Consider the following 56,216-nt stretch of genomic DNA (forward strand, 5'->3'; position numbering starts at 1 on the left):
CCGGAGAGGACGAAGTGCTCGACGCCGAGCGCGTGGTACTCCTCGATGCGGTCGGCGACCTCCGCGTGGCTGCCCACGAGCGCGGTGCCCGCACCGCCGCGCACCAGACCGACACCGGCCCACAGGTTGGGCGAGACCACCAGGTCGTCGCGGGAGCCCCCGTGCAGCGCGAGCATCCGCTGCTGGCCCACGGACTCGCTGCGGCCGAGGGCCTCCTGGGCGGCGGCGACGGTGTCCGCGTCGAGGTCCGCTAGGAGGCGGTGCGCGGTGGCCCACGCCTCCTTGGACGAGTCCCGGGAGACGGTGTGCAGGCGGATGCCGAAGCGGACCGTGCGCCCCTCCGCCTCCGCCAGGCCACGGATCCAGTCGATCTTCTTCTTCACCTGCTCGGGCGGCTCGCCCCAGGTCAGATAGACATCGGTGTGACGCGCCGCGACCGGGCCCGCCGCGGCCGACGAGCCGCCGAAGAAGATCTCCGGCAGCGGGTCCGGCGGCAGCGCGGTGAGCCCGCCCTCGACCTGGTAGTGCGTACCGTCGAAGTCGTACGGCTTGCCGCTCCACACCCCGCGCACCACCGAGAGGAACTCGTCGGTGCGGGCGTAGCGGCGGTCGTGGTCCAGGTGGTCGCCGAAGCGCCGCTGTTCGGTCGAGTCGCCGCCGGTCACCACGTTCAGGAGCAGCCGCCCGCGCGTGATGCGCTGGTACGTCGCCGCCATCTGCGCGGCGAGCACGGGGGAGAGGACCCCCGGCCGGAAGGCCACCAGGAACTTCAGGCGCTCGGTGTGCTGGGCGAGCGCGACCGTGGTCAGCCAGGCGTCCTCGCACCAGGTGCCGGTCGGCGTGAGCACGGCCTCGAAGCCGAGTTGCTCGGCGGCCTTGGCGATCTGGGCCAGATACGCGATGTCGGGGGCCCGCACGCCGCTCACCGGGGTGACGCGGGAGCGGGTGATGCCGCCGTCGGTGTAGGCGTGCCGGTCGACGAGGGTGCGGCCGTCGCCGCCGGTCGGCAGGAACCAGTGGAGGTGGACGGTCATGGTCAGGACTCCTTGTACGTGCGGGGCTCGGTGGTCGAGGGCGGCAGCGAGCCGTTGAACCGGGTGTCGGTGAAGTCGCGGAAGTCGACGCGGCGGGGGATGAGCTTCAGCTCGGCGAAGGTGTCGGCGATGGCCTGCTCGGACGCGACGACGTTGCGGTCGACGGCGACCGGGACACGCGTGCCCTGCGAGCGCTTGACCGAGTCCAGGGCGACCTCGTAGGGCAGGCCGGTGTCCTTCGCCCAGACCTTCGCCCACGCCTCGGGGTGGGCGAACACCCAGTCCTGCGCCTTGCGCAGCCGCTTGAGGTAGTCGGCGACGGCGGCGGCCTTCTTCTTGTCCTTCAGCGCGCCGGGCGCGGCCACCTGGAAGCTGAGGCCGTTGACCAGCCCGTCGCCGTCGGTGAGGATCCGCCCCTTGCCGCCGCGCAGGACCTGTGAGGTGTAGGGGTCCCACACCGCCCAGGCGTCCACCTTGCCGCCGGTGAAGGCGGCCAGCGCGTCGGCGGGCTGGAGGTAGGTGACCCGGACGTCCTTCAGGGAGAGCCCGGCCTTCTTCAGGGAGGCGATCAGCTGGTAGTGCGCGGACGACCCCTGGGCCACCGCCACGGACCTGCCCTTCAGATCGGCCGTGCGCTTCAGGCCGGAGTCCTTCGGCACGACGATGGCCTCGCCGTGCGCCGTGCCGTGGCTCGCGGCCACCACGGTGATCTTCGAGCCCGCGCCCGCCGCGAACACCGGCGGTGTGTTGCCGACCGCGCCGAGGTCCACGGCCTTGGCATTCACGGCTTCGAGGAGCGGTGGCCCCGAGGTGAACGTCGACCATTTGATCTTGTACGTGAGGTCGTCGAGCTCTCCGGCGGCGCGCAGGACGGCTTCCGAACCGCCTCTCTGGTCCCCGACGTTGAGGGTCAGCGACCCCTTGCCGTCGGTGTTGCTCCCGCCGAGGCCACCGGTCGACGAGCTGGCGGAGGACGACCCGGAGCAGGCGGCGAGGGCCAGCGCCAGGGGCAGGAGCAGGACGGGGGCGAGGCGTCGGCGTCGCATGGGCGGGGGTCCGTTCTACGAGTACGTCGTGGGGGTGCGCCGGGGCGGCGCGGGGGAGAGGACGGGGTGAGGGGCGGTCAGGTGGCGGCCGTGGCTGGGGACTCGACGCCGAGGCGCTCCAGGAGACAGGCGCGCAGCGCGGCGAAGCGGGGGGCGGCGATGTCGCGCGGCCGGTCGAGGTCGATGGGCTGCTCGTGCGCGATGACGCCCTCGTCCATGACGAGGACCCGGTCGGCGAGCAGCACCGCCTCCTCCACGTCGTGGGTGACGAGCAGCACGGCACAGCCCCGGCGCTGCCACAGCTCGCCGACCAGACGCTGGGCCGTGACCCGGGTCAGGGCGTCCAGGGCGCCGAACGGCTCGTCGAGGAGGAGCAGGTCGGGTTCGCGCACCAGCGCGCGGGCCAGCGAGGCGCGCTGGGCCTCGCCGCCGGAGAGCGTCTTGGGCCAGGCGTGCGCGCGGTGGCCGAGCCCGACCTCGGCCAGGGCGCGCTCGGCGACGTTCCGGTCGGGCCTGCCGGGCAGGCCGAGCAGCACGTTGCGCCACACCCGCTTCCAGGGCATGAGGCGCGGCGCCTGGAACGCCACGGCCTTGCGGCGCGGCACGAGGACGGTGCCCTCGATGTCCCGGTCGAGTCCGGCGAGGACGCGCAGGAGCGTGGACTTGCCGCAGCCGCTGCGGCCGAGCAGCGCCACGAACTCGCCGGGCCGCACGTCCAGGCGCAGTCCGTCGATGACGGGGCGGCCGTCGAAGGAGCGGGTGAGGCCCTCGACGCGTACGGCCGAGGGCGCGGGGCCGGGGGTCACCGGCCGGTGAACGTCGGTCGCCATTGCAGCAGCAGCCTTTCGAGTGTGCGGACCACGAAGTCGGCGAGGAGGCCGAGGAAGGCGTAGACGATCAGGCAGACGACGATCACGTCGGTCCGCAGGAAGTCCCGGGCCTGGACCATGAGGAAGCCGATGCCCGCGTCGGCGTTGATCTGCTCGGCGAAGACCAGCGCGAGCCAGGCGATGCCGAGGGAGTAGCGCAGGCCGGTCATGGCGCCGGGCAGCGCGCCCGGCAGGATCACGTGCCGCACGAGCCCCCACCGGGACAGCCCCAAAGACTCACCGGCCTCGATGAGCTGGGAGTCGACACCTCGGATGCCCGCGTACACGTTCAGGTAGAGCGGGAAGGACACCCCGAGCGTGATGAGGGCGACCTTCGGGGTCTCGCCGATGCCGAACCAGATGATGAACAGCGGGATCAGGCCGACGAACGGCACGGTGCGCAGCATCTGCACGCTCGCGTCCACGAGGTCCTCGCCGATCCGGAAGAGCCCGGAGAGCAGCGCGAGCCCGGTCCCGACCACCGTGCCGAGCAGCAGCCCGATCGCGACGCGCTGGAGGGAGACGCCCATGGCCGAGGGCAGCGACCCGTCCTCGACGAGGTCGCCCGCGACCCGGGCGATGGTGCCCGGCGGGGCAAGGGTGTCGGGGCTCAACGTGCCTGTCGTGCTGAGCAGTTGCCACAGGGCGAGCAGTAGGACGGGGCCGGTGGTGCGGCGCAGCCAGCGGGGGACGCGGGTGCGGCGGGCGGAGGCCGGAACGAGGGCGACGAGGTCGGGCGCGACCCCGGATTCCGCAGCGCTGGCCTCGTGGGGAGACGTTCCGGATATGTCAGGTGGCGGAGGCGGCGGGGCGTGACTGATGCTCATGGCGCTCCAGGGCGGGGGAGAGGCGGGGCGCGGTGACGCGGCGCGCCTCGGCCACGTGGTGCGGGGCGGCGGGAGCGAGGGCGGGGCGCGTCAGGGCACGGCGGGGACGCGACGCGCGGTCACACGGTCGGGGGAACCCGGCGACGGCGGACGGAGCGTGCGCGGAGAAGCGAAGTGAGAAGGCGTCAGCAGCCGCGGCGACACGCGGAGGAGGCCACCCGCAGCAGGTCGATGTGACCGCGCGAAGTGAGCAGAGCTGAACGGACCATGCGGCCGAACGTAGCGATCTCGGCCGGTCACGGTCAATGGCGTCTCGCGGACCGGACGTGCCGTATCGCCTGGCGAAAGGCCCGGGGGGTGTCCAGCCTGGCCGGGGCCGGGAGCTGGTGCAGGATGGGAGGCATGTCCGACGCCTTCACCACCCGCATCCTGCACGTCGCGACCGGCTCGGACGAGACGGTCGTCGACCTCACCCACGAGTGCGCGGGCTTCCTGCGCGAGGCGGCCCGCGGTCGCGACGGCCTCCTGAATGTCTTCGTCCCGCACGCGACAGCTGGCATCGCCGTGCTGGAGACCGGCGCGGGCAGCGACAGGGACTTGCTTGCCGCGCTGCACACCCTGCTGCCCGCCGACGACCGCTGGCAGCACCGGCACGGCAGCCCCGGCCACGGCCGCGACCACGTGCTGCCCGCCCTGGTGGCCCCGCACGCCACGCTCCCGGTGATCGGCGGCAGCCTGGAGCTCGGCACCTGGCAGTCCGTGTGTCTGGTCGACACGAACAAGGACAACCCCGACCGCCAGGTGCGGCTGAGCTTCCTGGGGTAAAGGGAGGGGCCCGTCCGGTCAGCGGCCCGGCGCCCCCGCGCGCAGGCCGTCCATGACGATGTCGAGGAGCTGGTCCACGCGCGCCTGCCAGTCGCTGTCCGGGTCGATGTGCCACAGCCCCGCGATGGCGAGCAGGAAGTCGTCGGGGGTCAGGCCCGGGCGGATGGTGCCCGCCGCGTCGTTGGCGTCGAGGAGCAGGGCGATGGCGGAGGTCAGCGGTCCGTGGCCGAGCGCGGCGAAGCTGCCGTGCGCGGTGGCCTTGCCTATCGCCTGGGCCAGGCCCGCCTTGGTCATGGAGAACCGGGCGAGGCGGGTCATCCACTCCCACAGGGCCTGGTCGGGGGGCCGGGTCTGAAGCAACTGGGCGGCGGTGTCGGCGACTTGCTCGACCTCGTAGCGGTACACCTCAAGGACGAGCGCCTCGCGGCTCGGGAAGTTGCGGTAGAAGGTGCCCTGGCCGACGCCCGCCTTCTTCGCGATGGCGCTGAGCGGGGTGTCCGCCGCCCGCGTCAGCTCCGTGAGCGCCACCTCCAGGATGCGTGCGCGATTGCGCTGCGCGTCCGAGCGCAGTGGCGCGTTCTTCCTCTCGTGCACCCCTCGTCCTTCCGGGATCGCGGCCGTCCGGCCGTGTCGAGCCGACAGCCCTTGATAAGCGGACAGCTGTCCGTTAGGTTCGAAGGCAACGGACAGTTGTCCGCTTGTGCTCACGATAGCGGCAGAGTGGCTGAATGTGTGCCCTCCTGTCGTCCGCTGCCCGTGTCCGCCCTCCCGCTCGACGTGTCCGCCCTCCCGCTCGACCGGGCCGAGGACCGGCCCGGCGCCCCCGCACCACCTTTCCCGCAGGCCCCACCAGTTCAAGCACGTCCCGCCGGTCCGGGCACGTCCCGGCCGCGAGCGCGCGCTGTCACCGCGTCCGCGAAAGAAGGCTTGACCATGGCTCCACCCCCCTCGGAACCCGCCGCGACGGGCAGCGTCATCACGCTCACCGTCAACGGCGAGAAGCACACCCTGCCCGTCGACCACCGCGCGACGCTGCTCGACGTGCTGCGCGAACGCCTGGATCTGACCGGCACCAAGAAGGGCTGCGACCAGGGCCAGTGCGGCGCCTGCACCGTGCTGGTCGAGGGCCGCCGCGCCGTCTCCTGTCTACAGCTCGCGGTGGCCGCTGAAGGGCGCGAGATCACCACCATCGAAGGCGTGGCCCAAGGCGGCCAACTGCACCCGGTGCAGCAGGCGTTCCTCGACCTCGACGGCTTCCAGTGCGGGTACTGCACGCCGGGGCAGATCTGTTCGGCCCTCGCCGTGCTCGACGAGCACGCGGCGGGCTGGCCGAGCGCCGCGACCGCCGACGTACGGCCCGACGCGGGCGTGCCGCCGCTGACCGCCGAGGAGATCCGGGAGCGGATGAGCGGCAACCTGTGCCGGTGCGGCGCCTATGTGTCCATCGTGCGGGCCGTCGAGCGCGCCGCCGAGGCCACGGCCGCCCCCGCCGGAACGACAGCGGCGGGCAAGGAGGCCGTGGCATGAGGGAGTTCGGCTATCTGCGCGCCCCGGACGTCCCCGGAGCCGTCGCCCTGCACGGTGCCGACGGCGGTACGCGCTTCCTCGCGGGCGGCACCAACCTCGTCGACCTCATGAAGGCGGGCGTGGAGCGCCCCGAGCGCCTCGTGGACGTCACCGGGCTGCCCCTGGGCGGGATCGAGCCGACTGCCGACGGCGGCCTGCGGATCGGCGCCACGGTCAGCAACAGCGACCTCGCCGCCCACCCCCAAGTGCGCCTCCAATACCCGGCGTTGAGCCAGGCCGTCCTCGCCGGAGCGTCCGGCCAGCTGCGGAACATGGCCACGGTCGGCGGCAACCTCCTGCAGCGCACCCGCTGCGCCTACTTCACCGACCTGGCGCAGCCGTGCAACAAGCGGACGCCCCGCAGCGGCTGCTCCGCCATCGCGGGCGAGCACCGCAACCACGCCATCCTCGGCGCCACCGAGCACTGCGTCGCGGTGCACCCCTCCGACATGGGCGTCGCGCTCGCCGCCTTCGACGCCGTCGTCTCGTACGAAACCCTGGACGGGCCCGGTGAGATGCCGCTCGCGGACTTCTACCTGCCGGTGGCCGACACTCCGCACCGGGAGACCGCCCTGCCGCCCGGCGCCCTGATCACGGGCGTCACCCTGCCATCCGCCCCGGTGGCCGCGCGCTCCCGCTACCGCAAGGTGCGCGAACGCGCCTCGTACGCCTTCGCGATCGGCTCGCTCGCCGCCGCCCTCGACGTGCGGGACGGCCTGGTCCACGACGTGCGCCTCGCCTTCGGCGCGGTCGCGTCGCGGCCCTGGCGGGCGCACGCCGCCGAGCGGGCGCTGACCGGCGGCCCGGCGAGCGCCGAGGCCTTCGCCGCCGCCGCGGACGCCGAGCTCGCGGCCGCCGCGCCCCTGCCCCACAACGGATACAAGGTGACCTTGATGCGCAACCTCGTCGTCGCCGTCCTGACCGAACTGGCCGAGGGGGCGGGCCGATGACCACCGCCACCCGCACGACGGCCGAGGCGGGCGCCGTCGGCACCGGGCACACCCGGATCGAGGGCCGCGACAAGGTCACCGGAGCCGCCCGCTACGCCGGTGAGCTGCCCTTCGACGAACTCGCCCACGGCTGGCTCGTCCTGTCCACCGTCGCCAAGGGACGCGTCCTCGGCGTGGACGCCGAACCGGTCCTCGGGCTGCCCGGCGTGCTCGCGGTGCTGCACCACGGCAACGCCCCGCGCGTCGACGCCGGGTACATGGGCACCATCGGGCCGCCCGACCCGGTCGTCGGGCTCTTCCAGCACGACCGCGTGCCGTACGCGGGCTGGCCGGTCGCCCTCGTCGTCGCCGAGACCTCCGAGCAGGCGCGCGAGGCCGCCCAGACGCTCCGGGTGCGCTACGCCGAGGAGCCGCACGACGTCGGCTTCCACGCGGGCCACGCGGACGCCTACACGCCGCAGAGCGTGCTCGGCGCGCCCAACGAGGCCACCAAGGGCGACATCGAGGCCGAACTCGCCGCGTCCGCCGTGGTGGTGGACGAGCGGTACACCACCCCCGAAGAGCACCACAACCCGATGGAGCCGCACGCGGCGGCCGCCCGCTGGGAGGGCGGCAGGCTCGAAGTCGTCGACTCCAACCAGGGCAGCCACTGGATCGCCGACGAGCTGGCCCGGCTGTTCTCGCTCGACCCGGACTCCGTGCGGGTCCGCTCCGAGCACGTCGGCGGCGCCTTCGGCTGCAAGGGCCTGCGGCCGCACCAGGTGGCCGCCGCGATGGCGGCGACGGTCCTGGACCGGCCCGTGCGCGTCGTCCTGACCCGGCGGCAGATGTTCTCGGTGGTCGGCTACCGCAGCGCGACGACCCAGCACGTGCGGCTCGGCGCCGACCCCGACGGGCGGCTGCGGGCGCTCGGGCACGTGGCGCACAGCGCGACGTCGACGCTCTTCGAGTTCGTCGAGCCCAGCGCCTCGTTCGGGCGCAACCTGTACGCGGCCGACGCCCACCACTCCGTCAACCGCATGGTGCCCCTGGACGTGCCCACGCCGACGTTCATGCGCGCGCCCGGTGAGGCGCCCGGCTCGTTCGCCCTGGAGAGCGCCCTGGACGAGCTGGCCGAGAAGTGCGGCGTCGACCCGATCGCGCTGCGCGCGCGCAACGAACCGGTCGTCGGGCCCGTGTCGGGCCTGCCCTTCGGCAGCCGCAACCTCGTCGCCTGCTTCCGCGAGGGGGCCCGGCGCTTCGGCTGGGCGGAGCGCGACCCGCGTCCGGGCACGCGCCGCGACGGGCGCTGGCTGATCGGCACCGGCACGGCCGCGGCCACGTTCTTCGTCGGAGCGTCCCCGTCCACGGCGGCCGTGACGGCGGAGCCCGACGGCACCTTCACGGTGCGGATCACCGCGTCCGACGTGGGCACCGGCGCCCGCACCGCGTTGACCCAGATCGCCGCGGACGCCCTGGAAGTGGAGCTGGACCAGGTGCGGGTGCGCATCGCGGACAGCGAGTTCGGCCTGGCGTGGCTCGCGGGCGGCTCCATGGGCACGCGCTCCTGGGGCTGGGCCGTGTCCCTGGCCGCGCGCGAGCTACGGGAGCGCCTGGCCCTGGGCGGCGCCGTACCACCGGAGGGCATCACGGCCCGGTCCGACACCAGCGACGTGCTCGCGGCCCTCGCCAAGAAGGAACGCCACTCCTACGGCGCGCAGTTCGCCGAGGTCGCCGTGGACGTCACCACCGGTGAGGTACGGGTCCGCAGGATGCTCGGCATGTTCGCCGCGGGCCGGATCGTCAACCCGCTGACCGCGCGCAGCCAGTTGGTCGGCGGGATGACGTGGGGCCTGTCGATGGCGCTGCACGAGGAGGCGGCCAGGGACGCGGCGTCCGGCACCCACGTGGGCGCCGACCTCGCGGGCTACCACTATGCCGCGCACGCCGACGTCCCCGCCATCGAGGCCGACTGGGTCGAGGACGTGGACGAGGACGACCCCGTCGGCATCAAGGGCATCGGCGAGATCGGAGTCGTGGGTGTGGCGGCGGCCGTCGCCAACGCCGTGTGGCACGCGACCGGGGTACGCCACCGGGACCTGCCGATCCGGCCGGACCGGGTGCTCCTTGCGGGCACCGGAGCCACGGCGGCACCCGGCACCCCGGCGCCCGCCGCGGACGGGGCCGGTGCCGGGGACGGTCATGCTTGACATCGCCGACGAGCTGCGGCGCCTGACCGACGCGGGCCGCGCCTTCGCCGTCGCCACCGTGGTGGCCGTCGGCGGCAGCGCCCCGCGCGGCCCCGGCGCCGCGCTCGCCGTGGACAGCGAGGGCACGGCCGTCGGTTCGGTCTCCGGCGGCTGCGTCGAGGGCGCGGTGTACGACCTGTGCCTGCGCGCGCTCCAGGAGGGCACGGCGGTGGTGGAGGAGTTCGGCTACAGCGACGAGGACGCCTTCGCCGTCGGCCTCACCTGCGGCGGCACCCTCCGGATCCTGGTCACGCCCTACGGCGCGGACTCCCCGGACCGCGCGGTGGTGGGGCAGGCGCTCGCCCGGGTCGGTGCCGGCGAGCCGACGGCCCTGGTCCGGGTGGCCCGGGGCCCGGCGGACCTGCTCGGCCGCGCCCTGCTCGTCCACGCCGACGGCACGTCCGCGGGCGGCTTCGGCGGCGCCGAAGCCCTGGACCGCACGGCCGCGGCGGAGGCCCGCGCCCTGCTCGACGCCGGGCGCACCGGCACCGTGGAGGTGTCCGAGGACGGCTCGCGCTGCCCGGGCGGCGTGACGCTGCTCGTCGAGGTGAGCGTGCCGCCGCCGCGCATGATCGTGTTCGGGGCGGTGGACTTCGCCGCGGCCCTCGTGCGCACCGGCAAACTGCTCGGCTACCACGTGACCGTGTGCGACGCCCGGCCCGTCTTCGCCACCCCGGCGCGCTTCCCCGAGGCCGACGAGGTGGTCGTGGACTGGCCGCACCGCTATCTGCGGAGCACCGGCACGGACGCCCGCACGGTGGTGTGCGTGCTCACGCACGAGGCCAAGTTCGACGTGCCCGTCCTGGAGGTGGCGCTGCGCCTGCCGGTCGCGTTCGTCGGCGCGATGGGCTCGCGCCGCACCCACGACGACCGCATGCGCCGCCTGCGCGCGGCGGGCCTCACGGAGGGCGAACTGGCGCTGCTCCACTCGCCGATCGGCCTCGACCTCGGCGCGCGCACCCCCGAGGAGACGGCGCTGTCCATCGCCGCCGAGATCGTGGCGACCCGGCGCGGCGGCACGGGCGCGTCGCTCACCGGCACGCGGGTGCCGATCCACCGGGACGGACGGGAGCGCCGGGTACCGGCGGGAGCTTGACCACGGCCGGGAGCCTGACCACGGCACGGGGCCCGGGCGGCGCGTACCGCTTCCGGGCCCCGGCACGTCAGGGCCGGACGCCCACGTCCTCGCGGGTCGACGCCTCCTTCGGCGCGGCCGACCGCCGCTCCCCGCCGCCCGGGACGCGCTCCGCCAGGAGCAGCGCGAGCGCGGCCAGCGTCATCAGGCCACCGACGAGGAACGTGCCCCGGACGCCGACGAGGGGCAGCAGCAGGCCGCCCGCGAGGGCGCCCGCGGCCACCCCGGCGTTGAACGCGGCGCTGTTCGCCGCGATGGCCGTCTCGGTGCGGCCCGGGGCGACGTCCATGACCCGGTTCTGCGTGGCCATGAAGATCGGGCCGAGCGACGCGCCGAGGAACACCATCGCCGCGGTGGCGACCACCCGCGAGCCGCCCGCCATGTACAGGCCGAGCAGCGCCACCGCCTGAGTGGCCACCGGCACCGCGAGCGTCGCGCGCGGGAACCGGTCGAGGAGCCGCCCGTACACCGCGACGCCGACGATGCCGGTGACGCCGAGGACGAGCAGCAGCGTGCTGACGGCGGACTCCGAGAACCCGCTCTCGTCGACGAGGAACTCGGAGATGTACGTGTACCCGGCGAACACCCCGGTGACCGTGAGGGCCGTGACGCCCAGGACGACCGCGAAGCGCCGCTTGTCGGGCCGCACCCCGCGGGCGGCGTGGCTCTCCTCCGGGGGCGAGGCGGGCAGGGCGGCGGCGATGACGACGAACGAGGGGACCGCGAGCGCGCCCACCACCAGGAACGGCACCTGCCAACCGGCGTGCTGCCCCAGCCAGGTGCCGCCGGGCACGCCCAGGACCAGCGCGGCCGAACCGCCCACCGAGAGCGCCCCGATGACACGCCCCCGCACGTGCGGCGGGAAGAGGCCCACCGCGACCGGCCCCATCACCGCCCAGAACAGCGCCTGGGCCACCGCCGTCACCAGTCGGCTGGCCAGCAGGACCCCGTACGAGGGGAGCAGCGCGGCCACGACGCTCGCCAGGAGCAGCGCGGCGAGCAGGGCGCACAGGACCAGACGGCGCGGCACGGACCGGGTCGCCCGGGCGATCGGCACCGAGACGAGGGCCACGGTCAGGCCGTACCCGGACACCAGGAGTCCGACGGCGGACAGCGACCGGTCCAGGTCGTCCGCCATCAGCTTGAGGATGCCGATCGGTAGGTTCTCGGTGGTGTTGAAGGCGAAGGCGCCCAGCATCAGGGCGGCGACGACGGCCACGCCGCGCCGGTTCGTCGCCTTGTCCGTCGTGTCCGTCGCCATGCGTCCTCCATGTCACGGGCGTCACATTTGCGGGTGTACACGACGGTGGGGCCGCGCCGGGGATTTCTCAAGGGCGCAGGGCGACCGTGAGGCTGCGGCCGTACGCGTGGCGCGTGGTGACGTCGATCCTGGTGCCGCCGGGGACGGCCCGTACGCGCACCCCGTCGTCGGCGTCGACGACGCGCAGCGGACGGCCGCGCAGCAGGAGCCCGACGGCGTCCCTGCCCATGGTCGGGTCGGACACGGCGACCTCGACGGATGGGGTGCCGGGCCCGCGCCGCACGAGGACCGACGCGGGCCCGTCCACCCACAGGCGCCCCGCGTCGTGGCGGCCGTCCGTGAAGGAGTTGAGGGCCGTCAGACCGAGGCCGGTGTGCGTGACCGCCTGGAGGCGCGGCGAGTTGGCGAGCACCTCGACCTCCGCGTACGACCGCAGCCGCGCCTCGCTCGCGTGCGGCAGCAGCGCGTAGGCCAGCCGCGCGGGGGCGGCTCCGGCCTCCTGCTCGACCCGCACGGCGAACACCCCGCGGGTCACGGGGGTGTCCGGGTTCGCCGTCCTGACGACGCGGAGGCTGCGCGTCACGTCGTCCAGGGCGACGCGCACCGGGGGCGTGTCCAGGAAGGCGTAGCCGACCGCGCCGCCCCGCGCGGCGTCGGCCCACCGCAGCCAGGCGAGGCGGCCGACGCCGGTGCCGCTCCAGGGCCGCCCGTCGCGCAGCGCCCCGGTGAGGGCCACACGGGCGCCCGGCGCGGAGATCCGGGTGTCGAGGGTCGTGGTCACCGCGCGCCCGGCGGTGTCCGCGACGCCTGCCGCGAGCACGACGACCTCCTCGTCGAACAGGAACCACGACTTGGTGGCACAGGCGTTGCGGTAGGTCACGAAGTCGTCCGGCAGCAGGGCGCGGTCGCGGTCGGCGACATCGCTCGACTGCACCATTCCGGCGGCGCCGTACGCACCGAGGACGGCACCGCCCGAGAACCGGTGGGTGCCGCGCGGGAAGTAGACGTACGTGTTCTGCGACTCGGAGGACGACGTGAAGCGCAGCGGGTGGGAGGGGTTGTCGTAGTAGGGCTTGCCGTAGAGCTCGGGCACGGAGCGGCGCGTCTCCACCGGGGCCGTGACCCCGGCGAGCGCGTAGGGCGAAACGGCGGTGAAGTAGTGGACCCCGAACGCGTCCGTCTGGTCCTGCCCCGACAGATACAGATAGTGGGTCCCTTCTCCTTGGAACCAGGGCAGGAGGTTCTCCCCGTTCATGTACTCGTACTTGCTGATCCGGTCCGAGCTGCGGGCGAGCGCGAACGCGTAGCCGGGTCTGCGGTGCACGGTCTTGGCCATGGCGTTGAACGCGACGCAGCGCGCGGCGGGGTTGAGGTCGGCGGCCGGGACCGACGCGTCGCCGAGGATGTCGGCGTACCGCACGATGCTGACGGGGGAGACGAACCGGCCCGGGTCGGGGGCGACGTGGGACGTCTGCCGCACGTGCTTCACATAGCTCCGCAGGGCGCGCGCGTCGTCGCCGCGCGCGAGCGACGCCAGGTCGACGACGGCCTCGACGACCACGCCCACGTCGGCGTATCCGCTGTCGGTGCGGGACACCGCCCGGCCCTTGACGATCTCCATCATCCAGCCCTCGAAGATCACCGGGGCGAACCCGTCCCGCACCCACCGCAGCACGACCGGCACCAGCTCCTCGCCGTGCGCGAACCCCGTCCCGTCGAGGAACTTCAGGGTCTGCGTCACCCGGGTGAGGAGCCCCTTGCCGTATGAGCCCGTGTAGGCGACGGAGGAGTGCTGGAGGAACGATCCGTCGGCGTAGTAGCCGTCCGTCACGCCGTGCTTGAGGTCGTAGGGGTCGATGGTGGCGAACACCGTGAGCTGGTCGGTGAGCGCCTTGCGCACCCGCGCGTCGTCGGCGAGCAGCACGCCCTGGAGGACGCGGTTGGTGGTGATGTCCGCGAGGTTGGCCCCGGTGTGGAACCGGGAGTCGAGGTTCACGTCCCCGCCGACGCCGTTGCGCAGATACGCGTCCATGGAGGCGACGTACGTGCGGATCAGCTCGGGACGGTACGCGCGGACCGCGTCGGCGAGGAGCACCAGCGTCTTGCTGATGTGCTGGGAGATGCCAATCTCCCAGTGGAACCAGTTGCCGTAGTAGCCCTTGGCCTGGTCGCCGTAGTAGCGCTCGTGCAGCCATCCGAGGCCGTCGACGACGCGGCGCTGCACGGCGGTGTCGCCGTACAGGTCGGGGGCGGGGAGCCCGGGCGTGCGGGTGGCGAGCGCGATCTCGTACAGCTTGCGGAAGGCGGTGTTGAGGTTGGCCTCGTCGCTGCCGAGCACGAGGCCGTCGAACAGCTCGTCCGGTCCCGCCTCGTCGAGCGCCTTCAGGTTCGCCCGCGCGGTGCGCTCGACGGCGGCGAGCTTGGCGCGGGTCTCGGGCCTGGCGTTGGACTCCGGAGTCCCGGCGAACACGGCCACCACGTTGGCGACGAGGCGGTCCCGGTCGGCCGCGCTCGCCTGCCGCCGGGGGACGACGCTCAGCAGCCCGGCGGCGGCGAGCGCGGAGAGCAGACGTCTGCGGGTGAGGTCCATGGGGTCCTCCGCGAGTGGGGGTGGCCTGTCGGCGGCGGAGTCAAGCAGAGGGGAGGGGGCCGGGCAAGGGGACGGGCCGACGCGGAGCGATCCGGCGCGTCCCGGCACGACGACGTCCCCCGCCCGGCGGTGGTGGCCGCCGGGCGGGGGACGTCGGTAGAGGGCCGTCCGAGGCCGTGGCTCAACGCCCCTGGAGGCGCTTGACGTTGTCGCCGAACGTCCAGTTCCGCGAGCCGTCCCAGTTGATCGACCAGGTCATCAGGCCCTTGAGGGCGCCGTTGTAGTTGTTCCAGGCCTGTGCGACCAGGCTCGGCGACATGTGGCCGCCGCCCGCGCCGGGCTGCGCGGGAAGGCCCGGCACCTGCTTGTCGTAGGGGACCTTGATGGTGGTGCCCTGGATGTTCAGGCCCTTGTTGAGGCAGTCGGTCTGGGCGACGAAGCCCTGGACGGTGCCCGCGGAGTAGGAGTCACCGGCGCAGCCGTACATGCTGCCGTTGTAGTACTGCATGTTCAGCCACCATAGGCGGCCGTTGTCCGCGTACTTCTTCACGATCGGCAGGTACGCGCCCCAGATCGAGCCGTACACCACGCTGCCGCCGGTGACGTACGCCGTCTCCGGGGCCATCGTCAGGCCGAAGTTGGGCGGCATCTGGGCGAGCACGCCGTCGATGATGCGGATGAGGTTGGACTGGGACGGCGAGAGCTGGTTGATGTTGCCGCCGCCGACGAGGCCGGTCTCGATGTCGATGTCGATCCCGTCGAAGTTGTACTTCTTGAGGATCGGCACGATCGTCTGGACGAAGCGGTCGGCCACCGCGCTCGAACTCAGGTCGATGCCGGCCGCCGCGCCGCCGATCGACATGAGGATCGTGGCGCCGTTCGCTTTGGCCTGGCACATCTCCGACGGCGTCGCCACCTTCACGGTGGCGTCCATGCCGTCCTCCCACAGGACCGTGCCGTCGGAGCGGATCACGGGGAAGGCGGCGTTGATCACGTTGTAGCCGTGGGCGCCGATGCGGGAGTCGGTGATGGGGGTCCAGCCGAACGGCGGGTGGACCCCGTTCGACGCGCCGTCCCAGTTCTCCCAGTAGCCCTGGAGGACCTTGCCCGCGGGTTTGGACTTGACCGGGCAGGTCTCGTCCCGCGCTGCCGTCGGCGCGTCCGGCGCCGCCGCGGCGGGCAACTGTGCCGCGAAGGCCAGCGCCAGGGCCGCTCCCAACAGACGTACCGTCCGACCGATCATGGCGTGCTCCCTCGGGGAGGCCTTGCTGCGGATGGGATGTGATGCGGCCGACGGTAAGTAGGTATAGACCTGTCGTCAATAGGTCTGGTCCAATCTGAAACTGTCGGCGCGTCAGGCGCCGAGCCGCCAGCCCTCGCCCTCCGGTACGACGCGGCCCCCCGTCGGCGGGGCGAAGTGGGTGCCGAGCAGGAGCGCGCCGGTGTCCGCGGCCGTGCCGAGCAGGGCGCGGCGGGTCCTGCGGGCCAGGCCGGGGTCGATGTCCACGCAGCTGTTGATCTCCGGGTGCGCCAGCTGGACGGGGTGGTGGACGGCGTCCCCGGTGATCAGTGCGGTGGCGTCGCCGTCGCCCAGCTCCACGGCGACTTGGCCGGGGGTGTGGCCGGGGGCCGGGAGGAGGCGCAGGCCCGGCGCGAGCGCGACGGGGCCCTCCGTGATGTCCGCGAAGTCGAGCAGGCCCGCCTCGTGGACCGGGTGCACGGAGTCCCGGAACATCTGGCGCCGGGACTCCTCCAGCTCCGCCGTCGCCCAGTGGTCCCACTCCGTGCGGGTGGTGAGGTAGCGGGCGTTGGGGAAGGTCGGCACCCAACTCCCGCCGTCCAGGCGGGTGTTCCAGCCGACGTGGTCGGCGTGCAGATGGGTGAGGATCACCAGGTCCACGGACTCGGGCGGGAAGCCCGCGGCGGTGAGCCGGTCGAGGTAGTCGGTGTCCAGGTCGTTCCAGGCGGGCAGCGCGCGCTGCTTGCCGTTGCCGATGCCCGTGTCGACGAGGATCCGCCGCCCGTCGACGGTGAACGCGAAGCTGTGGCTGGACGCGCGCAGCACGCCGTCGGCGTCGGCGAAGTCCGGGGCGAGCCACGGCGTTCCGGTGACGGTGTCCGCGGTGGCGTCGGGCAGCAGCCAGGCGCCCGTCTCGGGAGGGAAGTCGATCTCGTCGACGCGGTGCACGGCGACGCTCCCGACGGTCCAGGTGGGGGCGGGGTGGTGGGTCATGGGTGCTCCGTGTCTCGAAGGGGTGCCGGAGGGGTGCCGGACGGGATGGATGCGTGGCCCCCGGCGGCTAAAAGCAATGCCTTTGCGTTAGTGGAGGCTAGCCCCTAGGGTGACCTAAAGCAAACACTTAGCTTTTGCTGTTCCGTCTGATGGCGCCTGATTCCGCCCGGTCCCCTCTGGAAGGACACACCCCCATGCCCCCTGCCGACCTCGACCGCCACGACGCGGCCCGCTGGGCCCGCCGCGCGGGGCTTCCGTTGGCCGATGAACGCCTCGACGCCGTGGCCGCCACCGCCGCGCACATCCACGCCGTCGTCGCGACCCTGCGCGAGCTCGACCTCACCGGCGTGGCGCCCGCGCCCGCCGGGGCGGAGGTGCGCGATGCGGCCGTATGAGCTGACCCTCGCCGCCGCGGCCGCCGCGATCGCCGCGCGCGAGCTGTCCCCGGTCGAACTCACCGCGTCGGTCCTGGAGCGCGTCGCGGAGGTGGAGCCGCGCCTCAACGCCTATGTGGAGGTGCGGGCCGAAGCCGCCCGCCGCGCCGCCGAGCAGGCGCAGCGCGACCTCGCCGCCGGGCGTGCGCGCGGCCCCCTGCACGGCGTCCCGTTCGCCCTGAAGGACCTCATCGACGTCAAGGGGCAGCCCACCAGCGCCAGTTCCCGTGTCCGTGACGGCCATGTGGCGGACGCCGACAGCGCGGTGGCCGCCCGGCTCGCGGCGGCGGGCGCCGTCCTGCTAGGCAAGGCCCACACGCACGAGTTCGCGTACGGCCTGACGACGCCGCAGACCCGCAACGCCTGGGCCGCCGACCGGGTCGCGGGCGGGTCGAGCGGCGGCTCGGCCGTCGCCGTGGCGGCCGGAGCCGCGCTCTTCTCGATCGGCACCGACACCGGCGGCTCCATCCGGGTCCCCGCCGCGCTCAACGGCGTCGTCGGCCTGAAGCCCACCTACGGCCTGGTGCCCACGCGCGGAGTGACCTCCCTGTCCTGGTCCCTCGACCACGTCGGCCCCCTCGCGCGCACGGTCCAGGACGCCGCACTCGTGCTGCCCGCCCTCACCGGAGACACCCATCTCCCCTATGAGGAAGGGGACCTGACGGGCCTTCGGGTCGGCGTCCCCGCCAACTACTACTTCGACCGCGTCACGCCCGACGTCGAAGCCGCCGTACGGGCCGCCGTCGAGCGCCTGCGCGAGCTCGGTGCCGACCTCGTGGACGTGACGATCCCAATGACCCGCTACGTCCAGGCGATCCAGTGGGGCCTGATGGTCCCCGAAGCCAGCGCGAACCACGAGCGGACGCTGCGCACGACGCCCGAGCTGTACGGGGACGACGTCCGCGTCCTCCTTGAGGCGGGCGAGCTGTTCCACGCGGGCGACTACCTGCGGGCCCAGCGCGCCCGCACCCTGATGCGGCAGGAGTGGGCGCGGCTCCTGGAGGAGGTCGACGTCGTCGCCGCGCCCGCCGTGCCGCTCACCGCGGCCCACGCCGGGCAGCAGACCGTGCAGTGGCCCGACGGCACGGCCGAGAGCGTGCCGGACGCCTACGTACGCCTGTCCGCGCCCGCCAACATCACCGGACTGCCCGCCCTGACCGTGCCCGTCGGCCGCGACGGCGCGGGCCTTCCCCTGGGCATGCAGCTCATCGGGCGCCCGCGCGGGGAGCGGACGCTGCTGCGCGCCGGGCAGGCGTACGAACGGACGCGGCCGGACCCGGGGGCACTCGCTCCGACGCCGGTCACCGCGCCCGACCCGGTCGCCGCGGCGGCCTGAGCGCCCCGCAGGGGCCGGGCTCCCCGCCCGTAGAAGCTAGGAATGCGCGTTAAGGTGAACGGCATGAGTCCCAGGCCCATGGCCCGACCCGGCGGGCGCAGCGCCCGGGTGCAGGCGTCCGTGCACGCCGCCGTGCGCGAGCTGGAGGCGGAGCAGGGCCGCGCGGCCCTGACCGTCCCGCTGGTCGCGGCGCGGGCCGGGGTCACGCCGTCCACGGTCTACCGCCGCTGGGGCGACCTCCAGGAACTCCTGTCGGACGTCGCGGTCGAGCGGCTGCGGCCCGAGGCGGACCCCGCGGACCACGGCGGCTTCCGCGCCGACCTGACGGCGTGGGCCGAGCACTTCCTGGAGGAGATGTCGTCGGCGCCGGGCCGCGCCTATCTGCGCGACGCGCTCCTCGGCGACCCCGAGAGCGGCAACGCGAGCCGCTGCTCGGACTACTCCGCCGAGCACATCGACCTGCTCCTGGCCCGCGCCGCCGAGCGGGGCGAGCGGGGGCTGCCGGAGCGCGAGGCCGTCATGGACCACGTGGTCGCGCCGCTGCTGTTCCGGATCCTGTTCCGGCCGGACGGCCTGGCACCGGAGTTCGCGCGCGACCTCGTGGACGCGGTCCTCACCTCGAACGCCCGCTGAGCACCGCCCGGGGGCCGGGGCGCCCCGGCCCCCGGGCGGCGCGCGTCAGGACTCCCGCGCCGTCAGCTCCGCCCGGACCTGCCGCGCGGCGGCGACCAGGTTCTCCAGGGACGCCCGGGTCTCCGGCCAGCCGCGCGTCTTCAGGCCGCAGTCCGGGTTGACCCACAGCCGCCCGGCCGGGATGGCCTCAAGTCCCTTGCGCAGCAGGGCGGCCGCCTCGTCGGAGCCCGGCACCCGCGGCGAGTGGATGTCGTACACGCCGGGCCCCACCTCGCGCGGATAGCCCGCGGCGGCCAGCTCGTCCGCGACCCGCATGTGCGAGCGGGCCGCCTCCAGGCTGATGACGTCCGCGTCGAGGTCGTCGATGGCCTGGAGGACGTCGCCGAACTCCGCGTAGCACATGTGGGTGTGGATCTGCGTCTCGGGCCGCACGCCGCTCGTGGTGAGCCGGAAGGACTCCGTCGCCCACCGCAGGTACGCGGCCCGGTCCGCGGCGCGCAGGGGCAGCGTCTCGCGCAGCGCGGGCTCGTCGACCTGGATCACCGACGTGCCCGCCGCCTCCAGGTCGTTCACCTCGTCGCGCAGGGCGAGCGCCACCTGGCGCGCGGTGTCGCCGAGCGGCTGGTCGTCGCGGACGAACGACCACGCGAGCATGGTCACCGGCCCGGTCAGCATGCCCTTGACCGGCCGGTCGGTGAGCGCGTTCGCGTACGAGGTCCAGCGCACCGTCATCGGCTGCGGGCGCGAGATGTCACCGGCGAGCACCGGCGGCCGCACATAGCGCGTGCCGTACGACTGGACCCAGCCGTGCCGGGTCGCCAGATAGCCGGTGAGCTGCTCGGCGAAGTACTGGACCATGTCGTTGCGCTCGGGCTCGCCGTGCACCAGGACGTCGATGCCCGCCTTCTCCTGGAAGGCGAGCACCGCCTGGATCTCGGACTCGATGCGCTCCTCGTACTGGGCCGCGTCGATCCGGCCCGCGCGCAGGTCGGCGCGGGCCGTTCGCAACTCGGTGGTCTGCGGGAACGAGCCGATGGTGGTCGTCGGGAGCAGCGGCAGGCCCAGGCTCGCGCGCTGCGCGGCGGCCCGCTCCGGATAGGGCTGCGCGCGCCGGGCGTCGGCGGGGGTCGCGGCGGCGGCGCGCTCGCGCACCGCCGGGTCGTGGGTGAGCGCGGAGCCCGCCCGCGACGCCAGGTCGGCGCGGTTCGCGGCGAGTTCGGCGGCGATGGTGTCCGGGCCCTGGGACAGCCCGCGGGCCAGGGTGACCAGCTCGGTCGTCTTCTGCCGGGCGAAGGCGAGCCAGCGGGCGACCTGCGGGTCGATGTCGCGCTCGACGGCGGCGTCCAGCGGCACGTGCAGCAGGGAGCAGGAGGCGGCGACGTCCACGCGGTCGGCGAGCCCGAGCAGGGTGCCGAGGGTGCTGAGGGACTTCTCCAGGTTGTTGATCCAGATGTTGCGCCCGTCGACGACCCCCGCGACCAGGCGCTTGCCGGGCAGGCCGCCCGCCCGCGCGAGGTCGTCGAGGTTGGCGGCGGCGGGCCCCGTGAAGTCGACGGCCAGTCCGTCGACGGGCGCCTTGGCGAGCACCGGGAGCGCCTCGCCGAGCCGGTCGAAGTAGGAGGCGACGAGCAGCTTCGGGCGGTCGTCGAGCGCGCCCAGGTCGCGGTAGGCGCGGGCCGCCGCGTTCAGGTCGGCGGGCGTGCGGTCCTGGACGAGCGCGGGCTCGTCCAGCTGCACCCAGGCGGCGCCCGCCGCCCGCAGGTCGGCGAGGACCTCCGCGTACACGGGAAGCAGCCGGTCCAGGAGGGTCAGCGGCTCGAAGCCCGGGTCGACGTCCGGCGCGGGCTTGGCGAGCAGCAGATAGGTGACCGGGCCGACGAGCACGGGGCGCGCGGCGAGGCCGAGCGCGAGCGCCTCCTTCACCTCGGCGACCTGCTTCGTCGCGTCCGCCGCGAAGACCGTGTCCGGGCCCAGCTCCGGCACCAGGTAGTGGTAGTTGGTGTCGAACCACTTGGTCATTTCGAGGGGCGCCACCTCCGCGGTGCCCCGGGCCATCGCGAAGTAGCCGTCCAGCGGGTCCGCCGCGACGGCGGCGCGGTGCCGGGCGGGGATCGCGCCGACCATCACGCTGGTGTCCAGGACGTGGTCGTAGTACGAGAAGTCGCCGGTCGGGACCTCGTGGACACCGGCGTCCGCGAGCTGCTCCCAGTTCGTGCGGCGCAGCAGGGCCGCCGTCTCCCGCAGGCCCTCGGCGCTCACGCGGCCCTTCCAGTAGCCCTCGACGGCCTTCTTCAACTCCCGGTCTGCGCCCTGACGGGGGTAGCCGTACACGGTGGCCCGTGCCGCCGCGGCTGCGGACTTGTCTGTCACAGAACTCTCCTTCGCGAGCAATGTCGTATGGGTCCCGGGACGATCGGGAGCGCGAAGGAGGAACAGACCGGCCGACCGGCCGCGGCCGTCGATGGCCGCGCGCCTGTGCCCGATGTGTACGCCGACCCGCCCACGAGGTCACCGGTGAGCCGCGCACGCCGGGGCGCGCACGGGCAACGGGCAGGTCTTCGGACTCGCGGGCGAGACCTCCGAGGAGGTCACCTACTGGCCGTCGCTTCCCGGGTCCGTGCCGGACCCAGTGCGTATGACGGCGGTCGTTCCCACTCACCGCTGCGGGGCAGTCCCGGATTCCCACCGGGTTCCCTCTTACGACGCCACTGCCTGGCGGGCAGGACGAACCAGTCGCGCCGCAAGCGTAGGTGATGAACCCCTGTCCAGGGGAGGGGGGAGAGGGCGGGCGCGGCTTATTGCACAGTGTTTGCAATTACTATGGCTGCGCAGTAGCTGGATCGGTCGGCACGCGGAAGAAGCGGGAGTACACGCATGGCACCCCCTCGGATCGTTCTGGGGATCGAGTCTTCGTGCGACGAGACCGGGGCGGGTCTCGTGCGCGGCGGGCGGCTGCTCGGGCACGCCGTCGCGTCCAGCATGGACGAGCACGCCCGCTTCGGCGGCGTCGTCCCCGAGATCGCCGCCCGCGCCCACGTGCACGCGCTGAACCCGGTGGTCCGCCGCGCCCTCGACCGGGCGGGGCTGCGGCTCGGCGACATCGGCGCCGTGGCCGTGACGACCGGTCCCGGGCTCTCCGGCGCCCTCCAGGTCGGCCTCGCCGGGGCGAAGGGCCTCGCGTACGCGCTCGACGTACCGCTGTACGGCGTGCACCACCTGGCCGGGCACGTCGCCGCCGACACCCTGGAGCACGGGCCGCTGCCCGACCCGTGCGTGGTCCTCATCGTCTCCGGCGGCCACACCTCGCTGCTGCTCGTGCGCGACCTCGCCCGGGACCCCCTCACGCACCTGGGCGACACCATGGACGACGCGGCGGGGGAGTGCTTCGACAAGGTGGCCCGCGTCTTCGGCCTGCCCTACCCGGGCGGCCCCGCCGTCGACCGCGCGGCCCGCGCGGGCTCGCCGGACGCGGTGGCCTTCCCGCGCCCGCTGACCGGGCCGCGCGACGATCCGTACGCCTTCTCGTTCTCCGGCCTGAAGACCGCCGCGGCCCGCTGGGCCGAGCGCCACCGGGGCGGCGAACTGCCGGTCGCCGACGGGGCCGCCGCGCTCCAGGAGGCCGTGGCCGACGTCCTGACCCGCAAGGCGGTCGCGGCCTGCACCGCGCACGGCGTGGGCACCCTCGTGGTCGTCGGCGGCGTCGCCGCCAACTCCCGGGTGCGGGCCCTCGCCGAGGAGCGCTGCCGGGCCGCGGGGATCACCCTGCGCGTCCCGCCCCTTGGCCTGTGCACCGACAACGGCGCGATGATCGCCGCCGTGGGCGACCTCCTGGTGCGCGCGGGCGCCGAGCCCGCGCCCCTCGACGTGTCCATCGACCCCTCGGCGCCGCTGGAGTACGCCGCGCTGCACCCCACCGCCCGCGTCGCGAGGGCCGCCTGATGGCCGCCGTCGTGCACCGCCTCGCGGGCCCCGGCCTGCTCGCCCACCGCGAGGGCATCCGCGCGGTCTACGCCGCCGCGTTCGCCGAGCCGCCCTGGCACGCGGAGCCCGCCGAGGCCGACGGCTATCTGACGCGCCTCGCGGCCGACACCGCCCGGCCCGGCTTCGCGGGCGCCGTCGCCCTCAACGGCGAGCGGGTGCTCGGCTTCGCCACGGCCTGGACGTCGAGCACCCCGCTGCCCGGCACCCGCTCCTACCCGCGCGTCACCGCCGCGCTCGGCGCGGAGCGCGCCGCCGCCTGGCTGTGCGGCGGCCTGGAGGTCGACGAACTCGCCGTCGCGCCCGGCGCGCACGGGCGCGGACTCGGCCGTACGCTCCTCGCAGCGGTCACGCGCGACGCGCCCGACGCCCGCTGCTGGCTGCTCACGTCCGTGCGGGCCGACGCCACCGTCCGCTTCTACCGGCGGCTCGGCTGGCGGCAGGTCACCCACCCCGCCCCCGGCGGCCACGGCACCGGCGTCTTCCTCGGCCCCGACCACCCGGCGCGCACCGCCGCCCTACCGCCCCTGTAGCCCCACCCGGGGTACGCCATGCGCCTGGAGCGCATGGCCACCCTGCTAGCGCCCCGCCAGCCAGTCCACCACCGCCCTGGCCGAGAACTCCGCCTGCCCGCCCCGCACCAGGAACTCCGCCGCGGCGAACGCCGGGTCGTCCGCCTGCGCGGGAACGTAGGGGATCGCGACACACCGCATGCCCGCGGCCCGGGCGGCCAGGGCGCCCGGCACCGCGTCCTCCAGGACCACGCAGCGCGCGGGCTCGGCGCCGAGCAGCTGCGCGGCGGCCAGGAAGACGTCCGGCGCGGGCTTGCCGTGCGCGACCTCCTCCGCCGACACATACGTCTTCAGCCACGCGTCCAGACCCGTGCCCTCCAGGATCGCCCCGATCGCGGCGCGCGAGGAACCGGAGGCCACCGCCATCGGCACCCCCGCCTCGTGCAGCAGCTCCACGAACTCCGCCATCCGCGGGTACACGCGCGTGGACGTGCGGGCCAGCTCCAGATAGCGCCGGTTCTTGTCCGCGAGCAGCTCGGGCAGCGGGGTGCTCAGGCCGTAGGTCTGCTTCCAGTCGGCCAGGGTCTCCTGGGTGGAGATGCCCACGTACCGCTCGTGGTCCTGCCAGGTGAAGTCCGTGACCCCCTGCTCGGCGAGCAGTTGCCGTCCCGCTTCGAAGTAGTTGGGCTCGCTGTCCACGAGGGTGCCGTCGAGATCGAAGATGACCGAGATGTCGTTCAGGGCGCTCATGCCCTCAGCATGCCAAGAACGTGATCAAGCCGAAGTGGCCGCCGTCACCTCGCCCGGGGCTCGCGGGCTTCCCTCGTCTCCTTGGCCGTGGCCCGGCCCACCGACTCGACGAGCGGCAGGAGCCGGTGCGGCACGCGTTCGCGCAGCGCCATCTCCGTACGGGTGCGCACCACGCCCGGCAGCTGGATCAGCCGCTGGATGACGTCCTCCAAGTGCCCGTTGTCGCGGGCGGCGACGCGGGTCAGCAGATCGCCGCCGCCGGTGATGGAGAAGGCCTCGATGATCTCCGGCACGGCGGCCAGGGCGTCCCCGACCTCGTCCAGATGCCCCTGCGTGACCTCGATGTGCACGAAGGCGAGGACCGGGTGGCCCAGGGCGGCGGGGGACAGGAAGGGCCCCGTGCCCGTGATCACCCCGTCGCGCTCCATGCGGTCGAGGCGGGCCTGGAGCGTCCCGCGCGCGATGCCGAGCACGCGCGCGTACTCCCGCACGCTCGTCCGCGGCTGTTCCAGGAGCAGCCGCAGGATCCGGGTGTCCAGCTCGTCGACCGCCATGGGCCCGTGGCCTCCTCGGTACGCGGATTGATCGCGGCCGACTGTACCAATGGCCCAGTCGAGCCGCGCCACCGCGCACCAGGGTGCTCGGGGCCGTCGCCCGTGGGCCCGTAGGCCGATCGGCTCTTGGCCGGGGTGGCCCCTCGGCTTCCGCGCCGGGCACCGGTGTCATGGAGCCATGGCCACGACCGACCGCCCCGCACGCGTCCCGGAACCCGTCCCGTACCGCCTGAAGCGGATGCTCCTTGGCCCGCCTCTGGTCACCGCGCGCATCCGCAAGGAGAAGCTCGGCAACGGCACCGCGCTCGGCGTGCTCGCCTCGGACTGCGTGAGCTCGTCGGCGTACGGCAGCGAGGAGATACTGCGCGTCCTCGTTCCCGTCGTCGGCGTGGCCGCCTTCACCCTGCTGATGCCGGTGACCGGGGCGATTCTGCTGATCCTGGTGCTCCTGACGCTGTGCTACTGCGACGTCGTCATGATCTACACGCGGGCGGGCGGCTCGTACGTCGTGGCCCGGGAGAACTTCGGGCCCGACGTCGCGCAGATCGCGGCCGTCGCGCTGCTCGTCGACTACGTCGTCACGGTCGCCGTGCAGGTGTCGGCGGGCACCAACGCGCTGATCTCGCTGGCGCACCTGGTCGGCAACGGCTGGACCGGCCTCGACCACCTCCAGGTGCCGTTCAGCGTCGGCGTGATCTTGCTGCTCGCGTACGGCAATCTGCGCGGGCTCAAGGAGGCCGGACGGGTCTTCGCCGCACCCGCGTACCTGTTCATGGCGGCGGTCGGCCTGATGCTCCTGGTCGGGATGGTCCGCTGGGCGCTCGGGGAGCTGCCGCACGCCGACGTGCGCGCGACGGGCGCGGTGCCGCTGGGCGAGGCGGGCGACGGCTGGCTGTACGGGGCCTCGGTGTTCATGGTGTTGCGCGCGTTCGCCAACGGCGGCTCCTCGCTCACCGGGCTCGAAGCGATCTCCAACGGCATCTCCGTGTTCCGCGAGCCCCAGGGCGTCAACGCCCGCCGCACCCTGATCGCGATGAGCTGCGCGCTCGGCGTCCTCGTGCTCGGGATCTCCTGGCTCGCCCACCTCACCCACGCGCTGCCCTACACCGACGGCACCCCCACGGTGATCGCGCAGGAGGCCCATCTCGTCTTCGGCGGCGGCTGGGTGGGGACGGCGGGGCTGGTCTTCGTCCAGCTGGCCACCGCCCTGATCCTCTACACCGGGGCGAACACGCCGTTCACCGGCTTCCCCCATCTGGCGAGCTTCGTCGCCGAGGACCGCTTCCTGCCCCGCCAGCTCACCCGGCGCGGCCACCGCCTGGTCTTCTCCAACGGCATCGTCAGCCTGGCGGCGGTCTCCCTGGCCCTGCTGCTCGTGACCAACGCCAACGTGGACAAGCTGGTCGCGCTCTACGCGATCGGGGTGTTCACCGCCTTCACCATGGCGGGCGCCGGACTGACGGCCTACCACCTGCGGCGACGCGAACGCGGCCGCCTCTGGAAGATCGCCGTCAACGCGAGCGCCGCCGTGGTGTCGGCGGCCGTCGTGCTCGTCTTCGCCGTCACCAAGTTCACCGAGGGCGCCTGGCTGGTCGTCGTGGTCTTCCCGCTCGGCGTGTGGGTGCTCATCCGCATCAACCGCGAGTACCGGGCCGAGGCGGAGGCCCTGGAGGCGCTGCCGCCCGCCGAGGAGAGCGACCGGCCGCGCTGGCGGCGGCACGTGGTGCAGATCCTGGTCGACGCCTTCGACCCGGCCGTCTTCCAGGCCCTGCGGTACGCCCACGAGATCCGCCCGGACGAGGTGCGGGCCGTGCACGTCGCCGTCGACGGGCCGCGCGCGCGGCGGCTCGCGGCGCGCTGGACGCGGAGCGGGGCGACGGACGTGCCGCTGGAGGTCGTGGACTGCCAGGACCGGCGTCTGGAGCGGGCCCTGATCGACCACGCGGCCGCGACGACGGCCGACGGCGACACGGCGCTGACCCTGCTCATCCCGCACCGGGCCTACCGCACCCCCCTCGGCAGGCTGCTGCACCACGGCGGCGGCGAACACCTCGCCCACGCCCTGGAGGGCCTGCCGTCGGTGGCCGTCACGGTACTGCCATACGCCGTCCCGGTGCGGGGCAAGCGCCGCTGACCTGCGGACACGGTGGCCCGATGGCCCGTTCGCGGCGGAATATGAGGACGTCGAAGTATGCCAATGGCTCAGTGGATCACGGTCAGGTTGAGCCAACGGGCCTGTTGATGATGTGATGTACCCGTCGATGGCGCTGCGGATTCCGCGGCGCCTTTTTCATGCGGGCGTATCTGCGCGGATGTGGGCAGGTGCGGGAAGGAGTACACACGCTGGTGCTGAAGAGAGCGTTCGTCGCGCCCGATCCGGGGCTGCTGCGCCTGCGCAGCGCGAGCCGGGCCGTGCTCGGCATCGGAGCGGCCGTGGCCCTGTGCGGCCTGGTCGGGCACTCACTCGTCGCGGCCATCATCGGCGGTCTCGCCGCGCTGCTCGCGCTCTTCACGGTCCTGGACCCGACGGTGCGCGGCCAGGCCGGGACCACGGCGCTGCTGCCCGTCGTCGGCCTTCCCGTGCTCGCTCTCGCGGCCACGCTGCACGACTACCCGCTGGTGCGGGACGCGGCGTTCCTCGCCGTCACGGGCCTCGGCGTGTACGCGCGCCGGTGGGGGCCCCGCGGGCACTCGCTCGGCGTGTTCGCGTTCATGATGTTCTTCGCCGCGCAGTTCCTGCACGCGCGCACCGGCCAGCTCCCCGAGCTGTTCGCGGCCATCCTGTTGTCCGTGTGCGCGGCCGCCGCCGTCCGGTTCGGCGTGTGGTGCTACGAACGCGGCCTCCCGCCCGCGACGGTGCCCGCGCCCCTGGCGGCCACCGGGCTCGCCCGGACCACCACCCGGCAGGCGGTCCAGGCCACCGCGGGCGCGGCCTTCGCGCTCGCCCTGGGGCAGCTGCTGTCCCAGGAGCGCTGGTACTGGGCGGTCGGCGCCACCTGGTGGGTGTTCGTGAACACCACCTCGCGCGGCGAGACGCTGGTGCGCGGCTTCCGCCGGTTCCTGGGCACCGCGATCGGGATCGCGCTCGGCTTCGTCCTGGCCGTGCCGCTGCACACGCAGCCGGTCGCCGCCGCCGTGATCGTCGCCGTCTGTGTCTTCGGGATCTTCTACACCGCCGCCGTCTCGTACACGTGGATGATGCTCGCGGTCACCGTGATGGCGAGCATGCTCTACGGCCTCCTCGGCGTGCTCGACCCGGCGCTGCTCGTCCTCAGGGTCGGCGAGACCGCCGTCGGTGCCCTCGGCGCCGCGCTCGCGGTCCTGCTGGTGCTGCCCGTCACCACCCACGCCGTCACCGACGGATGGATCCAGCGGGCGCTGCGCTGCGTCCACGCCTGCACCGCCGAGGCCGCGGCCCGGCTGCGCGGCACGGCGGACGCCGACCCGGCCCCGCACGTCGCCGAGCTCGAGGCGCTCCTCGGCCGGGTGCGGCTCTCGCTCGCGCCGCTGCTGCACCCGCTCAATCCGCTGCTCGCCCGCAAGGAGCGGGCGCGCCGGGTGCTCGCCCTCCTGGACGACTGCGCGCGCGAGGTCCGCGGCCTGGCGGCCATCGCCGCCGACGCGGAGGCCTCGCACGACGACCGCCTCACCGCCGCGTGCTGGCGCGTGGAGGCCGCGGTGGAGGCGCTGACCGCGCCCGGGGCCGCGACGGGGCGCAGGCCCGACGCCGCGGCCCCGGCCCACACCGGGGTCGTGGAAGGCGCGCTCGCCCACGTGCACGGCCTGGAGCAGGCCCTGGCGCAGCTCGCCGAGCCGCTGCAGGCCCCGGGACGGGCGCGGCTGAGCGGCGGCTGAGCCCGCCCGCGCCGCGCCCGTCCCCGGCGCCCGGTCAGGAGTCGAGCGCGTCCAGGACGTCGCCGAGGTCGACGAACTTGAACCCGGTGGCGTCACGCCCGCCGTCCTCGGGGGCGGCGTGGCCGTCCTGGACGACCAGCAGGCCGCGGGGGTACGCGCGGCCCAGCGGCGCGTTGAGCACGGCCGCCCCGTCGCACTCCTCGGAGCCGTCGAGGCCGCCGGGCCCCGCCGTGACCCGGAAGCCGCCCTCGTACGCGTGGCCGTCGGACGCCTCGCGGTCGAAGGCGGCGAAGGTGTCGTCGCCCTGGCTGGAGGCCAGCAGATGGCCGTCGCCGTCGCGCTCGGTGACCAGCGTGAGGCCCTCGACGTCCGCCGAGAGGCGCTTGCCGCCGTAGCCGGGGTCGGCCCCCGCCACGCACTCCTCGGTCTGCTCGTCGTACGAGCCCGGGACGCCGTACTCGCGCACCTTCTCCTGGAGCCGGGGCGTGCCGGTCAGGTCGGCGCGCAGCCGCCAGATGCCGACGTCCTCCTGGCCCGCGAAGAGGGTGCCGGTCGCGGGGTCGACCACCATGCCCTCGACCTGCGGCCCCTCGCCCGGCTCGGCGCACGGGGACCAGGACGAGCCGTCCGGCAGGCGGAAGGAGGCGGGCAGGGCGAGGGTGCGGACCTTGCGGTAGCCCACCTTGCCGCCCGGCGCCGGGGTCAGTTCGAGCAGCGCGAGCGCGGTGCGCTCGCGCCGGCTCACCACGGCGTACGAACGGCCCGTGGCGCGGTCGGTCCAGGTCGCGAGGCCATACGCGGTGCGCTGCTCGTTCGCCTCGGCCTGGGACGCGGAGAACACGCGGGGCGCGGCCGGGTCGGTGACGTCGGTGAGCGGACCCCCGGGGCGGTCGCGGTCGACGCGGTAGATCCGCAGCCGGTCGCTGCCCCGGTCACTGGTCACCGCGACGTCGGCGCGGCCCGACGGGAGGCCGAGCCCGTGCACCAGGTCGACGTTGTTGAAGCGGCCGGGCGCGTCGCCGGGGCCCGGCGCGGCGGGCGCGGGGACCGACTGCACCTCGCGGGCGCCCAGGTCGTAGACCCGCAGGCCGCCCTCCTTGGCGGTGGCGATGACGAGGCTGCGCGCCGGGTCGGCCGGGTTGCGCCAGATGGCCGGGTCGTCGGCGTCGGCGTTGCCGCCCGCCTCGTCGTCGTACAGGGCGGGGGTCTCGGCGCGCGGCGTGATCCCGGGCAGCGCGGCGCGGGCTCCCGCGGCGGGCGCCGCGGTCAGCGCCGTGAGGGCGGCGAGGGCCAGGGCCAGAGCGGCGGACGCGGCGCGGGTTGTGCTGGAGATGTCCACGAGGGGTTCCTCGGGTTCCTTCGGCTCGGGGGGGCGGCGGGGCGGGGCGCGGTGCGGGCGTCAGGACAGCTTCCCGTCGTAGTCGGGGAGCTTGAACGTCCGCTCCGCGTGGCCGCCCACGAGGTCGGACTCGCGGTTGCCGACGTTCGCGATGATCGTGTAGCCCTTGGCCTCGATGTCGGCGCGGCTGCGCGTCTTGTAGGCGCTGACCTCGCCGAAGAGGTCGGGCAGCGCGCGCACGTAGAGGCCGTTGACGGGGTAGCCCCGCGTCGTCAGGTTGGCCTGGGTGACGCTCTTGACGATGCCGGGCCGCGCGGTCACGAAGAACACGGAGACCCCGCGCGACGCGGCGTACTCGGCGAGTTCGAGGGAGGGCTGCACGGCCGGGGTGGGCAGCTGCCACCAGGGGTGGAAGTCCGTCTCCAGGGTGGTGTTGTCGATGTCGAAGACGACCGCGAGCTTCTGCCCGGCGGCGTCCGCGGTGCGCTGCCTCACATACGGCAGGGCCCGGTCGACGACGGCACGCACGTCCCGCTGCCAGGTCGCGTAGTCGACGTCGGCCGCCTTGGCCGCCACCGCGCCGACGGGAGCGCTCGGCGCCGCGTGCGCCGAGGCGGCGGTCGTCGCCGTCGCCCCCAGGCCCACCGCCACGACCACCGCTGCCGTACCGATCCGCTGACGCACACCGCGTCGTCCCATTCCGGTTTCCCCTCTGCTGTTGTTCTCTGGTACTCGACATGTCCGTGGTGTTCGGCGCGGCGCCGTGCGCCGCGGATGTCATGGTCACGGGGAGGGATGGAGGGCAGGCGGACTTCTGGTTACCGACTGGTAGAGGATTCCTGGCGGCCAGGGTGCGGTCCGCCCCCTATTGGTCCAGACCAGCTGCTACCGTCGGCCCCACGCGTGCCACTCGGCACGTGACGGCTGGGGAACGCGTCCCGGTGGGCACGAGGTGCGACACCGGCGCGGAGAGGGGCGAGCAGTGGGCGGCAGGCAGGTACGGCGGGCGTACGTCGGGTCCTTCACGGCGGCGGGCGGGCCCGGCGTCGTCAGCGCGGCGGTCGACCCCGACAGCGGGGCACTGACCGTGCTCGCGGCCACGGACGCGGTGCCCGACCCCTCCTACCTCGCGCTCGCGCCCGGCGCGGACACCCTGTACGCGGTGAGCGAGACCTCCGACGGCGCCCTCGCCGCCTTCCGCGTCTCCGGCGGCTCGGGAGGATCCGGGGACCGCCCCGAACTGCTCGCCAGGCCCGTCCCCGTACAGGGCGACGCGCCCACGCACCTCACGCTGCACGACGGCCACCTCATCGCCGCCAACTACGGCTCCGGCAGCCTCACCGCCGTCCCCGTCCACGCCGACGGAAGCCTCGCCCCCGCCCCGGCGGCCGTCCTGCGCCACGAGGGCTCGGGGCCCCATCCGCAGCGCCAGCAGGTCCCGCACGCCCACCAGGTCCTCGCCGACCCGAGCGGCTGCTGGGTGGTGAGCGTCGACCTCGGCACCGACTCCGTGCGCGTGTGCGCCCTCGGCGGCGACGGGCGGCTCACCCTGCACCGCGAGGTCGCGCTCCGGCCCGGCTCGGGCCCGCGCCACCTGGCCTTCCACCCGCGCGGCGAGCGCGCGTACGTCCTCAACGAACTCGCGCCGACCCTCACCGTCTGCGCCTGGGACGCCGCCGACGGCGGCCTGAAGCCGCTGAGCGAGACGCCGGTCCTCGCCGGGGCCCCGGACGGCGACGCCTACCCCTCCGCGATCGTCGTCGCCCCCGACGGCCGCTTCCTGTGGACGGCCACGCGCGGCGAGGACGTCCTGTCCGTCTTCGCCCTCGACCCGCGGGGCGACACCCCGCGGCTCACCGCCACCGTCCCGTGCGACGGCCACTGGCCCCGCGACCTGGCCCTGCACCCCTCCGGACGCTTCCTGTACGCGGCCAACGAGCGCTCCGGCGACGTCACCTGGTTCGCCGTCGACCCGGACACCGGGCTGCCGCGGCGCGCGGGCGCGGTGGCCGTCCCCGCCGCCTCCTGCGTGGTCTTCGGCTGAGGCCGCCCGCGGCCGGGCCGCGCGACGCCGATGGGCCCGCCACCCCCGTCACGGGGTGCGGGCCCATCGGCATCGCGGAGCGTGGCCGGTCAGCGCACCGGCGCGCCCGACGGCCGCGGGGCGATGCCCAGCGCCGTGGTGTACTGCGACAGGGCCAGCTTGCCGATCGCCGGGTAGGCGCCGAGCGCCCCGGCCACGGCGCAGCCCGCGTCCTGCGCCGCCGCGTCGAGCAGGCGCGCGTCGACCTCGGGCCCGATCAGGTACGGGGCGAGCGCGAGCTGAGCCGAACCCGCGCCGCGCAGCTGCTGTGCGGTGGCCGCCACGGAGCCCTCCACGTCCAGGGCCGCGGCCATCACCGGCACCGCGAGCCGCGCCGCGAGCAGCATGCCGGTGATCCCGGCGGCCTGCACGGCCTCCTCGCCGCCGACCGTGGCCAGGACGATGCCGTCCGCCGCGGTGGCCACCGTGAAGAGGCGGGCGCGGTCGGCGCGGGCCAGACCGGCCTCGGACAGGCGCACGTGCAGGGCCTCGGCGAGCAGCGGGTGCGGGCCGAGCACGTCGGTCAGCTCGGCGGCGGCGCGGCTGTCCGCCACGGCCTGCCGGACGCGGTGCATCAGCGCGCCGTCGGGGCCCGCGAGCAGCGGGACGACGACGGCGTCGGCGCCCTCGGGCTCCTTGGCCTCGACCCCGGCGGCCAGCGCCTGCTCGTACCGGGCGACGCGCTGGGCCGCGGTGTGCGCGAGCACGGCCCGGAGGGTGGGGAACTCGGCCGAGCCGGTGTCCTCCCCGTCGACGTAGCCGATCCGCACGTCCAGGCCGGGCAGCTCGGAGCGCGCGATGCTGGCGACCTCCTCGGCGAGGCCGCGCGCGGTGGCGCTGGGGACGCCGGGGACGGCGAGGACGAGCGCGGGCGCGCCCTCGGGAGCCGCGACGGGCTCCGGGCGTCGGTGCCGACCCGGCTGACGGGGGCGCGGCATTCGTACAGGCAGGCCGGATGCGGGCCCAGTGGGGGAGCTCATGGCGCCGCATGCTACTGGTTTGTGGGGCCTCCCTGTTCGGGGAGGGTGCAGGTCAGAGGCATTAGTCCGCTTTGTCGTACCGATATGCCGGAGAGAGCGGACGTTGGCGTTCCGCTAGTTCGGAAGTCACCCTTCCGGTTGACGCGCGTCCGGTGCGCGGCCGCGGTCGGCGGGCCGCGCGCGAGCTTCGTTGCCGGGCACGTACGAGACGGGCTCGCCGCCCTGTACGCGTCCTCGCGGCCCCACCGTCGCGCACCCGGCGTCACATACATGCCGTGCACGGACACGCCGTCACGGAAGCGTCGTCGTCACCCGCAACAGCCGAGGATCGTGCGGCAGCTTGAGGGTGTCCTGGGCGAGGTCGGTGGCGATGCGGACGGCGCCGTCGAGCGGGTCGCCCGCGGCGGGGACGCGACGGGCGTGCGGAAGACGCTCCGTCAGTTCCGCCTCCAGAGGGGCCAGGAGGGCGTCGCCGAGCTTCAGCAGGCCGCCCGTGAGGGCGACTTCGCAGTCCCCGGAGGCCGGGCACGCCGCGGCCGCGGCGTCGGCGATGTGCCCGGCCGCCGCGCGCAGCACGCCGACGGCCACCGGGTCTCCCTGTGCCGCGCACCGGCCCACGTCGGGGGCGAACGAGGCGAGCACCGCGGGCCGGTCCGGCCGCGGATACAGCAGCCCCGGCAGCCCGGACAGGGGAGCGCCGAACCGCGCCTCGGCGCGTGCCCGCAGCGCGGCCGAACCCCCGCGCCGCCCGTCGAAGGACCTCAGGGCCGCCTCCAGGCCCGCCCGCCCGATCCACGCCCCGCCGCCGCAGTCGCCGAGCAGATGGCCCCAGCCGTCCGCGCGCCGCCACGCCGTCAGGTCCGTGCCCGTCGCGATCAGCCCGGTGCCCGCGGCGACGACCGCGCCGGGCCGCTGGCCCAGCGCACCCGCGTACGCGGTGACGGCGTCCGCGGCGAGCGCCACCCGGCGCACCCCGAACAGCTCCGCGAGCGCGGACGGCAGCCGGTCGCGCAGCTCGTCGCCGAGCGACGCCATCCCGGCCGCGCCCACCGCCACGGCCGTCAGGCGCGCCCCGTCGCCCGCCTCGGCCAGCAACTCCCTGGCCATCGGCTCCAGTTGGGCGAGGAGGTGCGCGGCGTCGATGCCGCGCGGTCCCGTCCGCACCGGCTCCTTGGAGCTCCTCGGTGCCGGGCGGCGGGCCCCGTCCGCGACGCCGAGCGCCGCGCGCAGGCCGGAGCCGCCCGAGTCCACGCCGAGGACGACCGTCACGGCAGCCGCCAGTCCACCGGCTGCGCGCCCTGCCGCACCAGCAGGTCGTTGGCCCGGCTGAAGGGGCGCGAGCCGAAGAAGCCCCGGTCCGCCGACATCGGCGACGGGTGCGAGGACTCCACCGAGGGCAGCTGGCCGAGCAGCGGCCGCAGATTGCGCGCGTCCCGGCCCCACAGGATCGACACCAGCGGACGGCCGCGCGCCGCGAGGGCCCGGATGGCCTGCTCGGTGACGTCCTCCCAGCCCTTGCCGCGGTGCGCGCCCGGCTTGCGGGGGGCCGTGGTGAGGGCCCTGTTGAGCAGCAGTACGCCCTGCTGGGTCCACGGCGTCAGATCGCCGTTGGACGGCTGGGGCAGACCCAGGTCGGTGCTCAGCTCCCGATAGATGTTGATCAGACTGCCGGGCAGCGGTCTGACGTCGGGCGCCACCGAGAACGACAGGCCCACCGCGTGCCCGGGGGTGGGATAGGGATCCTGGCCGACGATCAGGACGCGCACCTCGTCGAACGGCTGCTGGAAGGCGCGCAGCACGTTCGCCCCGGAGGGCAGATAGGTGCGTCCCGCGCTGATCTCGGCGCGCAGGAAGTCACCCATGGAGGCGATCTGTTCGGCCACCGGCTCCAGGGCCTTGGCCCAGCCGGCTTCGACGATTTCATGCAAGGGTCGTGGTGCCACGGAGCGTCACTCTACTGCCGTACACGCGGGGCCGTTCACCCGACGGCCCGCCCTCTCCGCCGGGGGCCGGGGCGTGGGGCCCCGGGGCGCCGGGCCCGGCAGGGCTGTCGCTGTCAGCCGCGCCAGGGCCGCGGCCGGGGCAGCCAGCCGGGGACGGCCTCGCGGTAGCGCGCGTACTGGGTGCCGTGGGCGCGCAGCAGGGCAGGCTCCTCGTACCACCGGGCGAAGGCGCCCATGACCGCGCCCGCGACCAGCGCGTAGCCCAGCAGGACCGGCCGGGCCAGGAGCAGGCCCTGCCCGGCGATGGTGGTCACCACCGCGACGTACATGGGGTTGCGCACGTGCCGGTACAGGCCGCCCACGACCAGGTGCTCGGTCGGTGCCACCGGTGCCGGGGTGCCGAGGCCCTCGGTCACGAACCGCGCGAAGGCGTGCACGAGCACCACCGCCCCGGCCGCGAGCGCGACCCCGCCGAGCACCCGCACCGGCAGCCACCAGTGACCGGCCTGCCACCGCGTCAGCCACCACGGCACCAGGACGGCCACGGTGCCAGGGGCGAGCGCCAGGAACACCGAACTGCCCATCGCCGCCGCGGACTTGCGCATGGCGCCAGTATGCGCGCCTCACCGGCCGCGGGGAGCCCCCGTCACGCGAGCACGGCGGCGCGCACACAGAGCACGTCCGGCAGATGGGTGATGAGTTCCTGCCAGGTGTCGCCGTCGTCCGCCGACGCGTACACCTCGCCGTTGCGGTTGCCGAAGTACAGGCCCGCCGGGTCCGCGCCGTCGGTGCACAGGGCGTCGCGCAGCACCGTGCCGTAGTGGTCGCCCCGGGGCAGGCCCTCGCTCAGCGGCTCCCAGCTCTTGCCCGCGTCCTGGGTGCGGTAGACGCGACAGCGGTGGTCGGCCGGGACCCGGTCCGCGTCGGCGGTGATCGGGAAGACGTACGCGGTGTCGGCGCGGTGCGGGTGCGCGACCGCCGCGAAGCCGAAGTCCGACGGCAGGCCCTCGCCGATGTCGGTCCAGTGGGTGCCCGCGTCGTCGCTGCGGTACACCCCCCAGTGGTTCTGCAGATAGAGCCGGTCGGGGTCGACGGCGTCCTTCGTCACCTTGTGGACGCACTGGCCGAACTCCGGGTTCGGGTCCGGCAGGAAGACCGCGGAGACGCCCGAGTTCGCCGGGTCCCAGCTCGCGCCGCCGTCCCGGGTGCGGAAGACGCCCGCCGCTGACACCGCGACCGTCACCGCGTCCTTGTCGCGGGCGTCCGTCAGGATGGTGTGCAGGCCCTCGCCGCCGCCCCCCGGCTGCCACTGCGAGCGCGTCGGATGCTCCCACAGCGGGCGGACCAGGGAGAAGCTCTCGCCGCGGTCCTCCGAGCGGTACAGCGCGGCGGGCTCCGTGCCCGCGTACACCACGTCGGGCTCCGCGGCGGCCGGGTGCAGCTGCCACACCCGCTCCAGGGAGGCGCCGGTGTCCCGGGGGAACTTCACCGCGGGCTGCGACGGCTCGGTCCAGGTGCGGCCCAGGTCGTCGGAGTGGAACACCGACGGGCCCCAGTGGGAGCTGTCGCCGCCGACCAGGAGGCGGGGCGCGGGGGCGCGGGTGTCGATGGCGATCGCGTAGATCGCCTGGGCGTTGAAGTACGGCGCCTCGTCGAACCGCCACGTGCCGGCGGAGCGGCGGGCGATGAAGAGGCCTTTGCGGGTGCCGATGGTGAGCAGGACGTCAGCCATGCCTCGCACCTTTCCGGACGTCGTTGTCTCAGGTAGGGCTCAGTCTGCACCCGGGCACTGACAATCTCCCCTGGACAGCGTGTCGGCGCAGGTCAGAGCGGTTCTTCCCGGGTCCTTCCGGTTCCGTACCGCGTCGGGCGCCCGGCCTCAGGCGTCGGCTCCGCCGACGGGCCCGCGCAGCTTCTCGGCCACCTCCGCGATCGCCTCCGGGCCCACCCGGCAGCAGCCGCCGATCAGCCGCGCCCCCGCCTCACGCCACCGTGACACCTGGGCGGCGGTGAAGCGGGAGGGGCCCTGCCAGGAGCGGGTGCGGGCGTCCCAGGTCTCGCCGGAGTTGGGGTAGACCACCACCGGCTTGCCGGTGACGCGGGCGGCCAGGGTCACGGCCGCGTCCGCGTCACGCGGGTCGCAGCAGTTGACGCCCACGGCCAGGACCTCGTCGGCGTCCGCGGCCAGGGCGAAGGCCTCGGCCAGGGGCTGGCCCGCCCGCGTGCGGGTGCCGGAGACGCTGTAGGAGAGCCAGGCGGGCACGCCGAGGCCGCGGGCCGCGCGGAGCAGCGCGCGGGCCTCGTCGGTGTCCGGGACCGTCTCCAGGGCCAAGATGTCCGGCGCGGCGTCGGCGAGCACCTCCAGACGGGGCCGGTGGAAGCGCTCCAGGTCGGCCACGCTCAGGCCGTAGCCGCCGCGGTACTCCGAGCCGTCGGCGAGCATCGCGCCGTAGGGCCCCGCCGACGCGGCGACCCACAGCGGGCGGCGCGCGCCGGTGAGGGCCGCGGCCTCGCGGGCCAGCGTCACGCTCAGGCGGAGCAGCTCGGCCGTGCTGACGGCGTCGATGCCGTGCCGCGCGAAGCCCTCGAAGGTGGCCTGGTAGCTCGCGGTGATCACGACGTCCGCGCCCGCCTCGTAGTACGCGCGGTGCGCCGCCCGCACCGCGTCCGGGCGCTCGGCGAGCAGCCGCGCCGACCACAGGTCGTCGGACAGGTCGTGCCCGGCGGCGGCCAGCTGGTTGGACAGGCCACCGTCGAGCACCAGCGGGCCGCGCGCGAGGGCCGCCGCCAGGCTCGTCGGACCGCCCCCCGCACCCGCCCCCGTACTCACTGCTTCGTTCATACGGTCGACGCTAGCCGAGGAGCGGTCAGAGGGAAGTGACAGGCGACCTGATGGCCCGCGCCGTTCGGCGTGGTGACCGGCGGCTCCGTGGTCGCACAGACGTCCTGGGCGAGCGGGCAGCGGGTGCGGAAGCGGCAGCCGGACGGGGGCTTCGCCGCCGACGGGGTCTCGCCGGTCAGCGGGGAGCGCGCGGCCGTGGCGGCCCCCGGACCAGGGACGTCGACGGTGTCGAGCAGGCCGCGGGTGTAGGGGTGCAAGGGGTGGGCGTACACGCGCTGAGCGGGCCCCGACTCCACCAGCTTGCCCAGGTACATGACGCCGACGGTGTCGGCGAGGTGGCGGATCACCGCCAGGTCGTGGGAGATGAACAGGTACGTCAGGCCGCGCTCGTGCTGGAGGTCCCGCATCAGGTTGAGGATCTGCGCCTGCACGGAGACGTCGAGGGCCGAGACCGGCTCGTCGGCGACGACCAGGTCGGGGGAGAGCGTGAGCGCCCGGGCGAGGCCGAGGCGCTGGCGCTGGCCGCCGGAGAACTCGTGCGGGTAGCGGTGCACGGCGCCGCGCGGCAGGCCGACCGCGTCGAGGAGCGCGCCCACCAGCTCCTCCCGGTCGGCGCGGCCGCCGACGCGCTGGATGACGAGCGGCTCGCGCAGGATCTCGCCGACGCGCATGCGCGGGTCCATCGCGGCCGTGGAGTCCTGGAACATCAGCTGGACGCGGCGCCGGTGCGCGCGCCGCTCGGCGCGGGACAGGGCGGCGAGGTCCCGGCCGTCGAAGCGGACCGTGCCCGCCGTCGGCTCCTCCAGGCCCGCGACGATCCGGCCGAGCGTCGTCTTGCCGCACCCGGACTCGCCGACCACGCCGTACGTCTCGCCCCTGCGGACGGTCAGGCAGACGCCGCCGACCGCGCTGAGCGTGCCCCGGCGCCGGGCGAACGGGCCCCCGGGCAGCGGGAACTCCTTGGTGAGTGCGTCGAGTTCGAGGAGGACGCCCCCCGGCTCCACGGCCACGGCCGGGGGCGGTGGGAGGAGTTCCGTCGCGGGCGCCTCCTCGTCGTACGGTACGGGGTGGAAGCAGGCGAACCGGTGCTCAAGGCCCTGGAGTTCGTCGTCCACCGGCTCCGGTGCGCGGGTGTGGCACAGGTCCGTCGCGAAGGCGCAGCGCGGCGCGAACCGGCAGCCCCGCGGCCGGGTCGTCAGGCTCGGCGGCAGGCCGGGGATGGTGTGCAGCCGCGTGCCGCTGCCCGCGGCGCGCTCGGGCAGGGCCGCGAACAGCGCCTCGGTGTAGCGGTGGCGCGGACGCGCGAACAGGCCCCGTACGTCGGACTGTTCGGCGACCTGGCCCGCGTACATCACCGCGACGCGGTCCACGCGGCTCGCGATGACGCCCAGGTCGTGGGTGACGAGGATCATCGCCATGCCGAGCGTGCGCCGCAGGTCGTCGACCAGCTCCAGGATCTGGGCCTGTGTGGTCACGTCGAGCGCCGTCGTCGGCTCGTCGGCGATCAGCAGCCGGGGCTCGCACACCAGGGCCATGGCGATCGCCACGCGCTGGCGCATGCCGCCGGACAGCTGGTGGGGATAGGCCTTCATGCGCTCCGACGGCTGGGGCATGCCGACGAGGCCCAGCATCTCCTCGGCGCGTGTCCAGGCCTGCCTGCGGCCGATGCCCGGGCGGTGCAGGAGCAGCGGCTCGGCGACCTGCGCGCCGATCGTCATCGTGGGGTTGAGCGAGGTCAGCGGGTCCTGGAAGATCATCCCGATGCTGTCCCCGCGTACGTCCTGGAGCACCGGCGCGGGCGCGGCCGCCAGGTCCCGGCCCGCGAACAGGACGCGCCCGCCGGTGACGCGGCCACCGGGCGGCAGCAGCCCGACGACGCTCAGCGCGGTCATGGTCTTCCCGCAGCCCGACTCCCCGACGATGCCCAGGGATTCGCCGGGCGCGAGGTCGAGCGAGACGCCGTCGAGGGCGTGCACGGTGCGGTCGCGCGCCTCGATGTCGACGCACAGGTCCTCGATGCGCAGCAGCGGCTCGGCCGTGGACCGAGGCGCGGAGGTGTCGTGAGCCATGTCGCTTCGTCCCTACTTCCGCAGCCGTACGTCGAAGGCGTCCCGCAGCCCGTCACCGATGAAGTTGAACGCGGCGACGACCAGCACGATCGCGATGCCCGGCGGGAAGATCAGCCACCAGTAGCCGTTCTGCGTGTACGTGATCCCGGCGGACAGCATCGAGCCCCAGTCGGCCGACGGCGGCGGGATGCTCAGACCGAGGAACGCCAGATAGCTGACGTAGAGGATGGCGTCGGCGATCTGGAACGTGCAGTTGACGATGACGGTGCCGACCGCGTTCGGCACGATGTGCTTGACGACCGCCCGCGCGCCACCGCCGCCCATCATCCGCATGGCCTGGACGTACTCCCGATCGCGCAGCGAAAGCGCCTCGCCGCGCACCAGGCGGGCCGGGGACAGCCAGGCGACGGCGGCGATGATGAGGACGAGCACGCCCTTGCTCGGCGTGATGATCGCGGCGACCACGACGAGCAGGAACATCGCGGGGATGGCGAGCGCCGCGTCCGTGATCCGCATCAGGGCGGCGTCCACCCAGCCGCCGAAGTAGCCGGACACCGCCCCGTACACGGTCCCGAGGAGCGTCGCGAGGAGCCCCGCCGCGAGGCCGATCTCCAGCGAGGTCCGCCCGGCCACCATCAGCCGTCCCACCATGTCGTAGCCCAGGTCGGTGGTGCCGAGCAGGTGCCCGTCGGTGCCGGGGGAGAGGTTGGCCTGCGACAGGTCGGTGTGGACCTGCTCGGTGTCGTACAGGAGCGGGCCGAGGTAGCTGAAAGCGAGGAGCAGGGCCAGGAGGACCACGCCCGTCAGGGCGAGCTTGTTGCCGGTGAAGACGCGCAGGGTGCGGCGGGCGAGCGAGGGCGTCGCGAGCGCGGCGTCCTCGTTGCCCGGAGCGGTACCGGGAGCCGGGACCGGGGCCGTCGTGGTGGTCATGCCACGCTCCGAATCCGGGGGTCGAGGACGGCGTACAGGACGTCGGTGAGCAGGGAGCCGACGACGGTGGCGATGCCGACGACGAGCGTCACGCCGAGCAGCACGGGGAAGTCCGAGCCCTGGGCGGCGTTCCAGAACAGCAGCCCCATGCCCGGGTAGTTGAACATCGACTCGACGACGAGGGCGCCGCTGAACAGCGTCGGCAGATACAGGCCGAGGAGGGTGGCCAGCGGGATCAGCGCGTTGCGCAGGACGTGCCGGACGAGCACGCGGCGGCTCGACTGCCCCTTGGCCATGGCCGTGCGGACGTAGTCCTCGCTGAGGTGGTCGAGGACCGCCGAGCGCATGTAGCGGCTGAACATCGCCACGATGCCGAACGCCATCGTCACCACCGGGAGCACGAGTCCGGTGACGTCCCCGAGCAGGTCGCCGACCGACTCGCCCTGCGGCGCCTCCGCCGGGAGGACCGGCAGGACCTGCGTGAACACGATGATCATGACGAGGCCGAGGAAGAACACGGGCGTGGCGTACAGCAGGAACGCCAGAGCGGTGAGCGCGTAGTCGGACGCCTTGCCGCGCCGCACCGCCTGGAGCAGGCCCAGCGGGATCGCGATGACGACGGCCAGCGCGGTGGCGAGGACCGTCAGGAGCAGCGTCTTGGGCAGCCGCTGCCTCAGCAGGTCGAGGACGGGCGAGTTGAGCTTGTAGGAGTCGCCCAGGTCGCCGGTGAGCAGGCGCTTGAGGTACATGCCGTACTGCGTGGGCAGCGAACGGTCGTAGCCCTGCTGGTGGTTGAAGTCCTGGATCTGCTGGGGCGTGCCCTTGGGGCCGAGGATGGCGCGTGCGGGGCCGCCGGGCAGCTGGTGAAGGAGCACGAACACGATGACCGACACCAGGAAGAGCACGACGAGCGCCTGGAGGAAGCGCTTGAGCAGAAAGCCGGTCACTGGTCGGCCTCCTTCTTCTTGACGTAGTACCAGTCCTGCGGCGCGAACGTGACCGTCGGGTTCTGCTCGACGCCCCGCAGGTCGTTGCGGATCACCGACACCTGGTACGCGGGGTTGGGCATCCACATGACGGGGAGTTGCTCGGCGAGGTACTCGCCGTAGGCGTGCACGGCCTTCATGTCCGGCGCGTACTGCACGGCGCGGATGACGCGGTCGGCCCGCTCGTCGCTGTAGTTGCCGAAGTTGGCGGACGCCCCCGTGGAGAACAGCTGCTCGCCGCTGGGGTTGAGCGGGTAGTACCAGCTGCCCGCCGTGCCGAAGAAGGACATGTCCCAGTCGCAGCCGGGGTCCTTCGCCGTGCACGGAACGGAGTTGCCGAGGACGGAGTTGAGCGGCTGCTGGCGCACCGTCAGCTCGATGCCCGCCTTGGACAGGGACGACTTGAGCTCCTGCATCATGTTCGTCGTCTCGGTGGAGCCGGACTGGGACAGGAGCGTCAGCTTCAGGGGCGCGCCTTTCGCGATGCCCGCGCCGCACGCTTCGGGGCCCGTGCCGGGGCGCGCGCAGCGCGCGGTGCCGCCGTCCGCGCGCCAGCCGTGGGCCTCGAGGAGTGCCTTGGCCTTGGCCACGGAGAACGGGTACCGGTTGCGCTCCATGGCGGGCGAGAGGTACTGGCTCTTCGGCGTCACCGGCACCGGGCCGAGCGTCGGGGTGGCGCTGCCCTGCCAGATGACCTCGCTCATCGCCCTCTGGTCGACCAGGTGCTGCATGGCCTGGCGCACGTAGAGCTGGCGCAGCAGCGGGCCCGCGTGCGTGGAGTTGAAGTTGTAGACGATGTACGTGGCCGCCCAGCCCTCCCAGGGGTCGACGCGGTAGCCCCGGTCCTCGAACTTCTCCTTCTGCGCCATCACCGAGGGCGGGATGTAGCCGTAGTCGACGCCTCCGGAGCGCAGCACGTTGTACTCGGAGTCGGCGGTGGTGAAGGGCTTGAAGACCACCTTGTCCAGGTGCGGCCGCTGGGACCGCGGGCCGGTGAACTTCTCGTTCGGCACGAGGGTGACCTGGCCGTTGTCGCGCCAGCCCGCGAGCCGCCAGGGCCCGTTGACGGTCTTCCACAGCGGGTCGCTGCCGTAGGTGCCGAGGCGCTTGGCGTGCCGGGTGAGCCGGGCGAAGACCGCCTTGGCGCCCTTGGCCGTCCGGTCGAAGTCGCCGATGGTGCCGCCGTCGGTGGTGGCGCTCCAGGCGTGCTGGGGCAGCGCCCGCATCAGCGTGAGCTGGTTGGCGGTGAACCAGTCCGGGTTGTAGGCGCGGCTCAGGCGCAGCCGCACGGTGTGCTGGTCGAGCGTCTCGAACCGCTTGACGTTGTCGGGCATCGTGCCGACCGAGTAGTTGCCCCAGGAGGCCTTGTTGGCTCGGACGAGGTGGAACCAGAACTCCAGGTCGCGGGCCGTCACCGGCGTGCCGTCGGACCACTTCACGCCCTTGCGCAGCGGCACGGTGACGGTCCTGTTGCCGTCGCTGTACGTCGGTTCCAGGCCCAGGGTGCTCGGCCCGTGCGTGGTCAGTTCGCCCTTGCGCCGGTCCTGCACGGCCTCGTACACCGGCATGAAGAGCAGGCTCTGGATGCCGTAGTTGTACGAGGCGCCGTAGCCGGGCGCGCCGATCGGGAAGATCCAGTTGGGCGTCGCGGCCGGGGGCAGGGCCATCGTCGCGGTGCCGCCCTCGACCGGGGTGCCGCCGGTCGGGCCCATGTCGACGCGGGCGCCGTCGCGGGTGCAGCCGGTGAGGGCCGCGAGCGTCAGGCCCGCGGCCACGGCCGCCTTGAGTGCACGCATCGTTCGGGGCCTCCAGGAGCTGCCGGGACCGGATCCGCACGTGTGAGCGGTGGGAGGGCCGCACGCTAGGCCCGGGGTGAAAAGCAAGTCAAGAGCTTCGTTCGGCAAAGGCTGCGAAAAGCCCGGACAGGGGCGGCTGTTTCTTCGAAGTGCTGGTCAACTTCCTTTGTTGCGCCCTAGTGTTCAGTCGGTGTACGAAACAACTCGCCGAACGTACGGGGGCGATATGGCAAGCGGCGCACACGGCGAGCCCGGATCGGCGCAGCACATCGTGCATCTGGTGTCGTCGGGCGCGGCCACGTCACGGGCCGCTCTCGTACGGGAGCTGGGCCTCGCGCCGTCCACGGTCTCGCTGCGCGTGCAGGAGCTGGTGGCCGCCGGAGTGCTCACCGAGTCCGGTGAGGGGGCCTCCCGGGGCGGGCGCCGCCCGAGGCTCCTGCGGGTGCGCACCCAGGGCGGGGTCGCGCTCGCCGCCGACCTCGGCAGCCACCACGCCCGGCTCGGCGCCGTCGACCTCGGCGGCCGCGTCCTCGACCCCGTGGACCTGCCGCACGACATCACGGCCGGGCCCGAGCCGGTCGTCGACTGGCTGTGCGAGCGCGTGGCCGACCTCGCCGCCCGCGAGCGCGCGGCGGGCCGTGCCGTGCGCGCCCTCGGCGTCGCCTTCCCCGGCCCCGTCCGGCCGGGCGAGGGCTGTGTTCTCAGCCCCTCACGGATGCCCGGCTGGCACCGCTTCCCGCTGCGCGAGGTGCTCGCCGAACGCCTCGGCCTGCCCGTGACCGTCGAGAACGACGCCACGATGATGGCCGTCGGCGAGCACCGCGTGGCCCGGCCCGCGCTCGACCACCTCGTCGTGGTCAAGGCGGGCCGCGGCATCGGCAGCGGCGTCATCGCGGCGGGCCGCCCGCACGACGGCGCGGGCGGCGCGGCCGGGGACATCAGCCACGTCCGCGTCGAGGCGGCGGGCGAGCGCCCGTGCAGCTGCGGCAACATCGGCTGCCTGGAGACCGTCGCCAGCGGCGCCGCGCTGATCCGCGAACTCGCCGCGCAGGGCGTCGAGGTGGCGTCCACCAGCGAACTCCTGAGGCTCGTCGCCGACGGCGACCCCCGGGCCACCACCCTGGTGCGCACCGCGGGCCGCCACATCGGCACGGTCCTGTCCGTCGTCGTGAACTTCTTCAACCCGCAGGCCGTGGCCCTCGGCGGCGTGCTCGCCACCGCCGAGCCGCTGGTCGCCGCCGTGCGCGGGGTCCTCTACGAACGCTGTCTGCCGCTCGCCACGGCGGATTTGGAGATCACCACCACGGTGACAGGACCGGACGCGGGGCTGCTCGGCGCGGGCCTCACCGCCCTGCGCACCGAGCTGCCGACCGCGCCCGCCCAGGAGCCCGGCGCCGCCCCGCGCGAGCGGTCCGCCCCCCGTCAGGAAGAGAGCGCCCGCACATGACAAGGACCGAGTCCGTCACCGGCCGCCCGCTGCGCATCGGCATCGGCGGCATCGGCATCGAGGCCTCCACGTTCTGCCCGCACCGCTCCACCACCGACGACTTCCGCCAGACCCGAGGCCAGGAGCTGCTCGACCGCTACGCCTGGACCCGCCCGGACAGCGACCTCGCCCGCCTCGGCGGCCCCGTCGAGTGGGTGCCGCTCCTGCACGCCACGTCCCTGCCCGGCGGCCCCGTGGAAGCCGCGTCGTATCTGACCCTCAAGGACGAACTCGTCACCCGCGTCCGCCGTGCTGGCCCGCTCGACGGCCTCGTGTACGACATCCACGGTGCCATGAGCGTCGTCGGCCTCACCGACGCCGAGGCCGACCTGACCGAGGCGGTGCGCGCGGCCCTCGACTTCGTGGGCACCCCGGACGGCACCGGCCGCCCCATGATCTCCGCCGCCATGGACCTGCACGGCAACGTCTCGCGGCGCTTCGCCGACCCCGTCGACCTGCTCACCGCGCACCGCCTGGCCCCGCACGAGGACGCCTGGGAGACCCGCGAGCGCGCCGCCCGCAACCTGGTGCGCTGCCTGCGCGAGGGCAGGCGGCCGCACCGGGCGTGGGTGCAGGTGCCGGTGCTCCTTCCGGGCGAGAAGACCAGCACGCGCATGGAGCCCGCCAAGTCCCTGTACGCCTCGCTCGCCGACATCGAGAAGCTGCCCGGCATCCTCGACGCCGCGCTGTGGGTGGGCTATGCCTGGGCCGACGAGCCGCGCTGCCGGGCCGCCGTCGTGGTCACCGGCGACGACGCGGGGCGGGCCGCCGCCGAGGCCGAGGGGCTCGCGCGCCGCTACTGGGCGGCGCGCCGCGACTTCGTCTTCGTCGGGCCGACCGGCAGCGCCGACGAGTGCGTCGAGAAGGCGGTGGCCTCCGCCAGGCGGCCCTTCTTCATCAGCGACTCCGGTGACAACCCCACTGCGGGCGGCGCGGGCGACCTCGCGTACATGCTGGCCCGGCTCCTGGCCCATGACGCGATCCGCTCCGGGCGCGTCACCGCCGTGCACCCCGGCATCACCGACCCCGTCGCCGTCGCCGAGTGCTTCGCGGCGGGCGTCGGCGCCGAGGTGACGCTGTCCGTGGGCGGAAAGGTCGACACGGGCCACGGCGGACCGTACGAACTCACCGGCACCGTCGAGGCGTTGCAGCGCGCGACCGACCAGAAGGACCGGGCCGAGGGCGGCGCCTACGACCGCGGCGTCGACATGGCGGCGGTCCGCGTCGGCGGGCTCACGCTGATCCTCGTCGCACGCCGCAAGCCCTTCCACACCCTCGCCGACTTCCTCGGCCCTGCCGAGGGCGGCCTCGGGATCGACCCGAGGACCTACGACCTGGTCGTCGTGAAGATCGGCTACCTGGAGCCGGAGCTGTACGACATGGCCGCCGACTGGCTCCTCGCCCTCACCCCCGGCGGCGTCGACCAGGACCTCGAACGGCTCGGCCACCACCGCGTCGAGCGGCCCCTGTACCCCTTCGACGAGGACGCGTACGAGGACGGCGCGGGCCCCGACCTGACGGCGGCCACGCTGCCGCCACTTGCCCCCTGAGAATCCAGAGCACCCAGAGCACCCTGAGAACCTTGAGCGTCGCCCCGTACGAGAGAGGAACCGTCCGCCATGAAGCGTGCCGCCACCCTGTCCGCCCTGGTCTGTCTGCTCGCCGTGACGGCGGCCGCGCCCGCCGCGCCGGGCGGCCACGACACCGGGCACGGCCAGGGCCGGGACAAGGGCCGGGAGAAGGGGCGCCTCCTCGACTCCGTGCCGAAGCGGGGCGTGCTGCGCGTGTGCACGACCGGCGACTACCGCCCCTTCACGCACCGCGAGGGCGACGGCGGCTACCGCGGCATCGACATCGACATGGCCCGCGACCTGGCCGCGTCCCTCGACGCGAAGCCCAAGTTCACCGCCACCACCTGGAAGGAGATCGTCGACGACGTGGCCGCGCGCCGCTGCGACATCGCCATGGGCGGCATCTCCGTCACCCTGCCGCGCGCCCGCAAGGCGTACTTCAGCGAGCCGACCCGCGAGGACGGCAAGACCCCGATCGCGCGCTGCGCGGACAAGGACAAGTACGCCACGCTCGACCAGATCGACCGGCCCGGCACCCGGGTCGTCGTCAACCCCGGCGGTACGAACGAGCAGTTCGCCCGCGCCCACATCAAGCGGGCCACCCTCACCGTCCACCCGGACAACACCACGATCTTCCAGGAGATCGTCGACGGCCGCGCGGACGTGATGATGACGGACGCGAGCGAGACCCGCTACCAGGCGAAGCTCCACCCCGAACTGTGCTCGCTCCACCCGGACAAGCCCTTCACCTTCGCCGAGAAGGCCTACGCGCTCCCCCGCGGGGACGAGGAGTTCAAGGAGTACGTCGACCAGTTCGTGCACCTGGCGACCCACGACGGGACGTACGCGGCGTACGAGGCGGAGTGGATGAAGTAGCGGTCGGGGACCGGCCTGGTCCCGGCCCCTGACAGTGTCTGCATGCACGCGCCAAACTGTGCGCATGTCCTTAGCAGAGCTGGCGAGCATGGCCGTCACCGCCATGACGACGGGGGTCGCCTCCGGTGCGGGAACCGCGGTGGTCGACGAGGTCAGAGAACTGGTCCGGGGCCGCCTCGAGCGGTCCGAGGAGGGGCGCGGCGCCCTGCGCAGGCTCGACGCCGAACCCGCGCCCGACGGAGCGGCCGACGACGTCACCGCCCGGCTGACCGCCCTCCTCGAGGAGGACCCGGAGCTCGCGCGCAGGCTCCGGGCCGCCCTCGCGCCGGACGTGCCGCCCCCGCCCGCCGCCCCGCCGGCCGTCCACCAGCAGATCACCATCGGCGGCAACGCCAACCGCAGCACGGTCGTCATCGGACCCGTCGAACTGCCCCGCACGCGCGGCGTGTTGATCGCGCTGACCGGCATCGGTGTCGTCCTGGCCGTGCTGCTCGTCCTCGGCTTCCGCAGCGTCCTGAACAGCCTCACGGACGACGGGGACGGCGGGGGCTCCGGGAGCGGCCGGGTGACCGCGCTGCGGCAGGAGCCCGAGGTCCGGGCGGTCCTGCCGGACTCCGCGAGCGTCGCACAGGGTTGGCAGACCACCCAGGCCGCCGACGTCCGCAAGGGTGCCCCGGACTGCGGGAGCGGCTGCGAGGGCGCCTTGTACACCGCCACCGTGCGGCACGAGAAGGAGAGCCCGCTCGCGGGGGTCTTCTTCCACGTCGAGGCGTACGACACCGCGGACCACGCGGCCGCGCGGTTCAAGGACCTGCGTGCGGACAAGGACCGGAACACCGACGCGCTCGACTCCCTGTCGATCCAGCCGCTGGGCGACGAGAGCGCCGCGTACCGCAAGGAGATCGTGAACTCCGCGAGCGCCGAGGCGGGCGCGCGCGTGGGCACGGTCGTCACCTGGACCACCTACCGCACCGGCGACGACTCCCTGGACCCCGGGACCCTCACCGCCCTCGCCCGGATGATCGTGGACCGCGCCCAACAGGCCCAGGACGGGCGGGAACCCACCGCCCGGGCCGGACTCTGAGGGCCCGGCACCGGACGCCGCCGAACACCCCGGGGTAATCCCTGGGCCCGTCCCCGATGCCGGGCCGCCCGGCGGCGGCCTACGGTGACAGTCGCCGGAAGCTGAGGGGCGCCGCAGACGGCTGCGGTGAGCTTCGGGCGGGCCGGAGGATTGCGCGATGCACCCATCCCGCAGGAACTGCGTCCACAGCGGGACGAGCGGGCTGCTCGCCTCGACCACCACCGACGACATCGACGCGCTCGTCGCCCGCCTGAAGGACCGGCAGCGCGTCGTCCTGCACTTCCACGGCGGACTCGTCGACGACACGCTGGGCTTCGTGACGGCCGAACGGCTCGCCCCGGTGTACGAGGCCGCGGGCGCCGAGCCGGTGTTCTTCGTGTGGAGCAGCGGCCTCCTGGAGGTGCTGCGCGGCAACCTGCCGCAGATCCTCAGCGAAGGCGTCTTCCAGACCCTCCTGAACCGGGTCGTGCGCTTCGCCTCCGGCGTCGTCTTCCAGCAGCCGGGCAGCCGTGCGCTCGGCGGCTTCACCGTCCCGTCGACCCGGGCCGTGGCCCGCGAACTCGCCCTGCTGCGCACGGGACAGGAGCCGTACGCACGCCTCACGCCGCCCACCGAGGTCCCCGCGCTCAGCGAGGCCGAGCGCGTGCGCATCACCGCCGACCTCGCGGCGGACACCGAACTCGCCGAGCGCAACCGGGAGATCGTGGGCTCCGTCCTGCGCTCGGCTCCCGCGACGACCGCCGCGCGCGACATCGACGGGGGGCGCGCGGCGGTCGCCACCCTCATGTCCCCGGACACCGTGGCCGAGCTCGCGGCGGAGACCGCCGACGCGGAGAACCGCAGGGCCGTGGTCACCTCCGCGCTCCTGGTGCGCAAGACGGTGCGCGTCGTCTCCGCCGTCGTCGCCCGCTTCCGGCACCACACCGACCACGGCCTGTACCCGACCGTCGTCGAGGAGATACTCCGCGAGTTCTACCTCGCCAACGTCGGCGCGGCCGTGTGGGACGCGATGAAGCGGCAGACCGCGGACACCTTCGCGGCCGACGCCCCGGACACCGCGGACGGCATCCGCGCCGGACGCTACTTCCTCGACCGCTTCGGCCAGTTGCTCGCCTCCGGGAGCAGGCCCCGGGTGACCCTGGTCGGGCACAGCGCGGGCGCCGTCTTCATCGGCAACCTCCTCACCGAGCTCGCCCGCAGGCGCGCCGACGCCGACGACCCGCTGCCCGAGGACTTCCGCGTCCACGACGTCGTCCTCCTCGCGCCCGCCTGCACCGTCGGCCAGCTGGCCGACGTGGTGCGCCGCCGCGCCGAACTCTTCGACCGGCTGCGGATGTTCACCCTGACCGACGCGGCCGAACGCGCGGACCAGCTGGTGCCCTTCCTGTATCCGCGCTCCCTGCTGTACTTCGTCTCCGGCGTCCTGGAGCGCGGGCCCGAGGGGGAGAGCGCCGTGTCACCGCTCGCGGGCCTCCAGCGCTGGTTCACCGCCGAGGGCGACACCGGCGGCGTGGACGCGCGGGACCTGCGGACCTTCCTGCGCGCGGACGTCACCCGCACCGTGTGGTCGCCGGTGGACGGCGGCCCGGGACTCACCTCCGGCGCCCGCAGCCACGCCGGATTCGACGACGACCCGGAGGTCCTGGCCAGCCTGGCCCGGATGCTCGCCGACTGACGGCCGGGGGACGGCTCCATCAGGGGCTCCACCAGGAGTTCCATCCAGGGGCTCCACCAGGAGTTCCATCAGGGGGAAGACTCGATGAACGACCTGCACCACGCCGTGGTCGTCGGAATCAACCGCTATCCGGCGATCAGCGACCTGCGCGGCGCCCGCGGCGACGCGGGCCGGTTCCACGACTGGCTCGTGGACCCGGCCGGCGGCAACGTACCGGAGGACAACGTCGCCCTGGTCACGGCCACCGAGCGCGACGAGCGCGAGGCCGACGTGATGACCGCGGTGCCGACCCGCGAGAGCGTCAACCGAGCCCTGTACCTGGCCCACCGCGCGGTCCGGCAGGCCGTCGACGAGGGCGGCAACTGGGCCGACACGCGGCTGTACCTGTTCCTCGCCGGGCACGGCATCGCCCCGTTCGGCGGCGACGCCGCGCTGCTCATGGCCAACGCCGCGATCGACCTGCTCGGCAACCACATCGCCGTAGGCCCCTACCTGTCGTGGTACGAGTCGGCGTCGCCGTTCCACGAGATCGTCATCTTCGCCGACTGCTGCCGCACCCGCTTCGGCGGCGTCGCCGCCTTCGGCCCGCCGTTCACGGACACCACCGAGGCGCCCGACAAGGTCGAGTGCCTCGTCGGCTACGCGACGTCGCTCGGCGACCCGGCCTACGAACAGCAGACGCCCGACCCGAACCAGGCCCGCGGGCACTTCACCAGCGCCCTGATCGAGGGCCTGCGCGGAGCGGGTGGCGGCACGGTCACCTCCGAGGGCAAGGTCACCTCCGACAGCCTCAGCGACTACGTGCGCCGCCACGTGCGGGACCGCACCGCGCGGCAGCTCGTCCCGCAGGAGGCCCGGTTCCTGCGGGAGACCAGCACGCCCATCGTCTTCGCCGAAGGGCTGCGGGGCGTCGGCTCCTACCCGGTGACGCTGCGCTTCCCCGCGGGCTTCCACGGCTGGGTGGAGCTGCGCGGCCGCGACGTCACGCCGCCGCGCAGGCTGTACGTCGACGGGACCGGCGGCGCCGACCACGTCGAGCCGCTCGTGCCGGGCCTGTACAAGGTCGTGCCGGAGAGCCCGGTCGCGCCGGACTTCAGGGACGGCGGATTCTTCGAGGTCGTCACCGGAGGTGGCCACGGTGTCCAGTTCTGAACAGGCCCGCCCCGAGGTGCCGTTCGTCGTCATCCCCGGCACCCCGTCCGTCCTTGTCACCGTCACCGACGAGACGCTCCGCGAGGTCGCCTCCGGCGTCGGCACCATCGAGACGACCGTGACGCCCGGCATCTACCGCATCGAGCAGCGCTTCGCGGGCGCCGTCGCCACCCGGTTCGTCGAGGTCGGCGAGGAGGCGTTCACGGAGCGCCTGCCGCTGCCCCGGGTCCCGGCCCCGGCACCCGTGCGGCGGACCGCCACCACCCACGACGAGCACCGGGCCGCCGCGGAGCGCTGGAGCCGGGAGTCCACGCACGGGACGGGCGCGCCCAGCCTGATGGTGCTGCTGCGCAATCTGCGCCGCGGCTGGCGGCTCGACCCGTACGCCCTGCAGATCGCCGCGGAGAGCGGCGCGGCCGTGGACGGCGGCGAGGTCGGCTGGCGCGTCGACGAGCAGCAGGGCTGGTCGGCGTGGAGCGGCCCGCTGGCGCCCGGCGGCTACCGGCTGCGGCTGCGCAGGCCCTCCGGCGAGGGCCTGCCGCTGGCCCAGGCGCTGTGGGTGTCCGAGGGCTGGACCACGCTCGTCTTCGTCAGCAACGGCCCGCGCGGCGCCCAGCCCCAGCACGCCTCCGTGGAGATGGCGCCGCTCGGCGGCGGCTGGAGCCCCCTCGACGAGGAGCTGAACCTCGCCCGCGAGGCGGCGCTCTCCGGGCTGCGCCAGGGCATCGACCTCATCTCGGACCAGCAGCTCCTGCCGATGCTGGACTCGCGGCGCGCCGACCCGTTCCTCGGCGTCGTGGGCGCGCACGCGATGCTGCTCGACCACAGGCCCGATCTGCGGCGGCTCGACGAGGTGGTGCGGCGGCTCACCCCGCACCTGCCGGGACACCCGGACGTCGCCGCCCTGTGCACCCTGACCGACGGGCCGCCCGCGCGGGTCGCGTCGCCGCCCATGCTGGCGGCCTCCTGCCGCCTGCTCATCGAGGCGGACGGGGCCGACCCCGGAGTGATCGAGGACGGCTCCGTGGCGGAGGGCGTCGCCGAGCACCTGGTGGGGCGCGGGGTGTGGACGACCTGGCTGGAGCAGGAGCGCTGGCCCGGCGCCTTCGCGGCCCGCGGCGGACCCGTGCCGCGCGGCGTGGGCGGCGCCCGGCCGCTGGCGTCCGACGCCGTCAGCCGCGTCCAGGCCTACGTCCAGGAGATCGCGGACCTGGAGGGCCGGGCCGTGGCCGACGTGCTGCACAGCGTGCCCCGGGACGAGCTGTGCCGCAGGACGGGCCTGCCGCACCGGCCCGTGGAGCGGGCGATCGAGGGGCTGCGGGAGACCGGGGCCGGATGAGGGACGTGCCCGCCGGTGCGGCGGGCGCCGGGGGAGCGGGGGCTGAGCCACGCGGGGGGTGGTTCAGCCCCTCCGCACGCCTTCCGCGTGCCCTCCGCGTGCCTCCCGCGAGTCCGAAGCCCCTTCCGAAGCCCCTGGGGATGTCCGAAGGATGCCCGATGGATGCCCGGCCCGTGCCCGCTGGGTCCTCGGGCTGGGTCCCCGGGCGGGGGAAAGCCCCGTCCAGGGCGTGAGCGGACCAAAGCGGCGGCCTGCCGGCCGACGCGTCGCTCAACCAGGGGAGTTCCCCCTTCTCCCCGCATCCTGGACGAGGCAGGTCCATCCTGACGCGCGGGCGTCACCGCCGCGTCACACCGTCGCGTGCCGCAGCATCTCCGAGAACTGCCCGGACGGCTCGACGCCGAGCTCCCCGCGCAGCAGCCCGCGGAACCTCTCGTACTGCCGTACGGCCTCGGTCAGGTTGTGCTCCGCGAGGTGCACGGAGACCACCGCGCGGTGGGCGCTCTCCCGCAGCGGGTCGATGCGGGTGCTCTCCAGGGCCGCCTCCAGGGCCGGTCCGTAGGCGCGCATCGCCACGAGCCGCGCCGACACGGCCTCCAGGGCGTGCAGCCGCAACTGGTGCAGCCGCTCCCGCTCGAAGGCCACCCAGTCCTGCTGCCAGCCGGGCAGCAACTCGCCGCCGCAGAGCAGGACGTCGTACGCCGAACGCAGCCGCACCGGCGCCCCCGCGAGGACCTGGCGCGCGGCCGCCGTGAAGTCCTGGACGTCGACGCGCACCTTGCGGCTGAGCGCCAGGGCGCCGCCGCGCGCGTCCGAGAGGGCCGAACCCGCCCCGTTCAGGCGCCACATGGCGGTCCGCAGACTGGCGCGGGCCCGCGCCTCGGTGGCGTCCGGCCACAGCATCCCCGCGAGCGCCGAGCGCGTGGCCGTGCCGCACAGCGCGAGCCGGGCGAGGACCTGCTGCCCGCTGGCGGGCACCTCCACCGGGTCGCCGCCCCAGCCGCAACAGCACGCGCGGTCACGGTCGGTCCCCCGGGTCTCGCCGCTCGCCGGGCCCTCACGGGTGAGGAGAAAACCGCCGAGCAGTCGCAGTCGCAGCGCGGGCCGTTCGTCACCGGCCGCCGCGCACGTGAACGAAGCCATCGAGCCACCTCCAGGGGTCCCGCCGACGCCCTGCCGTCCGGCACGAACGTACGGGCCGGGGCGGCCGTGCGCCTCCGGGAGCGTGCCGGGGTTTACCCCGGTGTGCCCCTGAGGGGGCCGTGGCGCGGCCCGTCAGCCCGCCGAGGGCGACGACGGCTCCTGGGGGCCGAGCCGCTGGACCAGGCCGATCCGCGAGGTGATGCCGAGCTTGGCGTACGTATGGCCCAGGTGGTACTCGATGGTCTTGACGCTCAGCGCGAGGGCGGTGGCGATCTGCCGGTTGGTGAGGCCCTGCGCGGCGAGCCGCGCCACCGCGAGCTCCTGCGGGGTGAGCGCCCCGTCGAGGTCGTCGCCGACGCCGCCGTGCGCGCGCTCGTCGGCCGCGAGCGGGGGTGCCGCCCGCCCGCAGGCGCTGAGCTCCCGTACGCACCGGGCCCGGTAGGGCAGCGCCCCGAGCCCCGTCATCGCCGTGTGCGCCGCCTGGAGCTGGGCGATGGCCAGGGACCTGCGGCCGATGCGGCGCAGGAACGCGCCGTGGTCGAGCGCCACCCGGGCTCGCAGATACGGCAGTGGGGCCTGCGCCGCGTGGTCCTGCGCCCGCGCGTACGCCGCCTGGGCGCGCTGCGGTTCACGGCGGGCGGCCAGCAGATTGCCGCGCGCCCGCGCGGCCGAGGCGAGCGCCGAGTGCCGCCCGCGCGCCCGCGCGAGCTCCTCGTAGGGGCCGAGGACCGCCTCCGCCTCGTCGAGCTCCCCGAGTTGGACGAGGGCGTCGACGAGCAGCGGCTGCCAGTCCACGACACCGGGTTCGTTGACGCCGTCCTGCTCGGCGAAGTCGAGCAGCGGACGCAGGGCCGCCACGACGGCCTGGGGTTCGCCGCGCGCGTCCGCGAAGTGCCCCTGGGCGCACACCCCGTACGCGTACGCCACGGGTGTCTCCGCGCCGCCGGGCCCCTCGCCCGCCGTGCGCAGGTGCTCCGCCGCCCGGTCGAAGGCGCCGCGGGCGGCGAGGATCTGCGCGGCGACGCCGTGCGTGACCGGCTTGAGCCACCACTGGTCGGCGTCGTCGGCGATGGACGCCGCGGACTCCGCGTGGATCAGCGCCTCGTCCCACTCGCCGAGCCGGTACAGGGTCTGGGCGAGCGCCGAGGTGGACAGCAGCCGCAGCGGGACCGTCGTCGCACGGCAGTTGGCGACGGCGCCGCGCAGGTCGTGGCGCGCCCCGTGCAGATCGTCCGACCACAGCCGCAGCTCGCCCCGCGCGAGCAGCAGGTCGATGCTCTTGAGCGGCACGATCATCGGGTCCGGCAGGTCCGCGGCGAGCGCGATGCCGTCCTTCGCGCGGCCGCTCAGGCCGAGCGCGATGAGGTGGTTGAAGCGCAGCATCCGGCTCGGCCCCTGCGCGGTGGACAGGCGCTGGGCGCGCTCGGCCCACCGCGCGGCGGACGCGGCCTGGCCGCACATGACGGCGGCGTAGCTGAGCTGTTCGGCCGCGCGCGCCGCGAGCGCGGGCTCGCGCTCCTGGTCGCACTGCTCCCAGGCGTCGACGAGCAGCGTCCACGCCGCCTGGGTGCGGCCCTGGACGCGGGCCACATAGCCGCGGACGTAGCCGCGCAGCGCCGGGTCCGCGGACTCGGACAGGCCTGCGGCCAGCTCCGCGGCCTCCTGGACCCGGCCGTCGAGCAGCAGCGCCTCGACGGACTCCACGGCGAGCCGGTCCCGCTCCCGGGGGCTGGTCGCCACCCGTGAGGCGTGCCGCAGATGGGTTCCGGCGACGGCCCACTGGCCGGTGGCCGCCTCGCGGCGCGCGCAGGCGGCGAGGGCGGCGGCGAGCTGCTCGTCGGGCCCGGTGGCGGCGAGGACCCGGTGGCGCAGCGTCGAGTACTCGTCGGTGACCAGCGCGGCCGCGCGGGTGTGCAGGGCCGCGCGCTGGGCGGGGCCGATGTCCTGGTAGACCGCCGCGTGCACCAGGGGGTGCGGGAAGGAGATCTCCGGCGCGCCGGGCCCCCCGTGCGCCTCGCGCAGGAGCCCGGCCTTGACGGCCCGCTCCAGGGCGGGCAGCGGCTGTGCGACCTTGGCGAGCCGGGCGGCGACCTGTAAGCGGCAGGAGAGCCCGAGCACGCTGACCGCCTGCACCAGGCGCTGGGCCTGCGTCCCGCACCCGGCGAGGTTGGCGAGCACCAGCATGGCGTACGAGCGCGGCGCGGGCAGCGGTGTCGAGACGTCGAGCAGCACGGCGGACGGCACCTGGTCGAGCAGCGCGCGGGCGTGCAGCGGATTGCCGTGGGTGTGGGTGTGCAGCCTCAAGG

Annotated in this window: 47 protein-coding genes and 1 riboswitch (2 of these 48 only partly in view); of the genes, 20 read left to right on the forward strand and 27 right to left on the reverse strand. The window is 74.4% G+C overall.

Annotation, left to right across the window (positions count from 1 at the left end; all coding sequences use genetic code 11):
- The 5 genes from ACIG3E_RS16615 to ACIG3E_RS16635 form a co-directional block, all read right to left on the reverse strand.
- Nucleotides 1-1,034, reverse strand: partial view of an LLM class flavin-dependent oxidoreductase gene (locus ACIG3E_RS16615; protein ID WP_399616289.1) — the 5' portion only. The gene continues 175 nt to the left of window position 1, outside the view; only the first 1,034 of its 1,209 coding nucleotides appear in the window; it begins with the start codon at nt 1,032-1,034; the stop codon falls past the left edge of the window.
- A 2-nt stretch (nt 1,035-1,036) separates the two neighbouring features.
- The gene (locus ACIG3E_RS16620; protein ID WP_399616291.1) at nt 1,037-2,080 is read right to left on the reverse strand and encodes an ABC transporter substrate-binding protein; all 1,044 of its coding nucleotides are present in this window, start codon (nt 2,078-2,080) and stop codon (nt 1,037-1,039) included.
- Nucleotides 2,081-2,157: 77 nt separating this feature from the next.
- Nucleotides 2,158-2,910 (reverse strand): ABC transporter ATP-binding protein, encoded by a 753-nt coding sequence (locus ACIG3E_RS16625; protein WP_399616292.1) that lies wholly within the window; start codon nt 2,908-2,910, stop codon nt 2,158-2,160.
- Nucleotides 2,883-3,776 (reverse strand): ABC transporter permease, encoded by an 894-nt coding sequence (locus tag ACIG3E_RS16630; RefSeq protein WP_399616294.1) that lies wholly within the window; start codon nt 3,774-3,776, stop codon nt 2,883-2,885. Before ACIG3E_RS16630 ends, ACIG3E_RS16625 begins: the two co-directional genes overlap by 28 nt.
- A gap of 185 nt (nt 3,777-3,961) precedes the next feature.
- Complete coding sequence (locus ACIG3E_RS16635) at nt 3,962-4,045, reverse strand: putative leader peptide (RefSeq protein ID WP_346347462.1); 84 nt, start codon at nt 4,043-4,045, stop codon at nt 3,962-3,964.
- Between the two features lie 133 nt (nt 4,046-4,178).
- On the opposite strand from ACIG3E_RS16635, the gene ACIG3E_RS16640 reads away from it, so the two are divergent.
- Nucleotides 4,179-4,601, forward strand: a complete 423-nt coding sequence (locus tag ACIG3E_RS16640; protein WP_399616296.1) for a secondary thiamine-phosphate synthase enzyme YjbQ — start codon at nt 4,179-4,181, stop codon at nt 4,599-4,601.
- An 18-nt stretch (nt 4,602-4,619) separates the two neighbouring features.
- Here the strand turns inward: ACIG3E_RS16640 and ACIG3E_RS16645 are convergent, their stop codons facing one another.
- Nucleotides 4,620-5,195 (reverse strand): TetR/AcrR family transcriptional regulator, encoded by a 576-nt coding sequence (locus ACIG3E_RS16645; protein ID WP_399616299.1) that lies wholly within the window; start codon nt 5,193-5,195, stop codon nt 4,620-4,622.
- 339 nt (nt 5,196-5,534) lie between these two features.
- Between ACIG3E_RS16645 and ACIG3E_RS16650 the strand changes: the two genes are divergently transcribed.
- Genes ACIG3E_RS16650 through ACIG3E_RS16665 form a run of 4 tightly spaced genes read left to right on the forward strand, consistent with a single transcriptional unit; the run spans nt 5,535 to nt 10,441 of the window.
- Complete coding sequence (locus ACIG3E_RS16650; protein WP_399616301.1) at nt 5,535-6,128, forward strand: (2Fe-2S)-binding protein; 594 nt, start codon at nt 5,535-5,537, stop codon at nt 6,126-6,128.
- Complete coding sequence (locus tag ACIG3E_RS16655; protein WP_399616303.1) at nt 6,125-7,117, forward strand: FAD binding domain-containing protein; 993 nt, start codon at nt 6,125-6,127, stop codon at nt 7,115-7,117. Before ACIG3E_RS16650 ends, ACIG3E_RS16655 begins: the two co-directional genes overlap by 4 nt.
- Nucleotides 7,114-9,306: a xanthine dehydrogenase family protein molybdopterin-binding subunit gene (locus ACIG3E_RS16660; protein ID WP_399616305.1), complete on the forward strand. Its 2,193-nt coding sequence runs from the start codon at nt 7,114-7,116 to the stop codon at nt 9,304-9,306. The genes ACIG3E_RS16655 and ACIG3E_RS16660 overlap by 4 nt, the downstream gene beginning before the upstream one ends.
- On the forward strand, nt 9,299-10,441 hold the full coding sequence (locus tag ACIG3E_RS16665) for an XdhC family protein (protein WP_399616307.1): 1,143 nt from the start codon (nt 9,299-9,301) through the stop codon (nt 10,439-10,441). Before ACIG3E_RS16660 ends, ACIG3E_RS16665 begins: the two co-directional genes overlap by 8 nt.
- Before the next feature lie 67 nt (nt 10,442-10,508).
- Here the strand turns inward: ACIG3E_RS16665 and ACIG3E_RS16670 are convergent, their stop codons facing one another.
- The 4 genes from ACIG3E_RS16670 to ACIG3E_RS16685 form a co-directional block, all read right to left on the reverse strand.
- A complete protein-coding gene (locus tag ACIG3E_RS16670) occupies nt 10,509-11,741 on the reverse strand; it encodes an MFS transporter (RefSeq protein WP_399616309.1) in 1,233 nt (410 codons plus the stop codon).
- Nucleotides 11,742-11,808: 67 nt separating this feature from the next.
- Entirely contained in the window at nt 11,809-14,331 is a 2,523-nt protein-coding gene (locus ACIG3E_RS16675) for a polysaccharide lyase family 8 super-sandwich domain-containing protein (RefSeq protein ID WP_399616311.1), read from the reverse strand.
- Nucleotides 14,332-14,512: 181 nt separating this feature from the next.
- Nucleotides 14,513-15,574 (reverse strand): chitinase, encoded by a 1,062-nt coding sequence (locus tag ACIG3E_RS16680; RefSeq protein ID WP_399616313.1) that lies wholly within the window; start codon nt 15,572-15,574, stop codon nt 14,513-14,515.
- 111 nt (nt 15,575-15,685) lie between these two features.
- Complete coding sequence (locus ACIG3E_RS16685) at nt 15,686-16,564, reverse strand: MBL fold metallo-hydrolase (protein ID WP_399616315.1); 879 nt, start codon at nt 16,562-16,564, stop codon at nt 15,686-15,688.
- A 194-nt stretch (nt 16,565-16,758) separates the two neighbouring features.
- Between ACIG3E_RS16685 and ACIG3E_RS16690 the strand changes: the two genes are divergently transcribed.
- The 3 genes from ACIG3E_RS16690 (at nt 16,759) to ACIG3E_RS16700 (ending at nt 18,967) form a co-directional block, all read left to right on the forward strand.
- Entirely contained in the window at nt 16,759-16,959 is a 201-nt protein-coding gene (locus tag ACIG3E_RS16690) for a hypothetical protein (protein WP_242727713.1), read from the forward strand.
- Complete coding sequence (locus ACIG3E_RS16695) at nt 16,946-18,334, forward strand: amidase (protein ID WP_399616318.1); 1,389 nt, start codon at nt 16,946-16,948, stop codon at nt 18,332-18,334. The genes ACIG3E_RS16690 and ACIG3E_RS16695 overlap by 14 nt, the downstream gene beginning before the upstream one ends.
- 63 nt (nt 18,335-18,397) lie before the next feature.
- Complete coding sequence (locus tag ACIG3E_RS16700; protein ID WP_399616320.1) at nt 18,398-18,967, forward strand: TetR/AcrR family transcriptional regulator; 570 nt, start codon at nt 18,398-18,400, stop codon at nt 18,965-18,967.
- Between the two features lie 45 nt (nt 18,968-19,012).
- Here the strand turns inward: ACIG3E_RS16700 and metE are convergent, their stop codons facing one another.
- Complete coding sequence (gene metE / locus ACIG3E_RS16705; RefSeq protein ID WP_399616322.1) at nt 19,013-21,337, reverse strand: 5-methyltetrahydropteroyltriglutamate--homocysteine S-methyltransferase; 2,325 nt, start codon at nt 21,335-21,337, stop codon at nt 19,013-19,015.
- 161 nt (nt 21,338-21,498) lie between these two features.
- Nucleotides 21,499-21,716: riboswitch (cobalamin riboswitch) on the reverse strand.
- 125 nt (nt 21,717-21,841) lie between these two features.
- On the opposite strand from metE, the gene tsaD reads away from it, so the two are divergent.
- Together tsaD and ACIG3E_RS16715 are read left to right on the forward strand one after the other, a co-directional pair.
- Nucleotides 21,842-22,906 carry a tRNA (adenosine(37)-N6)-threonylcarbamoyltransferase complex transferase subunit TsaD gene (gene tsaD, locus ACIG3E_RS16710; protein WP_399616324.1) on the forward strand — a complete coding sequence of 355 codons (1,065 nt, stop codon included), beginning with the start codon at nt 21,842-21,844 and terminating at the stop codon, nt 22,904-22,906.
- The gene (locus ACIG3E_RS16715) at nt 22,906-23,478 is read left to right on the forward strand and encodes a GNAT family N-acetyltransferase (protein WP_399616326.1); all 573 of its coding nucleotides are present in this window, start codon (nt 22,906-22,908) and stop codon (nt 23,476-23,478) included. Before tsaD ends, ACIG3E_RS16715 begins: the two co-directional genes overlap by 1 nt.
- A 45-nt stretch (nt 23,479-23,523) precedes the next feature.
- On the opposite strand, the gene ACIG3E_RS16720 is transcribed toward ACIG3E_RS16715, so the two are convergent.
- Nucleotides 23,524-24,207: an HAD family hydrolase gene (locus tag ACIG3E_RS16720; RefSeq protein WP_399616328.1), complete on the reverse strand. Its 684-nt coding sequence runs from the start codon at nt 24,205-24,207 to the stop codon at nt 23,524-23,526.
- Between the two features lie 44 nt (nt 24,208-24,251).
- Complete coding sequence (locus tag ACIG3E_RS16725; RefSeq protein ID WP_399616330.1) at nt 24,252-24,761, reverse strand: Lrp/AsnC family transcriptional regulator; 510 nt, start codon at nt 24,759-24,761, stop codon at nt 24,252-24,254.
- 178 nt (nt 24,762-24,939) lie between these two features.
- Between ACIG3E_RS16725 and ACIG3E_RS16730 the strand changes: the two genes are divergently transcribed.
- Together ACIG3E_RS16730 and ACIG3E_RS16735 are read left to right on the forward strand one after the other, a co-directional pair.
- Nucleotides 24,940-26,895 (forward strand): APC family permease, encoded by a 1,956-nt coding sequence (locus ACIG3E_RS16730; protein WP_399616333.1) that lies wholly within the window; start codon nt 24,940-24,942, stop codon nt 26,893-26,895.
- Between the two features lie 212 nt (nt 26,896-27,107).
- Nucleotides 27,108-28,616: an FUSC family protein gene (locus ACIG3E_RS16735; RefSeq protein WP_399616335.1), complete on the forward strand. Its 1,509-nt coding sequence runs from the start codon at nt 27,108-27,110 to the stop codon at nt 28,614-28,616.
- Nucleotides 28,617-28,650: 34 nt separating this feature from the next.
- On the opposite strand, the gene ACIG3E_RS16740 is transcribed toward ACIG3E_RS16735, so the two are convergent.
- Together ACIG3E_RS16740 and ACIG3E_RS16745 are read right to left on the reverse strand one after the other, a co-directional pair.
- Nucleotides 28,651-29,955 carry a phytase gene (locus tag ACIG3E_RS16740; protein ID WP_399616337.1) on the reverse strand — a complete coding sequence of 435 codons (1,305 nt, stop codon included), beginning with the start codon at nt 29,953-29,955 and terminating at the stop codon, nt 28,651-28,653.
- Between the two features lie 60 nt (nt 29,956-30,015).
- Entirely contained in the window at nt 30,016-30,654 is a 639-nt protein-coding gene (locus ACIG3E_RS16745; RefSeq protein ID WP_399616339.1) for an HAD family acid phosphatase, read from the reverse strand.
- Between the two features lie 283 nt (nt 30,655-30,937).
- Between ACIG3E_RS16745 and ACIG3E_RS16750 the strand changes: the two genes are divergently transcribed.
- Nucleotides 30,938-31,999: a lactonase family protein gene (locus ACIG3E_RS16750; protein ID WP_399616341.1), complete on the forward strand. Its 1,062-nt coding sequence runs from the start codon at nt 30,938-30,940 to the stop codon at nt 31,997-31,999.
- Nucleotides 32,000-32,088: 89 nt separating this feature from the next.
- On the opposite strand, the gene ACIG3E_RS16755 is transcribed toward ACIG3E_RS16750, so the two are convergent.
- The 10 genes from ACIG3E_RS16755 to ACIG3E_RS16800 all read right to left on the reverse strand — a co-directional run bounded on the left by ACIG3E_RS16755 (nt 32,089) and on the right by ACIG3E_RS16800 (nt 43,584).
- Nucleotides 32,089-33,018, reverse strand: a complete 930-nt coding sequence (locus ACIG3E_RS16755) for a sirohydrochlorin chelatase (RefSeq protein WP_399616343.1) — start codon at nt 33,016-33,018, stop codon at nt 32,089-32,091.
- 291 nt (nt 33,019-33,309) lie between these two features.
- The gene (locus ACIG3E_RS16760) at nt 33,310-34,287 is read right to left on the reverse strand and encodes an N-acetylglucosamine kinase (protein WP_399616345.1); all 978 of its coding nucleotides are present in this window, start codon (nt 34,285-34,287) and stop codon (nt 33,310-33,312) included.
- Nucleotides 34,284-34,961 carry a uracil-DNA glycosylase gene (locus ACIG3E_RS16765; RefSeq protein WP_399616347.1) on the reverse strand — a complete coding sequence of 226 codons (678 nt, stop codon included), beginning with the start codon at nt 34,959-34,961 and terminating at the stop codon, nt 34,284-34,286. The genes ACIG3E_RS16760 and ACIG3E_RS16765 overlap by 4 nt, the downstream gene beginning before the upstream one ends.
- A gap of 113 nt (nt 34,962-35,074) precedes the next feature.
- Nucleotides 35,075-35,566, reverse strand: coding sequence for a methyltransferase family protein (locus ACIG3E_RS16770; protein ID WP_399616349.1), 492 nt, complete (start codon nt 35,564-35,566; stop codon nt 35,075-35,077).
- Between the two features lie 41 nt (nt 35,567-35,607).
- The gene (locus tag ACIG3E_RS16775; protein ID WP_399616350.1) at nt 35,608-36,693 is read right to left on the reverse strand and encodes a WD40/YVTN/BNR-like repeat-containing protein; all 1,086 of its coding nucleotides are present in this window, start codon (nt 36,691-36,693) and stop codon (nt 35,608-35,610) included.
- Nucleotides 36,694-36,840: 147 nt separating this feature from the next.
- Complete coding sequence (mmuM, locus tag ACIG3E_RS16780; protein ID WP_399616352.1) at nt 36,841-37,803, reverse strand: homocysteine S-methyltransferase; 963 nt, start codon at nt 37,801-37,803, stop codon at nt 36,841-36,843.
- Complete coding sequence (locus tag ACIG3E_RS16785) at nt 37,800-39,872, reverse strand: dipeptide ABC transporter ATP-binding protein (protein ID WP_399616354.1); 2,073 nt, start codon at nt 39,870-39,872, stop codon at nt 37,800-37,802. The genes mmuM and ACIG3E_RS16785 overlap by 4 nt, the downstream gene beginning before the upstream one ends.
- 12 nt (nt 39,873-39,884) lie before the next feature.
- Entirely contained in the window at nt 39,885-40,802 is a 918-nt protein-coding gene (locus ACIG3E_RS16790; RefSeq protein WP_399616356.1) for an ABC transporter permease, read from the reverse strand.
- A complete protein-coding gene (locus ACIG3E_RS16795; protein ID WP_399616358.1) occupies nt 40,799-41,749 on the reverse strand; it encodes an ABC transporter permease in 951 nt (316 codons plus the stop codon). Before ACIG3E_RS16795 ends, ACIG3E_RS16790 begins: the two co-directional genes overlap by 4 nt.
- A complete protein-coding gene (locus ACIG3E_RS16800; RefSeq protein ID WP_399616360.1) occupies nt 41,746-43,584 on the reverse strand; it encodes a peptide ABC transporter substrate-binding protein in 1,839 nt (612 codons plus the stop codon). The genes ACIG3E_RS16795 and ACIG3E_RS16800 overlap by 4 nt, the downstream gene beginning before the upstream one ends.
- Nucleotides 43,585-43,810: 226 nt before the next feature.
- Here ACIG3E_RS16800 and ACIG3E_RS16805 point away from each other — a divergent pair, with 226 nt between their 5' ends.
- From ACIG3E_RS16805 to ACIG3E_RS16835, 7 genes are all read left to right on the forward strand, one after another.
- Nucleotides 43,811-45,031: an ROK family protein gene (locus ACIG3E_RS16805; RefSeq protein ID WP_399616362.1), complete on the forward strand. Its 1,221-nt coding sequence runs from the start codon at nt 43,811-43,813 to the stop codon at nt 45,029-45,031.
- On the forward strand, nt 45,028-46,620 hold the full coding sequence (locus ACIG3E_RS16810) for a M81 family metallopeptidase (protein WP_399616363.1): 1,593 nt from the start codon (nt 45,028-45,030) through the stop codon (nt 46,618-46,620). Before ACIG3E_RS16805 ends, ACIG3E_RS16810 begins: the two co-directional genes overlap by 4 nt.
- 69 nt (nt 46,621-46,689) lie before the next feature.
- Nucleotides 46,690-47,517 carry a transporter substrate-binding domain-containing protein gene (locus ACIG3E_RS16815; RefSeq protein ID WP_399616365.1) on the forward strand — a complete coding sequence of 276 codons (828 nt, stop codon included), beginning with the start codon at nt 46,690-46,692 and terminating at the stop codon, nt 47,515-47,517.
- 64 nt (nt 47,518-47,581) lie between these two features.
- The gene (locus ACIG3E_RS16820) at nt 47,582-48,601 is read left to right on the forward strand and encodes a hypothetical protein (protein WP_399616367.1); all 1,020 of its coding nucleotides are present in this window, start codon (nt 47,582-47,584) and stop codon (nt 48,599-48,601) included.
- Nucleotides 48,602-48,758: 157 nt separating this feature from the next.
- Nucleotides 48,759-50,276 (forward strand): hypothetical protein, encoded by a 1,518-nt coding sequence (locus ACIG3E_RS16825; protein WP_399616369.1) that lies wholly within the window; start codon nt 48,759-48,761, stop codon nt 50,274-50,276.
- An 84-nt stretch (nt 50,277-50,360) separates the two neighbouring features.
- Nucleotides 50,361-51,428, forward strand: a complete 1,068-nt coding sequence (locus ACIG3E_RS16830) for a caspase domain-containing protein (RefSeq protein ID WP_399616371.1) — start codon at nt 50,361-50,363, stop codon at nt 51,426-51,428.
- Nucleotides 51,415-52,767: a hypothetical protein gene (locus ACIG3E_RS16835; RefSeq protein WP_399616373.1), complete on the forward strand. Its 1,353-nt coding sequence runs from the start codon at nt 51,415-51,417 to the stop codon at nt 52,765-52,767. Before ACIG3E_RS16830 ends, ACIG3E_RS16835 begins: the two co-directional genes overlap by 14 nt.
- Nucleotides 52,768-53,115: 348 nt before the next feature.
- Here the strand turns inward: ACIG3E_RS16835 and ACIG3E_RS16840 are convergent, their stop codons facing one another.
- Both ACIG3E_RS16840 and ACIG3E_RS16845 read right to left on the reverse strand, forming a co-directional pair.
- Nucleotides 53,116-53,910, reverse strand: a complete 795-nt coding sequence (locus ACIG3E_RS16840) for a BTAD domain-containing putative transcriptional regulator (protein ID WP_399616375.1) — start codon at nt 53,908-53,910, stop codon at nt 53,116-53,118.
- Between the two features lie 132 nt (nt 53,911-54,042).
- Nucleotides 54,043-56,216: the 3' portion of a helix-turn-helix transcriptional regulator gene (locus ACIG3E_RS16845; protein WP_399616377.1), read on the reverse strand. It continues 679 nt past the right edge of the window; only the last 2,174 of its 2,853 coding nucleotides appear in the window; its start codon lies beyond the right edge, outside the window; its stop codon occupies nt 54,043-54,045.

The sequence above is a fragment of the Streptomyces sp. NPDC053474 genome, assembly GCF_044544845.1.
In the GTDB taxonomy this organism is placed as follows: domain Bacteria; phylum Actinomycetota; class Actinomycetes; order Streptomycetales; family Streptomycetaceae; genus Streptomyces.

Excerpts from the sequence above, each read along its gene's own strand:
- ACIG3E_RS16755 (WP_399616343.1), bottom strand. The coding sequence starts at position 33,018 with ATGAGCTCCCCCACTGGGCCCGCATCCGGCCTGCCTGTACGAATGCCG.
- ACIG3E_RS16635 (WP_346347462.1), bottom strand. The coding sequence starts at position 4,045 with ATGGTCCGTTCAGCTCTGCTCACTTCGCGCGGTCACATCGACCTGCTG.
- ACIG3E_RS16675 (WP_399616311.1), bottom strand. The coding sequence starts at position 14,331 with ATGGACCTCACCCGCAGACGTCTGCTCTCCGCGCTCGCCGCCGCCGGG.
- ACIG3E_RS16680 (WP_399616313.1), bottom strand. The coding sequence starts at position 15,574 with ATGATCGGTCGGACGGTACGTCTGTTGGGAGCGGCCCTGGCGCTGGCC.
- ACIG3E_RS16800 (WP_399616360.1), bottom strand. The coding sequence starts at position 43,584 with ATGCGTGCACTCAAGGCGGCCGTGGCCGCGGGCCTGACGCTCGCGGCC.
- ACIG3E_RS16700 (WP_399616320.1), top strand. The coding sequence starts at position 18,398 with ATGAGTCCCAGGCCCATGGCCCGACCCGGCGGGCGCAGCGCCCGGGTG.
- ACIG3E_RS16670 (WP_399616309.1), bottom strand. The coding sequence starts at position 11,741 with ATGGCGACGGACACGACGGACAAGGCGACGAACCGGCGCGGCGTGGCC.
- ACIG3E_RS16720 (WP_399616328.1), bottom strand. The coding sequence starts at position 24,207 with ATGAGCGCCCTGAACGACATCTCGGTCATCTTCGATCTCGACGGCACC.
- ACIG3E_RS16650 (WP_399616301.1), top strand. The coding sequence starts at position 5,535 with ATGGCTCCACCCCCCTCGGAACCCGCCGCGACGGGCAGCGTCATCACG.
- ACIG3E_RS16695 (WP_399616318.1), top strand. The coding sequence starts at position 16,946 with ATGCGGCCGTATGAGCTGACCCTCGCCGCCGCGGCCGCCGCGATCGCC.
- ACIG3E_RS16770 (WP_399616349.1), bottom strand. The coding sequence starts at position 35,566 with ATGCGCAAGTCCGCGGCGGCGATGGGCAGTTCGGTGTTCCTGGCGCTC.
- ACIG3E_RS16685 (WP_399616315.1), bottom strand. The coding sequence starts at position 16,564 with ATGACCCACCACCCCGCCCCCACCTGGACCGTCGGGAGCGTCGCCGTG.
- ACIG3E_RS16730 (WP_399616333.1), top strand. The coding sequence starts at position 24,940 with ATGGCCACGACCGACCGCCCCGCACGCGTCCCGGAACCCGTCCCGTAC.
- ACIG3E_RS16820 (WP_399616367.1), top strand. The coding sequence starts at position 47,582 with ATGTCCTTAGCAGAGCTGGCGAGCATGGCCGTCACCGCCATGACGACG.
- ACIG3E_RS16625 (WP_399616292.1), bottom strand. The coding sequence starts at position 2,910 with ATGGCGACCGACGTTCACCGGCCGGTGACCCCCGGCCCCGCGCCCTCG.
- ACIG3E_RS16640 (WP_399616296.1), top strand. The coding sequence starts at position 4,179 with ATGTCCGACGCCTTCACCACCCGCATCCTGCACGTCGCGACCGGCTCG.
- ACIG3E_RS16630 (WP_399616294.1), bottom strand. The coding sequence starts at position 3,776 with ATGAGCATCAGTCACGCCCCGCCGCCTCCGCCACCTGACATATCCGGA.
- ACIG3E_RS16815 (WP_399616365.1), top strand. The coding sequence starts at position 46,690 with ATGAAGCGTGCCGCCACCCTGTCCGCCCTGGTCTGTCTGCTCGCCGTG.
- ACIG3E_RS16790 (WP_399616356.1), bottom strand. The coding sequence starts at position 40,802 with ATGACCACCACGACGGCCCCGGTCCCGGCTCCCGGTACCGCTCCGGGC.
- ACIG3E_RS16655 (WP_399616303.1), top strand. The coding sequence starts at position 6,125 with ATGAGGGAGTTCGGCTATCTGCGCGCCCCGGACGTCCCCGGAGCCGTC.
- ACIG3E_RS16775 (WP_399616350.1), bottom strand. The coding sequence starts at position 36,693 with ATGGCTGACGTCCTGCTCACCATCGGCACCCGCAAAGGCCTCTTCATC.
- ACIG3E_RS16810 (WP_399616363.1), top strand. The coding sequence starts at position 45,028 with ATGACAAGGACCGAGTCCGTCACCGGCCGCCCGCTGCGCATCGGCATC.
- tsaD (WP_399616324.1), top strand. The coding sequence starts at position 21,842 with ATGGCACCCCCTCGGATCGTTCTGGGGATCGAGTCTTCGTGCGACGAG.
- ACIG3E_RS16785 (WP_399616354.1), bottom strand. The coding sequence starts at position 39,872 with ATGGCTCACGACACCTCCGCGCCTCGGTCCACGGCCGAGCCGCTGCTG.
- ACIG3E_RS16715 (WP_399616326.1), top strand. The coding sequence starts at position 22,906 with ATGGCCGCCGTCGTGCACCGCCTCGCGGGCCCCGGCCTGCTCGCCCAC.
- ACIG3E_RS16825 (WP_399616369.1), top strand. The coding sequence starts at position 48,759 with ATGCACCCATCCCGCAGGAACTGCGTCCACAGCGGGACGAGCGGGCTG.
- mmuM (WP_399616352.1), bottom strand. The coding sequence starts at position 37,803 with ATGAACGAAGCAGTGAGTACGGGGGCGGGTGCGGGGGGCGGTCCGACG.
- ACIG3E_RS16620 (WP_399616291.1), bottom strand. The coding sequence starts at position 2,080 with ATGCGACGCCGACGCCTCGCCCCCGTCCTGCTCCTGCCCCTGGCGCTG.
- ACIG3E_RS16690 (WP_242727713.1), top strand. The coding sequence starts at position 16,759 with ATGCCCCCTGCCGACCTCGACCGCCACGACGCGGCCCGCTGGGCCCGC.
- ACIG3E_RS16725 (WP_399616330.1), bottom strand. The coding sequence starts at position 24,761 with ATGGCGGTCGACGAGCTGGACACCCGGATCCTGCGGCTGCTCCTGGAA.
- ACIG3E_RS16840 (WP_399616375.1), bottom strand. The coding sequence starts at position 53,910 with ATGGCTTCGTTCACGTGCGCGGCGGCCGGTGACGAACGGCCCGCGCTG.
- ACIG3E_RS16745 (WP_399616339.1), bottom strand. The coding sequence starts at position 30,654 with ATGGGACGACGCGGTGTGCGTCAGCGGATCGGTACGGCAGCGGTGGTC.
- ACIG3E_RS16830 (WP_399616371.1), top strand. The coding sequence starts at position 50,361 with ATGAACGACCTGCACCACGCCGTGGTCGTCGGAATCAACCGCTATCCG.
- ACIG3E_RS16805 (WP_399616362.1), top strand. The coding sequence starts at position 43,811 with ATGGCAAGCGGCGCACACGGCGAGCCCGGATCGGCGCAGCACATCGTG.
- ACIG3E_RS16660 (WP_399616305.1), top strand. The coding sequence starts at position 7,114 with ATGACCACCGCCACCCGCACGACGGCCGAGGCGGGCGCCGTCGGCACC.
- ACIG3E_RS16665 (WP_399616307.1), top strand. The coding sequence starts at position 9,299 with ATGCTTGACATCGCCGACGAGCTGCGGCGCCTGACCGACGCGGGCCGC.